Source organism: Flavobacterium sp. GT3P67 (genome assembly GCF_004349155.1).
Taxonomy (GTDB): domain Bacteria; phylum Bacteroidota; class Bacteroidia; order Flavobacteriales; family Flavobacteriaceae; genus Flavobacterium; species Flavobacterium ranwuense.
Genome location: NZ_SMLF01000005.1, coordinates 173,014 through 230,684 on the forward strand (window position 1 = coordinate 173,014; position 57,671 = coordinate 230,684).

Consider the following 57,671-nt stretch of genomic DNA (forward strand, 5'->3'; position numbering starts at 1 on the left):
CACTTGATGGTTCAACTACCATTCACATAGCAGAATGGGATGAATGTTATCATTCTAAACATGGTGCCATACAGGAAGCACAGCATGTATTTATTAAAAATGGCCTCTCGTTATTTCAAAACAGGAGTGTTTCTATTTTGGAAATAGGATTTGGTACCGGCTTGAATGCCTTTATCACTTTGCTAGAGGCAAAAAAAATGCAGCAATCGATTGATTATGTAGGAGTAGAAGCGTATCCCATTTCAGTAGACGAAGTTTTGCTGATGAATTATGTCACAGAATTAAATGCAAGTCAAGATAGCGCAATTTTCGATAGAATGCATGAAAGCAATTGGGGAGAAAGAATTGATTTAAGGGATGATTTTTCACTTACGAAAAGGAAACAATTTTTTGAAGAAATTGATGATATAGATCAATTTGATTTAATTTATTTTGATGCTTTTGGGTATAGAGTACAACCTGAATTGTGGAGTACCGCTATTTTTGAGAAGATGTATAAGGCACTTAAAACTAATGGTGTACTGGTTACTTATGCCGCCAGAGGAGTTGTAAAAAGAAGTATGATCGAAGTGGGTTTTACTGTCGAAAAACTGGCCGGGCCACCCGGAAAAAGGGAAATGTTTCGTGCTAGAAAAAGCTAATGTTTGCTATTTAAGTGGTTTGTTTTCAGTAATTTATATTTTTTTAAACCAAATTTATGAATTAGAAATAAAAAGATTAAAACTACGTTAAATAGTTATGTTGTAATTAAAAAAAATGTATTTTTACATCAATTTTGAATCCAAATCTAACTAAAATCTTAGTTTATTATGTCGAAAATCATGTATGATTATACAAAATCAATTTTAGAAAGAGTAAGTTTTGATCCATTACTTTTTTGCAAAGAATTAGAAAAAGCCATCAAAACATTATTACCCTACGAAATGGAGCAATTGCGAGAATGGTTATTAAATTTTACAATAGGAAAACCGGAATTAAAACAATGTTTACTAATCGTAAATTCATAAAAAAAAGGAACCGCAAAACGGTTCCTTTTTTTATTTTTTAGGAAGTGAACTTATAATTTGAACATTTTGAAATACGATAGCTCCTTTTACTACTCCTGCAATTGTACTTCGAAGCGCATCAATTATCTGTATTTTTAATTCGCTTTTAGGGAAAATCAGGCTTACCTCTCGGGCAGGTTTAGGTTCCTTAAAGTGGCGTAATTTTAATTTGTCAGTTTCTTTTAAATCAAGTGTATGTAAATAGGGAAGTAGTGTTGTCCCTAAACCTTCATCGGCTAATTTTATCAGGGTTTCGAAACTCCCACTTTCTAACTGAAAATGACTCGTTTCATTTTTACCTACATTTTTGCATAAATTTAAAATCCCGTCTCGAAAACAATGGCCGTCTTGTAATAATAAGATTTCATCTAAGTTTAAGTCAGAAACTTCTATTTCTTCCTTTTGAAAATGATGATGGCTTTCTGGTATGTACGCTACAAAAGGTTCATAATACAAGACAATTTCTTTTATTTTTTCCTCCATCAAAGGAGTTGCGGCAATGGCAGCATCGAGATGTCCATTGTTTAGTTTCGTTATAATTTCGTCAGTATTTAACTCTTCGATTATAAGTTTTACTTTCGGGTATTTTTTTATAAAATTATTCAAGAACATAGGCAATAGCGTAGGCATAATTGTTGGGATTATTCCCAATCTGAATTCGCCACCAATAAATCCTTTTTGTTGTTCTACTATATCCTGAATCCTATCGGCTTCATTGACTATATTTTTTGCTTGATTTACAATTTTTTGGCCAATGTCGGTAAGCTGAATTGGTTTTTTAGTTCTGTCAAATATCTGAATACTTAATTCTTCCTCGATCTTTTGAATTTGCATGCTCAATGTAGGTTGAGTCACAAAACATTTTTCGGCAGCTAGAGTGAAATTTTTGTGTTCGGCTACAGCAAGAACATATTTTAATTGAGTGATTGTCATTTTTTTATAGTTATATCTGATGTAAATATAAAAACAATCAATTTAACTTATAGTGAAAAGTGGTATTTTCTTCTCTAAATTTGTAGAAAATAAAAATCATGAAAACAAATATTTTAGGATTACCAGTAAAAGAATCAGAATTGATAGTTAGTGAATTGAATATTTTATTAGCTAATTTCCAAGTTTATTACCAAAATTTAAGAGGAATTCATTGGAATATTAAAGGGAAACGTTTTTTTGATTTACATGTGAAATTTGAAGAATTATACACAGATGCTCAAATAAAAATTGATTTAATTGCCGAAAGAGTACTCACCGTTGGAGGAACTCCGCTTCATACTTTTGAAGATTTTATAAAAAACAATCAGTTAGTTGTGGGTAAAAATATTTCAAACGATGAAAAAGCAGTCCATTTAATTGTTACATCATTGTCTCATTTATTAAAAATCGAAAGAGGGATTCTTAATCAATCTTCAGCAATAAATGATGAAGGGACAAATTCCATGATGAGTGATTTTATTTCAGAACAAGAAAAGACTATCTGGATGATGCAAGCTTGGTTAGAAGAGAGTTTGTAGTTTTATAAGAATTAAAACAAAGTAGAATGAAATCAATTAACCTGTTTCTATTGTTATGTAATGTTAATTTTTTTTTAAATTTAGAAAAACGATTGCTTTTTTAATAAACTTAATTCTATTTTTGCGCCAATGAAAATAATATCTAAAATATTTTTAATACTATTTATTGCCTTTCTCATCACTCCAACAATAGTTACTGTGATTGAGAAAAGTGCAGATATTTCTGTTTTCTACAGTGTTTCTGAGGAAGAACATGCACACAAAGAAATTAAAACTTTTTTTTATTTTGAATCTTCTACAGATGTAATTACCTCATCGAAATTGTCGTCTAGTGCTATTCTATCTGAGAATTTATCAAAGCACGATAATATCATCTCTTCCATATTTATTCCTCCGCCCAACGAAGTTTAATGCATTTTTTGATTTTAGTATTTTGAAATCAATTTTCACGTTTATAATGTGGATAAACTCTTTGTATTCAAATTTTAGGAAGGTATTATGACAAAAAAAATTAATCTTTTTGCTAACCTTAAATCCGATTTTGCGTCTGGTTTAGTGGTTTTTTTGGTGGCGCTACCATTGTGTTTAGGTATTGCAATGGCTTCGGGCGCTCCTTTATTTTCGGGAATTATTGCAGGAATTGTTGGTGGAGTAGTAGTGGGTTATTTAAGTACATCCAACATAAGTGTTTCTGGACCTGCGGCTGGTCTAACGGCTATTGTTCTTACCGCAATTACGGATTTAGGAGCTTTTAATATTTTTTTAACCGCAGTTTTCATTGCAGGTCTAATACAATTAATATTGGGATTTGTTAAAGCGGGAAGCATTTCTAATTATTTTCCAACGAATGTTATTGAAGGAATGCTGGCCGGTATTGGAATCATCATTGTTTTAAAACAATTGCCACACGCATTTGGTTATGACAATGATTTTGAAGGAGATCAGTCTTTTTCACAACTGGATGGCAGTAATACATTCTCCACATTATTAGGTATCTTTGATTATATCCAAATAGGTTCAATCGTTATTACATTGGTTTCTATGGTAATTTTGATTTCTTGGGATAAAGTTCCTTTTTTGAAAAAATTAAAATTAGTTCCCGGAGCTTTAATTGCCGTAGCTATTGGCGTTATTTTGAATGAGATTTTCATTGGTACGGGAAGTGCTTTAGCCATTGGAAAAGAACATTTAGTTTCTTTGCCGGTTCCTTCCTCTTTTGAAGAATTTAAAGCAATTATAGTAACTCCTAATTTTTCGGAAATTGTAAATCCAAAGGTTTGGGTTATTGCCCTGACGATTGCTATTGTAGCTTCTATTGAGACGCTGTTAAGTATTGAAGCGTCTGATAGAATGGATGTCCAAAAACGCTATACGGATACAAATGTGGAATTAAAAGCGCAAGGTATTGGAAATATGGTGAGTTCACTTTTAGGTGGTTTACCATTAACATCTGTTATTGTACGCTCCTCTGCAAATAGTAATTCTGGAGCCAAATCTAAAATGTCTACCATTATTCATGGATCATTGTTGTTAGTCAGTGTCCTTGTAATTCCAGTGATTCTGAACAAAATCCCATTGGCTACTTTAGCAGCGATTTTAATTTTAGTTGGATATAAACTAGCTAAACCAGCTACATTCAAGCATTTTTGGGAAAAAGGAAAATATCAATTTGTTCCTTTTATTGCCACATTATTGGCAGTTGTATTTTTGGATTTATTGAAAGGTGTTGCTTTAGGAATAGTCATCAGTATTATATTTGTTTTAAAAGGGAATCTCAAGAGAGCATATAGTTTTAGAAAAGAAGAATACGCAAATGGAGATGTGATTCATATTGATTTGGCTCAGGAAGTTTCTTTCTTGAATAAAGCTGCCATAAAATCAACTTTGAATGATATTCCGGAAAATTCTAAGGTTATAATTGATGCAAAAGATACGGTTTATATCGCTCATGATATTTTGGATTTAATCCATGAGTTTAAAACCACAAGAGCTATAGATAATAATATAAAAGTGAAGCTGAAAGGATTTAAAAAAGCCTATCAGTTAGAAAATAGTATTGATACGCAGAATCATGTGACTATAGAGCATTATTATGATGCTGCAAAAAGAGTTATGGTTAAAAAGGAAATAAGAGATAAAGAGATCATCAAAGAATAAAACTAAAATTAATTAGGGATTTAATTTAAAAAAAAGAGTTCCTTTACGTTGTATTGATTAGTTACTTAACGTCTATATAAATAAAATAATTACACAAAGATTATGAGCGATTTTTATAAAAAAATACTAGAGAATAATAAAAAATGGGTTGAGACTTCTTTAGCGAGTGACCCAAATTATTTTCAAGATCTGGCCAAAGGTCAAACGCCACCATTATTATGGATAGGTTGTTCAGATAGCAGGGTTCCTGCAAATGAAATTGTAGGTGCAAAACCTGGAGAAGTTTTTGTACATAGAAACATTGCCAATATGGTAGTGCATAGTGATATGAATATGTTGAGCGTATTGGATTATGCAGTAAATGTGTTGAAAGTAAAGCACGTACTGGTATGCGGGCATTATGGTTGCGGAGGTGTTAAGGCAGCAATGGGAAATGATTCTATTGGTATTATTGACAACTGGATTCGTCATATAAAAGACGTATATCGTTTGCATAGCACGTATTTAGATTCTATCAAAGATGAAACAGAGCGTTTTAATACTTTTGTAGAATTAAATGTAAAAGAACAGGTTTTTGATTTAGCCAAAACATCAATTGTACAGTCCGCTTGGAAAAATGGGCAGGATTTAACTTTACACGGATGGGCTTATGGGCTTAATTCCGGTTTTGTAACAGATTTAGATGTGAACATCAGTTCCGAAAAAGATTTGGACGATGTATACCAATTAAAATTTTAACACAAGAATTCTAAAAAAAAAATCCGCTCACGTAGCGGATTTTTTTTTATTCATTATCGAGATTTTCATTAAAAGCTGATGGCAATAGAGTAGGGATGAATTTTATTAAAATAGGCAACAATAAACTACCGCCAGGAAGTAAAAAGATAGTCAACGAAGGAATGGTTTTGCAAATTTCCAATAGTTGTTTTTTGACTTTTTTCTTTTCTTTTTCGTCCAAATCTCTTCGAGTAGAGTAGGCCAATAGTACCATTAACTCTTTGCTTTGTTCAATTTCCTTTATCAACCTGTTTTTATTACGGCTTATTAGCGTAACAACACTTTGAGTCGTTTGATCGTAAAAATGTTTGACAGGATTTGAGTAATTGAAATAAGGTATTTCTTTTTTATGTTTCGTTATAAATGCATCGGTACTGTCTATGCTTTGGTTTACAAAATCATCTGATACCGATAATGTTTCAGCTAATGAATGTAAAAAATAAGATTCATTGTTTTCAATTTTGCCATCACTCCATAAAGCCATTCCGGCAATATCTATCAAATAATATTGTTCTAATTCGTTTGTAAAATAATCCAATTGCAGCGTTTCCAGACTTTGTACAGAAACTCGGGAAAATTTACTGTACCGTATTGACGCTTCAAAAAGCTTTATTAATAAATCATCATATTGTGATTTTTTAGATTTAATTTTTAAAGCTAATGTCACAATATTTACAATTGTCTCTTCAATTTTCTTCAGGTATTTTTCGGGAATTTCTCCATGTATTAAGTATTGGCGAAAAGCCAGAACATCTATAAAAAGTAACGCATTCGTTACCAGATGAGAGAAGTTTTTACTGATGATACTATCGTTAGTTTGAACACGCTCATCAATTATTTTTTCCAGTGTTAGGGAAGGAGAATTTTTAGGCAGTATTTTTTTAAACAAATTGAAACCTTGAGGATTCATTTGATTGTAAAAAGTAACTGTTTGTTTAATGAAATTTTCGGAACTGATTTCGTCATTGGTCAAACAAAAAACGCTATGTAAAGTATTTAGTAGTGCAACTTTAGAAATCTCTTCTTTAAACCAGCCTTTGGTTTCAATTGTATTTACGGTATCAAATGTGATTATATGCCCATAAATAAATCCTGTTTCTCTAACTTTTTGATAAAATGTATCAGTAGTTTTAGAAACTGTTTTCTCTGAAATTTTTTGTTCTATAAAAAATTTATCTATCCAACCTGATGCCGAAGGGTTAATCATTGCTTTAATTTAAAGGTACAAAGCTATGTTTTTTTACGGTTTTGACATTAAATTAAAATTAAAAAACCGTCTTGTTTTAAAAACAAGACGGTTTTTTATTGAAAATTCTGAAGTCTTATTTAATAATAGCAGAACATGCTACTCTACCTCCAGCATTTCCTGTAGGCTGTGTAACGAAATCATCGGTATCTTGATGAACAATAAGTCCTTTTCCTAGAATATCTTTAGTTGCATCAGCGCCACCAATACTCCATTCATCTGTTGTTAAAGTAATGGTTCCGTTTCCTTTTTCATCAGCTGTAAAGTTCCCTATATCTCCTTTGTGATGTTCACCAACGCCCCATTTTCCGTGTTTTTTGAATGTTGGATTCCAATGTCCTCCAGCTGAACTTCCATCAGCTGCTGAACAATCTGATTTTTCATGAATGTGTATGGCATGAACTCCGGGTTTTAACCCCGCTAATTTGGCAACGAAAGTTACCTTGCCGTCTTTTTCTGTAAAAGTTGCTGTCCCAGAAACATTGCTGTTACTTTTTGCTTCAAATGTAATGTCAAGTCTTTTAGAATCATTTGAACTGCTGCTTGTTTTGCAACCCATAATAATTGCGATGATAATTACGATTGATCCAGCTATTTTTTTCATGAGATGTTTTCTTTCAAAGATAAGAAAATTTTAGATTGCGTATAATAGGATTGCGTTTTAAAACTGCTTAGTAGTAATTATACAATATTGATGTTAAATTCTTAAATAATTTCTTTGTAATTTTGAAAGTAACCATAAATTATATAATCATGAACCTATGAACTGGTTAACCATTTTGGTTTATTAAAGATGTTTAAGTTTTCATCACCCAATACGCAAACAAATGCTTAGGGGTTAATCCATAGATTATTACAATATAAAATGATAAGGATTTAAACCATTTGCTTATTTATCAAATAAAGTATAAAACCGGAAACTGGGTGAATAAAATAGGTTAATTTTAGGATACCAAAATTTCTAATCATAAAGTTATGGCAAAACCAAATAAATTTCCAGAGCAAAGCCAGAAGGCACCTGGACAGGAATTTAAAATGGACCCACAGCCCAAAATTATTAATATAAATTATAAAGGAAGCGGAAAATTAGAAGGCAAAACAGCACTGATTACCGGTGGCGATAGCGGTATTGGCAGGAGCGTGGCCGTTCATTTCGCAAGAGAAGGAGCAAACGTGGTTATTGTTTATTTGAACGAGGAAAAAGACGCATTGGAAACCAAACGGCTGGTGGAAAAAGAGAACAGGGAATGTTACCTTATCAAGGGCGATTTAAAACAGGAAAAATTCTGCAAAAGCTGTATTGACAAAACAATCAAAAAATTTGGGGGTCTTAATATCATTGTCAATAATGCAGCATTTCAAATATCTAAAAATGAGATTGGGAAAATTACAAAAAAACAATTGTCTGAAACCTTTGAAACCAACATTTATCCTTTTTTCTTTATTGTAAAAGAAGCCATGCCGTATTTAAAAAATGGTGACAGTATTATAAACACCACTTCGGTAACAGCTTATAGAGGAAGCGATCACCTTTTGGATTATTCAAGTACCAAAGGAGCAATAGTTACTTTTACGCGTTCGCTGGCGATTATGCTTGCCAAAAAAGGAATACGGGTGAATGGTGTTGCTCCCGGTCCAATCTGGACACCCTTAATCGTTTCCACTTTTGAGAAGATCAGCGATTTTGGCCAGGATACGCCGATGGGTCGGGCTGGGCAGCCCTCTGAAGTGGCTCCAGCCTATGTGTTTTTAGCCAGTGACGACAGCAGCTACATTACTGGTCAGATTATCCATGTTAACGGCGGGGAAATAGTTGGCGGTTAAGTATCTCTTTTTCTGTTATAGGACGTAATCTATCGGAAGGATATAAAAAAAAATAGTTTTAAATATGAAACACAAAGAATTAGCCAAGACAAGTTGGAATTTATTAAAGTCAACCTATAATGAATTTGATGAGGATAATGCCATTAAATTAAGTGCATCATTGTCCTATTATACTATATTTTCACTACCCCCATTGTTAATTATTATTATGTCTATTTGCGGTTTTTTCTTTGGAAGAGAAGCTGTTGCCGGTAGATTCTATGTCCAAATTAATGAAATGGTCGGTAATGAAGCTGCGATTCAAATTCAGGAAACCATTACGAATATTGAACTGTCTGATAGTATAACATTTGCAACGATATTTGGAGGAATTATGCTGTTAATAGGGGCTTCAGGTGTATTTGCTGAAATACAAAGCTCCATAAATTTTATTTGGGGCTTAAAAGCAAAACCGAATAAGGGAATTATGAAATTTATTAAAAATAGATTAATGTCATTTTCCATGATTGCATCGGTTGGGTTTTTGTTATTGGTCAGTTTGATGGTAAATACAGTAATGGATGTTATAAATTCTCGGTTGGTCCTTTATTTCCCTGATACAACGGTTTATTTGTTTTATATTCTTAACCTATTAATAGTATTTTCGACCACGACAATGTTGTTTTCAATTATTTTTAAAACATTGCCTGATGGATATATTGCTTGGAAAGATGCTTTGATAGGTTCCAGTTTTACTTCATTTTTCTTTATGTTTGGCAAATTTGCTATAGGGTTTTATTTAGGAAGTTCAACTGTTGCAACTGTTTATGGTGCTGCGGGGTCAATCATAATTATTTTAATCTGGGTGTATTATTCGGCTATAATATTATATTTTGGAGCTGAATTTACTAAAGTATATGCTAATGCACATGGTAATAAAATCATTCCAAATGCTTATGCCGTAGCAATTAAGGTGGAGGTCGTAGAGGTAAAAAAGAATTAGATTAATATTTCCGAATGTAAAAGTTTGATGCCTTTAAAATATAGTTTTTGTAAGACTCTTTTTTGTGTTTTTTTTGAAAAGCTACACATTGGCAATGTTTTTGCACTATTTTAAAAAATATAAAAATCAAAAATTAATCACATGAGAAAAATAATTCTGTCGCTTACTATTTTATGCTTGGCATTTATTTCTTGCAATTCAGCCAAAACAATCACAGGTAAAACAGCTTCACTTGAGGGAACTTGGGAGTTGAATTATGTTACAGGACCAAGAATAGCTTTTAATGGATTATATCCTAACAAAAAACCAACCATCACTTTCGATTTGAAAGAGAACAGCGTTTCAGGCAGTGGTAGTTGTAATAGATATTCAGGTAAACTAAATGTAGTTGGCAATAAAATCAGCTTTAAAGAGGGAATGGCAATGACCAAAATGATGTGTACAGATATTCAAGGTGAAAATATTTACATGTCAACTCTAGAAAAAATAGATTCTTATGCAATTTCAGAAGATGGAAAAACCTTAAATTTCATCATGGACGATATCGCAATGATGCGTTTTGAGAAAAAATAAATTCAGAAGTTATATCAATCGAATCTTGATGATTTTTCAATACATATAAATTGGTGACTGAATTATGAATATTATATCCAAAATATTAAAATTGCATATCATGAAAACAAAAGTAGCAGTTTTACTAATTTTTCTGTCACTTCTAATGACTACTGGTTATGCCCAAGAAAAAAGTAAGAGGCAATTAAGAGAAGGGCGTAAAATAGAGAAACAAAAACAAACGGCGGCTTTGGTTGAATCTAAAGAGTTCGTTTTTATTGGAAGAACAGCTTTGCCTCAAGGGTTTAGAACGATGGATTTAACCACGAATCCTAATTATGTGCAATTCCATCCGGATAAGATCAAGAGTGAAATGCCTTTTTTTGGCAGAGCATTTAGTGGAGTTGGTTATGGTGGCGATGCAGGATTACATTTTGAGGGAACTCCTCAAGAATTTACTGTCGAGAAAGGTAAAAGAGCCTATAAGATAAAAGCAGTTGTCAGAGGTGATAAAGATACTTATACGTTGTTACTTTCCGTTTTCTTTGAGGGCAGTGCAACGCTTTCCATTAGTTCCAATAATCGAAGCACGATTTCTTATAATGGCGATATATTCAAAATTGAAAAGAAAGAGGTTAAGTAATCTTTTATGGAATGAAAATTTAAGTAATAAAAATGCAATATGAAAAATAAAATTATTTTACTTGTCTGTACTTCATTATTCTTTTTTAGCTGTAAAAAAGAAATGAAAAAAGAGGATGTTAAAGCGGACTCTATTGCAATTGCGGTTGGAGAGACTACAGCGACAGATATGCATAATTCCCAAAACTCTTTAGATTGGCAGGGTACCTATAAGGGAATAACTCCTTGCGCCAATTGTGAGGGGATAGAAACTGAAGTTGTTCTGAATAAAGACATGACTTTTATTATAAAAACAAAATATCTAGGTAAAGGAGACCCAAAAACATTCGAAGAAAAGGGTACTTTTGTTTGGGATAAAACAGGGGGAATTATTTCTTTAAAAGAATTGAAAGATAAACCAAATCAATATAAAGTGGGTGAGAATACATTAACTCAACTGGATATGGAAGGCAAAGTAATTATAGGGGATTCAGCTAGGATGTATATTTTGAAGAAATAAAAAAACCGTCTTGTTTTCAGGAACAAGACGGTTTTAAACAAATAAATCACTAAATCACTATCTTCAATTAAAAACAATATTCATTTTTAGCTACTAATTTTGAAGTGATTATTTCTCTCAATCCTACAATATTTGGCATATTAGTGTATTTTGTAAAACGACGTAATCCCATTAACATCATACGTTGTTCATCACCTTCAGCAAAAGAGATAACACTTTCTTTTCCTTTTTGAGTCACAATATCCACAGCTTTGTATAAATATAATTTTGCCATAGCAATTTGCTCTTGGACTTTGGCTTCTCCTTCTTTTTTGGCTAATTTTTCAGTTCTAAGAATAGTACTTTCAGCCATGTAAATTTCAATCAAAATATCTGAAGCGGCCATCAATAATTGTTGGTGAGCATCTAAATCTGGCCCGTATTTTTGAACAGCTCCGCCAGCAACCATTAAGAATGCTTTTTTCAATTTGCCAATCATTTCCTTTTCTTCTGCAAATAATTCAGAATAATCAGGTGCGTCAAAAGAAGGGATTCCCATTAATTCTTCTTGTACTTTAGAGGCTGGTCCAAGTAAATCAACGTGCCCTTTCATCGCTTTTTTGATTAACATTCCTACCGATAACATTCTGTTGATTTCATTTGTTCCCTCGTAAATACGGGCAATTCTGGCGTCTCTCCAAGCACTTTCCATTGGCGTGTCTTCTGAAAATCCCATACCTCCAAAGATTTGGATTCCTTCATCAGCGCAATTTTGAATGTCTTCCGAAACGGCCACTTTTAGAATAGAACATTCAATGGCATACTCTTCAATTCCTTTCAATTCAGCTTCTTGATGGGGAGCGCCTTCCGCTTCGCGTGACGCAATTCGATCTTCAATATCTTTTGCAGCACGATAAGTAGCACTTTCTCCGGCATAACATGAAGTTGCCATTTCGGCTAATTTTGCGCGGATGGCTCCAAACTGTGAAATAGCAGTATTGAATTGTATTCTTTCATTAGCGTATTTTGTTGCGTTTGAAATGACCCTACGTTGTGCATCCAAACAGGCAGCGGCCAATTTGATTCGGCCTACATTCAAAGCATTCATGGCTATTTTGAACCCATTTCCTCTTTCGGATAACATGTTTTCAACAGGAACTTTTGTATCTGCAAAGAAAACTTGACGCGTGGAAGAGGAGCGAATTCCTAATTTATGTTCTTCTTCGTTCATAGAAATACCATTATTAGGGTCATTTTCTACGATAAAGCCAGTTATATTTTTATCCTCTCCGATACGGGCAAAAACAATAAAGACATTGCAAAACCCTGCATTGGTAATCCACATTTTTTGTCCTGTGATTTTATAATGCGTTCCATCCTCAGATAATACTGCTTTTGTTTTTCCGGAATTGGCATCACTACCAGCGCCTGGTTCAGTCAAGCAGTACGCTCCAAACCATTCGCCAGAGGCTAATTTGGTTACGTATTTTTGCTTTTGTTCTTCCGTTCCGTACAAAGTAATTGGCAATGTTCCAATTCCTGTATGTGCTCCAAAAGCAGAAGAAAAGGAACCTGTTGCTCCCGAAATATAATCACAAACCAAAACAGTATTAACAAATCCCATTCCCATTCCGCCATAAGCTTCAGGAACAGCGATACTCAAAAAACCCATTTCAGCAGCCTTATGCATACTTTCTACAGTTAAGGCAAAATCTTTTTTCTCAAAGCGATCCTTGTTAGGCCAGATTTCTTTGTACACAAACTCTCTCACGGAGTCACGCATCATTAATTGCTCTTCATTGAAATCTTCAGGAGTGAAGATGTCTTCGCATTTTGTTTCTTTAACCAAAAACTGACCACCACGGGTTACGTTTTTTTCAATTGTATCTGCCATTTCTTGTTATTTTAAATGATGAATTTTAAATTTTAAATTATTTCGTAATGCTGACTTCCTGAGAAGTCTTTATTATTTTTGTTATAATGTTTATTATATGCTCAATTTCAATTAATTAATTGGACACAGATATTGAAGTCAGTTCCGATTTATCTAATAATCGCAACCAGTATTTCGTTTCTCTAGCTTCTTTAGATGCAATAGCCATTTTATTTATGAAATCTCTTTTAGATTGTGCAGCAATTGCCTCTTGAATATTGGCGCCAATACTCGTTGCTGACCTTAGTATTTGTTTAGAAACGATGAATTCATTTTCTTTTTTAAGCTGAATAAAAAGATTTATAATCGACAATGCAAAATCAAAATTTTTAATTGCAATAATGTTATCTTTCATACCCATTTAAAATTTAAAATTCATCATTTAAAATAAATTAAAGCAGTTCGTAGATTCCAGCAGAACCTTGACCTGTTCCCACACACATACTTACAATTCCGTATTTGCTTCCTCTGTGTCTCATTTCGTCGAATAGTTGAACAGAAAGTTTAGCACCTGTACAACCTAGTGGATGACCTAATGCAATCGCTCCACCATTGACATTGATGATATCAGGATTTAGGTTTAATTCTCTCGTTACTGCTAATGCTTGTGAAGCAAATGCTTCGTTTAGCTCGATTAAATCAATATCATTTAATGTTAATCCGGCTTGTCTCAACGCTTTTGGAATTGCTTTTACAGGACCAATTCCCATGATTCTTGGTTCTACTCCTGCTGATGCGAAGTTTACCAAACGGGCGATAGGAGTAAGGTTCAATTCTTTCACCATTTCTTCACTCATGATTAGAACAAAAGCTGCTCCATCACTCATTTGAGAAGAGTTCCCTGCAGTTACACTTCCGCCAGCTTCAAAAACGGGTCTTAAACCTGCCAAAGCTTCTACAGAAGTTCCTGCTCTAGGACCTTCATCTTTATTTACGACATATGATTTAGTTTCTTTTTTACCATTTTCATTGATAAACGTCTGTTCCACAGTAATTGGAACAATTTGTTTGTCAAATCTGCCTTCTGCTTGCGCTTTCAGGGCTTTCATGTGTGAGTTATAAGCGAATTCATCTTGGTCGGCACGTGATACATTGAATTGTTTGGCAACCGCTTCAGCAGTTAATCCCATTCCCCAATAGTAATCTTCGTTTCCAGCTTTTGCAACAGCATAATCCGGGGTTGGTTTGTAACCTCCCATTGGAATAAAACTCATGCTTTCAGCACCACCGGCAATGATACAATCCGCCATTCCAGATTGGATTTTGGCTGTTGCCATACCAATTGTTTCTAATCCTGAGGCGCAATAACGGTTTACGGTTACACCCGGAACATCTTCGATTTTCAATCCCATTAAGGAAATCAATCGCCCCACGTTAAGTCCTTGTTCTGCTTCCGGCATCGCATTTCCTACCATTACGTCGTCAATACGTTTTTTGTCGAAATCAGGCAACTCATTCATCATAAACTGAATCGTTTCTGCTGCCAATTCATCAGGACGTTTAAATCTAAACACACCTTTTGGAGCTTTCCCCACGGCTGTTCTGTATGCTTTTACTATATAGGCTGTTTTCATTTTTTTAGTTTCTTAGAGGTTTCCCTTTGGTTAACATAAATTGGATTCTCTCCAATGTTTTTCTTTCGGTACAAAGCGATAAGAAAGCTTCACGTTCCAAATCCAATAAATATTGTTCGGTTACTAAAGTTGGTTCTGATAAATCACCACCAGCCATAACATACGCCAGTTTGTTAGCAATTTTCTTGTCGTGTTCCGAGATGTATTTTCCGGCTTCCATTTGGTCCGTTCCTACTAAGAACATTCCAAGAGCTTGCTTTCCTAATACTTTCACATCGCTTCTGCGAATCGGTTGTGTGTAACCTGCTTCTGCCATTAGTAAAGCGTGTTTCTTCGCTTCGGCAATCTGACGGTCTTTATTCACTACAATAATATCTTTTCCGTGTTGTAAAAGTCCGGTATCAAAAGCTTCGTATCCAGAAGTAGACACTTTTGCCATAGCGATCGTCAAGAAATATTCTTGCAATACGTTCAACTCCACATCATTTTTATGGAATAAATCAGCTGCACGCAATGCCATTTCTTTCGATCCGCCGCCGCCAGGAATTACTCCAACACCAAATTCCACTAATCCCATATATGTTTCTGCTGCTGCAACTACTTTATCAGCATGTAAACTCATTTCGCAACCACCACCAAAAGTCATTCCGTGTGGGGCAACCACAACTGGAATTCCAGAGTAACGCACGCGCATCATCGTGTCTTGGAACATTTTGATCGCCATATTCAACTCATCGTATTCTTGCTCGACTGCCATCATGAAAATCATTCCGATATTGGCTCCAACAGAGAAATTCGCTGCTTGATTTCCAATAACCAGACCTTGATATTCTTTTTCAGATAAGTCAATTGCTTTATTGATAGCTGCCAAAACATCGCCACCAATCGTATTCATTTTAGACTGGAATTCTAAATTCAAGATTCCGTCTCCTAAATCTTGTATAATCGCTCCGCTATTGCTCCACACTTTTTTGCTTTCGCGAATGTTGTTCAGGATGATAAAGGCATCCTGACCGGGAACTTTAGTTTGCGATTTGGTTGGAATATTGTAGAAAAAAGTTGCTCCTTCTTTAATAGAATAAAAACTAAAACTTCCTGAAGCCAACATATCAGTCACCCAAGCAGCTGGCGCTAAACCTTCTGCTTTCATGATTTCGATTCCTTTTTCGACACCAATGGCATCCCAAATTTCGAAAGGGCCATTTTCCCATCCAAAACCGGCTTTCATCGCATCGTCAATCTTGTATAATTCATCTGTAATTTCAGGAATTCTGTTCGAAACGTAAGCAAACATTCCTGCAAAACTTTTTCTGTAGAATTCTCCCGCTTTGTCTTTTCCTTTTACCAGAACTTTAAAACGGTCAATAGGTTTATCGATCGTTTTTGTCAGTTCTAAAGTAGCAAAAGTAGCTTTTTTAGCCGGACGGTATTCTAAAGTATCTAAGTCCAAAGACAAAATATCTTTGTCTACTTTTTTATAAAAACCTTGTCCAGTTTTACTACCCAACCATTTGTTCTCCATCATTTTGTTGACGAAATCAGGCAGTTTGAACAAATCGTGTTGTTCGTCATTCGGGCAGTTTTCGTAGATTCCGTTGGCAACATGTACCAAAGTATCCAATCCAACTACATCTACCGTTCTGAAAGTAGCCGATTTTGGACGGCCAATAACTGGACCGGTCAATTTATCCACTTCTTCAATCGTTAATCCCATTTCTTTTACCAAATGAAACAAACTTTGAATCCCGTAAATTCCGATTCTGTTACCAATAAATGCCGGAGTATCTTTGGCAACGACCGAAGTTTTTCCTAAGAATTTAGAACCATAATCTGTAAGGAAATCCAAAACTTCCGTTGCTGTTTGTGGGCCAGGAATGATTTCGAATAATTTTAAATAACGCGCAGGGTTAAAAAAGTGTGTCCCACAGAAATGCTTTTGAAAATCCTCGCTTCTTCCTTCACTCATAAAGTGAATTGGAATTCCAGATGTATTTGAAGTTACCAAAGTTCCCGGTTTTCTGAATTTTTCAATTTGTTCGAAAACCATTTTTTTGATGTCCAAACGTTCCACTACAACCTCAATAATCCAATCAACAGCAGCTATTTTTGCCATGTCATCAGTGGTATTACCAGTTGTGATTCTGCTGGCAAATTTCTGATTGTAGATAGGGGATGGTTTCGATTTCAGTGAATTGGCTAAATGCTCGTTCACCAATCGGTTTCTTACAATTTTGCTTTCTAAAGTGAGCCCTTTTTTAGCTTCCGCTTCGGTAAGTTCTCTTGGAACAATGTCCAACAGTAACACTTCAACTCCAATGTTGGCAAAATGGCAGGCAATTCCAGAACCCATAATTCCGGATCCTATTACTGCAACTTTTTTAATTGTGCGTTTCATACGTTGTTTATATTTGTTTTTTATTTGAATATGGTAACGCCATTATTGATTGTTCTTTTGGGACATGGCGGTGTCATTTTCTATTTTTTCGGTTTGATTAAATATGTTTTTGTCTAGAATTAATTCGTTAATCGTTTCCGCTACTTCAATAAAATGTTGCAGTTTCTCCGCTGAGATGTGTTGTTTCACCGTTTCATTGAATTTCAACACCGTATTCTTAGATAATTCTCTTTTTTCTTTTCCAAAATCAGTCAGGTAAATTAATACCCCACGGCCATCTTCAGGGTTTTTCTTTCTGATGATTAAGCCTTTTTCCTCCATGGATTTTAAGGTTCTAGTCAGGCTGGTGGCTTCCATTCCCATTTTTGGTCCTAAAGACGTCGAAGGCGTTCCACCTTCTTTATCAATACTCAACAAAGCAAAGCCTGTTGCCATACTCGCATCATACTTAGAAGCTTCCTCATTATACATTCTGGCTACTGCTTGCCAGGTGGCGCGTAAAATATAATCTATTGTTTTATCTTTCATATGTAACTATATCGATTTCAAATATAATAAAAAAAATACTATGCACGCATAATATATTGAAATATTTTTTTGAGATTTTTTGTTTAAACTAAAAAACTCCCCAAGAAATGAGGAGTTTATAGGTGTGTTTTTATATTTTATTTTAGTTTTCCATTAACAAGAGCAATTACTGCACCTACTAATGCGGCCATTACAACAGTGATTGCAATATCTAATCCCATAGTTTGATAATTGATATCACTTGTCATAGAATTCATAAAGAAATTACTGTACAGTGCCATGAATAATCCAATAACGGCACCGGCTTTTAAACCAGTCTTTGCATTTGAAATTCCGGCCCATTTCGTAAAAATGTAAGAGACGAAAAATCCAAAAGTCATACATCCTAAAAATATGAATAACATGTTTTCATTTCCATTAGTAGGGAATGAGTTTTTAAATAGGATTGCGTAAAACAACCATCCTAAAAGAAATTGGACGATACCACCTACGATGCCTGAAACTAAAAATTTTTTTACATTCATAATGTTTGGTTTTATTGGTTAACACAATAAAGATATTAAAAAATAACAAAGCAATAGATAGTGTTAAAGACAATTAAATATGAAATGATTGGTTGTGTTTTTATTTTAGTTTTAAAAAAAAACTCATCAGTTATTGATGAGTTTGTGATTATTTATTAATAAGGTTTTCCCTTTCTTAAACTCCCCACTATTCATATCTTTCAAAAAATGAATTGCATCTGGGAAATAGGTTTTTATCAAAGGCTAGTTGTAGATTTTATTGAATAACTCAATGTATTTCTCCATCACTATTTTTCGTTTTAGTTTTAAAGTTGGAGTCAATTGTCCGCCTTCAATCGACCAAGCGTCCGGAGTCAATTCAAAACGTTTTATTTTCTCCCAATTTCCAAATTTTTCATTTAAGGTATCTATTTCTTCTTGAATTCTTGCAATAACTTTTTCATTTGCAATGATTTCTTCATTGCTTTTTCCAACATCAATCCCATGAATATTTGCCCATTCTTTAATGAAGTCAAAACTTGGCTGAATAATGGCTGCCGGCATTTTTTGTCCGTCACCAATCACCATTATTTGTTCAATGAAACGGGATTGTTTCATCGTGTTTTCGATTAACTGTGGTGCAATGTATTTTCCTCCAGATGTTTTGAACATTTCTTTCTTACGATCCGTAATTTTCAAGAAACCTTCTTCATCAAATATTCCGATATCACCCGTGTGGAAATAGCCATCTTGAAGTGCTTCCGCCGTTTTTTCGGGATCTTTGTAATATCCCATCATCACGTTAGGTCCTTTACAAAGAATTTCTCCGTCTTCGGCAATTTTTACTTCTACATTATCGATTACTTTCCCTACAGTTCCTATTTTGAAACCGTGATTTCTCGTGTCGTTTACAGATATTACAGGAGAAGTTTCGGTTAAGCCATAGCCTTCCATTACCGGAATTTCTGCGGCAGCGAAAATTCTGGCTAATCTAGGTTGTAAAGCGGCACTTCCTGAAACCATCAGATCTAAATTACCTCCCAAACCTTCTTTCCATTTGCTGAAAATCAATTTGCGGGCAATTTTGAGTTGGAACTCATACCAAAATCCATTTTTGCCATAAGGCTCATAGATTAATCCTAAATCAATGGCCCAAAAGAAAAGTTTCTTTTTGATGCCTGTTAATTCGGTACCTTTTGCATAGATTTTATCGTATACTTTTTCAAGAAGTCTGGGAACCGCAGTAATAACATTTGGTTGTACTTCTCTGATATTGTCACCAACTTTATCTATGGATTCGCCAAAATAGACGGCAACACCATAATATTGGTATAAATACAAAATCATTCTTTCAAAAATATGACAAATTGGAAGGAAGCTCAAGGCACGACTATTTCCTGCTTCAAAAGGAATTCTCGAAGCACTGTCCAAAACATTGGATACAATGTTTTTATGCGAAAGCATGACTCCTTTAGGTCTTCCTGTTGTTCCCGAAGTATAAATAATGGTTGCTAAATCTTCCGTTTTTACATTATTTTTACGCGCTTCAACTTCATTTTGATTGCTTTGGTCTTCGCCAAGGGTAAGCAATTCAGACCAGTTTTTACAACCTTCGATTTCGTTGAACGAATAGACTTCTTTCAAATTTGGAACATTATGTTTTATCAAATTTACTTTTCGTAATACTTCAGCATCCGAAACAAAACAATAAATGGCACCGGAATGATTCAGGATATATTCGTAATCTTCTTCGGAAATAGTAGGGTAAACAGGGACGTTTTGTGCACCAGTTTGCAAAATACCAATATCCATAATATTCCATTCGGTTCTATTATTAGAAGAAATAATGGCAATTTTATCGTCTTTTTGAACGTTCATTCTTAAGAACGCTCTCGAAATGGCATTGGCTTTGGCAATATATTCTTCGGTAGAAGTTTTTATCCAAACGCCATTTTGCTTTGTTGATAAAGCATCAGGAATTGAAGTATATTTATCTTGCTGATAATAAGGAAAATCAAAAAGTCTAGTTATTGGAGTCATTATTCGAATATTGAATTGACTCGCAAATTAGAAAAAAATCGCGGTATTTTTAATTTTTTTGAAATTAATTGGAAAAATTTAATTTCCTATTTGAAAATATTGTTATTTAAATAGACATTGTATGAATTTATAATAAACCTTGCAAGGTGCTTTTCGAATTAATCGAGATGATGCAATCTATATTGAACACATATTTCCAAGTCACCCATTTTAAAACCGGCATTTTTTGCGGCTTCGTGAATGCGTTTTTGATACATTTCCTGAAAATTGAGATGGAGGTTTCCGTCATCGCAAAGGCGTAGCGAAAGCGGTACTTCACCATTGGCTGTAATCAGGAAAACAACAGGAACGTCATATACGCCGGAAAAAAAGAACAACTGAATACCTTTGTGCAAATCTGAAACTTTTATTTGATATCCCAGGTTTTCCGTTTTTCTTCCACCATATAATTTAAACAGGTTTCGTTTTCTGAAATTTTCGAATTCAAATTGGAACAGGTTTTTTTTATTAAAGTAGGTAAGATAAACATCCTGAATACCTAAATCCGTTAAAAACCTTTGCAAGACCAAGGGAAATGTTGCGATATAATCTTTTTTATTGTCGGCATCATACGCCAACACGCAATGACTGTTTATGGGCGGTTCAATGGGCTGGAAAGGTTTCAGGTGATCGTAATACTGTTTCAACATATAGGCTTCCTTTTTTACGGACAAATCAATGTCTGAAGTATAGCTTTGCTGAAATTCGGCAATTAAATTATCGGCAAATACCGAAGAGTTAAATATTTCTCGGCGTGTAATGGGTTTGAACATAACGTAATTGTTTTAATTCCATCTTAATTATTTTCGAGCCATTGGGCATAAATAAGAATGCCGCTCAATATAATATTATCTATATCTTTTGAACTTTTAGCCTTAAATTCATCGCCGGCAATCTCATATTTTTTTGTTTCGAAATCATAACTAAGCGAATTGCCACTTTTATCATCATCCTTTATATTGAGAGTCATGGTATCTTTTTCCATTTGCATAGTTGAAAACTTCTGATTTGCAATTTGTTCACCACTTTTTTCAATGGTATAGTTGCCAATATATTCTTTAACATTTTTTATTTCACCAAAAACATCTTGGGTGTAACTCCGTGATTTGATATTACTAATGGTGATGGTGTAATTACCGGAGGTAAGTTTTTGTGCGAATGTACTGCTAGTAATTAGGGCTAAAAGTACAATTAGTAAGTGTTTTTTCATAATTTCAAGATTTTATTTTTATTAAAGATAGTGTTTTATTCGGGTCTTAAATCTTCAGTATCTCTGGCAATAGGAGCTCTATTCGACTCGAGAATCATAGCTTCTAAATGACTTTTTTTTGAAGGGTAGCAACGCTTACAATCATTTTACAACCATTTTTATATCCAGTAAAATCCCCGCTAGGCAAAATTATCTTTGTTTATTGTTGAAGTTCCCAGGAAATTACTTTTTTGTTATAGATTATTTAATTTGTGTTTTTATATATTGGATTATTTTAAATAAAATCAATTCTTTATTTAAGTGCTATTTCTTCTTTTCTACACAAAGTTGTCAGTTTGTCAAACTGTTCCTTCAGTTTGTATAAATTTGCTTTTTGAACACCTATAATTCTGCCAATAGTTTGGTTATTTCTATCTTTTAAATAGGTGTATGGAAATTAAATATCCCATTTTTTTATCGCAAACAAATCAAGGGTTCTTGTTGTTTTTTTAGGACAGCAATCAGGTAGAAGCTTATGCTTTTTGCCAGTTGTTGTATTTTCGGCTTTAGGGATGCTGTCTGTAAAGCTGATAATGCCTTTTCGGTTAAGCTGATTTTTTTTATAAAAGTATCATATTTTTTATTGTCTATATAATAAGCAAGAGGGTTAGCTTTGATAATAACATTGATACTATCGGCCGTTTTATAAAATTCTGATTTAGGATATTATGCAAATACCGATAGAGAAAAGAATAGTAAGCAACTGGCAATTTTCATTTTTTAGTTTTTAAATTATTCCCAAATTTCATCAATCAAACGATGAACAATATTTTAGATTCGTATCGTAATGTAAGTACTCAGTCAAATGAATTTATTTTCAAAGATTTAGATGGATCAAAGTTCATTAATCAAACAAAGGTTCAAGGATTATTGTCCTAATAGGTTTTTATCCGTTCTCCTAAAATATATATTTTGTTTTCATCGGTATGAACAGAAAACGATACCACGTCCCAAGCGTCTATTTCTCCAGATTCCCAGCTTGCTCCTTTGTGTTTTGCTTTTATTTGGTACCAAAGATTATACATAAAACCCCAATCGGCTTTAATTTTTTTGGGAGTGCCGTCCATGTCACACTCGATACCCCAAACCATAGGTGTTCTGGACATTTGATGATTTTGAAACAGGCCGGTTCCATCAGAATTGAGTTGTACTATAGGGTCTTTTTTGCTTTCAAACAAATAATCTCCCGTAATAGGATAACCGATTTCTTTTGTAAGGAAATAGGCTTCGTTTTTAATTTTTATTTCTTGAACATTTTTACCCAATTTTGCAGCTCCAGGTTTTGCAGCAACAGTTGTAGTTTTTTTTGGACTGTTTAAATTTGTCTTTTTTTGAGCCTGTGTGCTGGTAATAAAAAGACTTAAAACAATAATCATTAGATTTTCAGTTTTCATGGGTAGTTATTTATTAGTAATTGATCAGTGTATCGCCAATTCTGTATTCTTAATCTTGATATGGAATCAAGTTAATCTCATAAATTATTTTTTTGTTTTCAATTTTGTTACAATTTTTAATAAACCTTCCCTGTTTTTTGCTTCGTGATAAAATTTAGGCAGTTTTTCTAGTAAAGTAAAACCTGTTCGATCTTTATGTTCCCGCAAGGTGGCACCAATATAGCGTTCCAGATACTCCAGATGTTTGTCGTTGTACGCCCAAAAAACATCATTTTTGAAAGGCGCTTTTAGCCATAATTCCGACTCAAAATACCAATTTGCCGACATATCTACAGTGCCTTTTGGAATTAAGGCCGTGGTAGTTTCCTTGTTATAGCCGCAATGAGCACAAAGCAAGCGAGCTTTTTTAGCCTCAAAATTTACTGTGGCAATTGCTTTTTTGGCACAAGAAGGACACACAACCCAGACTTCTTTGTAAAAGTCGTAACGGGTTAAGTTTTCGTCTTGAAAGCGGTTGGGCTGGTTCATATTTGAAGTCTCATGTATTGTAATTACTGGTCCTTTTTTAGTGGTCTAGTCCACGGTTTCAAAAAATATAAAGAATTTTTTGTTGCTCATGGAAAATTTAACACGTACGTCATCGTCAGTAACCATAGCCCCTTCATTTCCAAAGGACCTGTTTTTTTCGGGAAAATTTTTAAGTTGTGCTACAATTTTATTGTAATGCTCGGTAACTTCAAGCTTGTTTTTTTTTGTAATATTAATGCTATATCCATAATTTACTAGTTCATCATTCTTGTCAAAACTAACTTGTGTTGGGGCATCAGCCTTTGCTGTTTTTGGATTAAAAGCAATCATCCCCAAAATCAAATTGCCTGCTAATTGTTGCTTTAAAAGACTTGAAGCTTGAGGATTGTAGTTTTTAAAATCCTCTTTTTTCATTTTTGGATTGAATTTGTATACCGTCGAAATACTATCAATAAAATGGGTTACTTTAATTTTTTCGTCAATGGTGTTTTTTGTTTTAAAATTGCCATTCATCATATTTACAAAAACATTGGTGGTTTCGCCTCCAATTATTTCAATGTTCTTTTTTATAATTTTTTTATTAAAAATAAACGTGACGTCAAGATTTCCGGCAGTAATGTTGTCAACTACCCATTCGTCTTTGGTTTTTGGACTGTTGGTTACACCTTCAATAGAGGGCATGGTAATTTTTATGTTTATGGGAACGGATTGAATTATTAGTTTCCCGGTTGACACGGCTGCTTTTTTTTCTGTTTCACCTGAGTTACCATTTTCGGTGATATAAACGGTGTTTTTGACAAAAGGTTTAACTTTATAAGAAAAAACCTCTCCTTTTTTTAGGGTTATTGTTTCTTCGAAAGCGATATATCCCTCTTTGACGATTTTGATCAGGTTTTTACCAGGGGTGACATTTTCAATGATACAGCCACCGTATTCGGCCGTTGTTTTTGCCTTGAATTTATTGTTTAAGAACACGGAGAGGTCAGGTTCTCCATTTACTTGTATATAAGCAGTTTGTCCTAATAGTATCGTGCTAGTCAACATTAGTAGGGAGAAAAGAATTGTTTTTTTCATTTTCAGGTAATTTTTAAATGAGAGATTTGGTGAATTATGTTTATTAATAATTACGCAAGTTAAATAATGGTTATTTCATAATCAAAAAATATTTGATTCTTATTTTGGACACGGAATTTCTCAATTGCGACTCGTGAATCTTTGTTGTCATAAGCACTCCGGATTTTAACTATAACCTTGTTTTTAACGCTCAGCATTAAGGTGATAAGTGATACCTGCTTTTTCGTCATTTAGCGTTAAATCATATCCACCACCATATCCTTTATTTACTTTCAGGTCATAAACAAACACTTGTTTGGGGATTGTATTCAGGGTAATCTCATTTTCAGTTATTTCATATTTTTCCCCATCACTTTTAGCTTCTGCAGCCGATTTTTGTTCGGGAGTAATATACATATAAGCAGTACCGTCAGTTTTAAATACCCAGGATAATCCCGACCATTCGCGTGGCATAAAATTTCCCTCCTGATCTTTTTTAGTCATTTGTCCTAATGCCCATTCGCGGGAAGAAATAATTTGTTTAGACTCCGTAAGCGTAAGTGTTTTGGTTCCAAATATATTTTTAGCATCCTTACTAGACAATGAATAGATCGCTTTCTCTCGAGTAGTAATTTTATAGTTTTTATCATAATAGTAAATTTTTTCTTGGTCTTGACTAAATACGTCGCTTGCTGATGTGATAAGTATTAAAAGAACTAAAATTTTAAAAGTCTTCATATTATATTTGTTTGATTATTAATTAGCGTATAATTATAATTATTTTGGTTCGAAAGCATCAAATTTTCGCCCTGAAAGCGGTTGGGTCGTGTCGTTTTAAATTTCTAAATTATTAATCGCATTTGAATTTGGGATTTTGTTCAGAATATAAACGACATATAAACTGTAATTTATACAATTCCTTTCTGAGTGCTTGTCTTTCTTCTGGACTACCTAGGAAAATTGTGACTATTGTTTCTTGGTTTTGATCCAAAGCCTTAATCTCATCTTCTTTTATAACAAACGATTGTACCTTCAACAAATTGAAAATGAAGCCATTCTCTTTTGGGCCTAACCTGGTTGAGCTTTCGATACAAAACACATCTCCCTGCAGATTGGCATTTATTTTTGTGGGATAAAATAGAGCGTAATCCTGATGTGTAAAAGACGTATTTCTGTCTTGCTGCAGCATAACGTTGATGGTGTCTATCGTTTTTATCAAATTTGATTTATAAGATTGCGCTTCCGACGATAAGGTGAATAATATCAGTATGCAAAGGATTTGGATGGTTTTCATATTATAAATTATATATCAGAAATTTTGGCAATCAATTCAATTCCTTCATAATTATCGTAGCTCATGAATAGATAAGGCTAGTCTTTTAGGATATTTTGTTGCGCATTTTCGTATGCTTTTTTTTTGTTTTTTAGAATTTATTTTCCCATCGTCTGTTGGGAAAAAGTAAAAACCTATTTTATATAATCAGGGTGGATTGGGCTGATAAACATTAAGCGATGTATTTTTTCATCTGACCCATCAGTTCCAATCTGATATTTATAGGAACTTTTAGACCATAGTTTTCCATCCTCACTTTCATCTATAATTTTAAAATTTTCATCTTTCAATTGTATTTCACAAAAAACAGTATTTATGGCAGCTATTTGATTAAAAACACCTATTAAAGCTTTGTCTTTTTTATCATAACATGCCGCAATAGTATTTCCTATCGGCCCCTTAAATTCTAAATATACAACTTCTAAAAACGCATCATTTGGTAATTCTATTTCATTTTCATTCTCTTCTTGAAAAGAATAATTATTCTCCTTCATAAAACCTTTAATAGTTTTGTAGCTAGTGGTAAACGCAACTTTTTCCAGTATTGCCAGGTTTCTATCTTCGAAATTTATTTGTGCATAACTAGCCGTGTTTACTATGCAAAAAAAGATAACTAAAAACCAATATTTTTTTTTGTTCTTGCTGTTTTTCATGTTTTTTTTATATAGTTATTATTAATTATTACCCTCAAACCTCCTGCGGTTAAAAAACCTTCATAGTTAGATCTGCACCAGTATCAAAGGTTTTCTCTTATATTTCATTCATAATTCATGCGAGCACAAAGTCGGGAGACTTTGCACAGCACAAGCCGAATACATTTTGCAGTGCTGGAGATATGAGTTACAAAATACTACAATAGATAAAGGTGATTTTAGTCTTTGCATTTTTTATTAAATTCTTTTACATCCTTATTAAATCTACTAATTTTATCGGTTAACTCTTTTTGCAATGTGTTAGAGCGTTCAACGATTATGTCATATGCTTTACCAATTTTTTCATATCTATCCTTTAAATCCTGATACCCATAGCTATCGGTATGCATATTGCTAAGCTGCTTAGTTATAGAATTAACCTCACTTAATAGACTAGCACCCTTTTCATAGCTTTTATTATGGGCATCATGCAGTTCTTTTAGAGATGCTTCTTCTGTGTCAAGGTATTCACCTCTTTTATCACAGTCAAAGTTCTGTGAGTAAAGGTTACTAGTTAAAGTAATGATTAGTAATAATAATAGTCTTTTCATTTTTAAAATTTATTTAATTATTTTAATATACTCTGGGTCTTCTTTCTCCCTTTTGTACGTTTACTGAACAGATAACGAGTAGGATCGCTGCAACACTAATTTTTTTTAAAAAATTATTTATTCAATATTTTTTTTAAATCCTCTAATGCTTGATAAACAGTTGCCGCATTTTCTGAATAAAATGTGATGTCTATTCTAGGTGTAGCTTGATAGATTTGAATCCTGGAATCATTATGATATCTTATTGTTGCGTCTTTTATATAAAAAGTTACATTGCATCCTTTTTCACTGCCTGAAATGGCTATTTCTCCAGTTTCTGAGATCGCTATTTTAGTCATATCATAACATGGCGGATCATACATTCCTCCAAGAAAAGGTTTTCCAACTAAATTTTTTTCGAGTGTGATTGCAATTTTTGAAAAATCATTAGTTTGTCCGTAGGTGATATGACTCAGTAAGCAAAAACTGGCTATAAGAAAGGCATTTCGGAATTTGTTTGCTTTTTTCATGGATTAAAATTAATGGATTAATGATTTACGTGAATAGGTAAAACCGCCACAGTTGAATGCAGATTTATCTTTATTCATCGTCATGGTTACATTACCTGAGGATTGCCAAGTGCTTGTTCCTTTTGAATAAGCCTGGTTTCCTGCATTCCAGGTATTGTCTCCATTGTGTGTAATGTTTTTGAACTTAAAATTATATTGAATAGAATTTGTTGGCCAGCCACTGTTTCCTACGGCAAAAATCAAGGCTTTGCTACCTTCGGCAAATACAGCGGTACCATCAATACTGATTCGCACACCATCGTTACGTTCCCACATCCCATCCATATCTTTGGCCTCGAAAGTTTGAGCTTGGAGATTGTTGATGTTAATTACTCCCATAAGGAATACTAAAAGGGCCAAATACTTTTTTTTTGTTTTCATAATTATTTTAATTTATTGTTAGATATTGTTCAGTCAATATCTATTATCCAATTCCAACTTAACCAACTGCCCGTCATTCCTTGAAATCAACCATAAGTTGTTATCCTCTAAAATGGCTTGGTGTACATTCCATTGGATTAAATCAAAAGTTTTTACCGTTTTGTTTTTTTTTAAATCATAAATGACAAGAGTGTCTAAATAGATAAGCCAAACAGTATTCGCTTCTGCCTTTAGAATTTCAGTATAATTACTCACTCGATTTTCAGTAAACGGAACGATTTCTTCCAGTTTTACTTCATTTTCTATTTTGTTCTTGTTGTTAATAATTAGCATTTTGTTTTCTCCTAAAACAATTGTCTTGTCTTTGGTGTATTTTAATTTTAAAACTTCGTCTATGTCAAAATAACTTACGGACAGTTCCTTTTGATTGTGGATCAAATATCTGAAATTTCTTATACATTTTATGTCTTCGGCAAAAAGGGTTGCTTTGTGTTTGCATTTGGTATCCAGCAACTTACCGCTATAGTTCAGTTCAAACCAATTGTTTTCTTCGGCATTAGCAATGATTTTATCTTTCAAATAATAGGGTTGCTTGTCAACACCATGTGCTATAAATTTTTTCCAAATCACTGCATTTTTTTTTAGATCATACGCCAAAACAATGCCACCAGTTTCTGTATCAATAGCAGTGCAATACATTATATTACCTTTGAAAATGGGTTGGGTGTTTATTGACACTATGGATAATGTTTGAATCGTATCACCTGTTTTGACATTGAGTTGTATGCATTTATCTACATATTCACTAATATGTTTTTCTATAAAAACATTGTCTTGATATAATTTTGGAGCATTATTCGATTTGTTGGCCACATAATAGGACCAATTTAATGCCCCCGTTTTTTTATCGTAGGCATAAATTTTATAATCATTGGCATTAAGATAAACTTGAGAACTATCGATGCTAATGGAAGAATAAAAATTGGATAATTGATTTTCTGAAAAAGGGATTTTCGAATTGAAAAATTCGGTTTGTGCAACAGCGATATTGCCTAATAATAAACCAACACAAAAAACTAGTCTGCTAACTGTTTGTGTAATGTTTTTTTGGTTATACATTTACTTTGGTTTAATTACGTTAACAAAATACGAATAATATATAGCGCAGTACAATACCCATAAATGGGTATTTTTATGAATTTATAATAAACCTTGTAAGGTGCTTTTTCGAATTAATTGGGCAGTATTTCTAGAGTTGGATTTTTTTAAAATATTTTTGCGATGCGTTTTTACAGTATCAACACTGATAAAAAGTTCATTGGCAATTTTATTGTTGTCAAAACCTTCTGCAATTAACTTAATAATATCAATTTCTCTTTTTGAAAATTCTGAAAAACAGTGCTCACCTTCAAAAATATCAATATTCATATAGGAAGGTTCCCCTTTCAGCCCAATCATGGAATATTGATAGGTATTGTTTTTGGTCAAATGATCGATTCTGGTATGAATATTCAATGATTTTCCAAATCCGCCTTTTGGATCTAATGTCAGTATTATGGCTTGATGATTGAGCATGCAATACTCGCCATTTTTCATTCGACTTCTAAAACTGTAATTCATTTTATAGTTAGTCAATTTTTCCGGACCTATATTCGTATAAAAAAACTTAAGTATTGAAGCTTCGGCTCTTGATATAAAGTCAATATCATCAGGATGTATCGTTCCAAGAATATCATTAAAACATACAGTGTCTGGATTAAATCCATGAATGTCAGCTATCGCTGGACTAATGTTTGATAAAGACATATCATAAAAATCAATAATATAAAAATAGAAAGGTCCAGTACTTATTATTGAACTGGCAATTTCATCAAACTTTATTTGTGGTAATAAAGTGTTTTCGTTGGCTTTTTTTTGAGTATCAATCCAAACCGAATGAAGTTTTTGTAGTTCTTGAATCATAAAAACTATTGTATTTTTAATTTGAAACGTTGTTAAAAATACAATAGTTTTTATGATTCAATGAATAATGAATAAAATTTGTTAAAAAAATATAAAAACATACTAAAATTCTTAAATTTTAACAATATTAATTTTTATTTATCAATAATAAAAGCGCTCACCATAGGCGAACGCTTTTATGAAATCTATAGCAATCTAATTAATTTTTGTCCATCCATCTTCTGACATTGACAAAAGCTTCATGCCACTGAGAAACTTCATTGTCTCTGTATTTTGGATAATGTGCTCGGTTCCATTGGAAGGTGGAATGCTCCATATGGGACAACATCACTAAATGTATTTCAATGGGATTAAGTAAGGTGGTTCTATTTAATCAAATATTTTTTGGGTTTTGAACCCATATAAAAAGTCAATTTCGAACCATTAGTGATAGCACTATGTTTTATAAATAAACTGTTTAAGGGCTTTCCATTAAGAAGCACTTTTTGTACATAAACATTTTTATCACTTTGGTTAATTGCTTCTATGGTAAAGTTTTTTCCGTTTTCTAAAGTTAGAGTTGCATTATTTACGAGTGGTGATCCTAAACTATATTCATCAGAACCAGGCGCTACAGGATAGAAACCTAAAGAGGAAAAAAGATACCAAGCACTCATTTGTCCGCAATCATCGTTTCCACCTAAACCATCGGGAGTTGGTTTGTATTGCATTTTCAGAATTTTACGTACTTGGGATTGGGTTTTCCAAGGCTCGTCAGTCCAATTGTAAAAATAAGCCACATGATGCGCCGGCTCATTGCCATGTACGTAGCCACCAATAATTCCTTCTCGGGTGATATCTTCTGTTTCTGCAAAAAAGGAATCTGGCAAATACATTGAAAACAGCGTGTCTAAGCGCGATGCAAAAGATTTTTTGCCTCCCATTTGAGTCACTAATTGAGTTGGGTCTTGCGGTACAAAAAAGCTGTAGTTCCAGCTATTACCTTCTATGAAACCTTGTCCGTGGGTGCTTAAAGCGTCAAATTCTTTTTTGAACGTTCCGTCGGCCAATTTTGGACGCATAAAACCAGTTGTTTTATCAAAATTGTTTTTCCAATTTTCGGAGCGTTTTATAAATTCATTGTATACATCAGTTCGGTTTAATTTTTTGGCTATTTGTGCAATACACCAATCGTCGTAAGCATATTCTAATGTGTTTGAAACAGAAATACCACTTTTTTCGGCAGGAATGTAACCTAAATCAATATAACTGCCAATACCTTCATAATTGCGGTGGTTTGCTGTTGTGATACAGGCTTCTAAAGCTTGGTTTTCATCTCCATTGTAAATTCCTTTTATAATCGCATCCGAAATCACGGAAACACTATGATAGCCACTCATGCACCAGTTATCATTGGAATAATGAGACCAAATGGGTAACATGTGCAAGGCACTTTGATTGTAATGTGCCAGCATGGACTTTACCATATCATTATTACGTGAGGGTTGGATTATATTGAAAAATGGATGCAATGCCCGATAGGTATCCCAAAGTGAAAAAGTGCTGTAATTGGTAAAGCCGTCAGCTTGATGTATTCCTTGATCCAGCCCTTTATATTGCCCGTTTACATCCGTGTAAGTCGTTGGATTTATGAAAGTATGATACATGGCGGTGTAAAAATTCACTTTAGTATCTTCTGATGCAGTGATATTAATTTCATTCAATTCTTTGTTCCAAATTGCCTGTGCTTGGTTTTTTACTTTTTCGAAATCCCAATCCTTAATTTCCGCCTGCATATTTTGTAATGCATTTTCTTGGCTAACCGAGGATAAAGAGAATTTTATTTTTATTTTTTCAGCTTCTTCTGTTTTGAAATCAAAATACATCCGTATTTTTTTTCCGGCTATTTCAGGAAAATTTTTGTTTTGGTCGAACTTGCCCCAAAATCCTCTATAAGGCTGTTTAGTATCATAATTCTTTTGACCATATTCTTTGAAAGGTTTCGAAAATGACATGGCAAAATAAACCGTTCGGGTTCTTGCCCAGCCATTCGTTTGTCGATAACCAGTAATCAAAGTGTCATTAATCACTCTTACATAGGTCCAAACGTCTTTTTGATCGTAATTATAAATTCCGGCCATTAAATCTAAAATAATGTGACTTTCATCCGATTTTGGAAAAGTATATTGATGCATACCAACCCGTGTTGTAGCAGTCATTTCGGCTAAAATACCATCATCATCCAGCTTGACTTTATAATAACCGGCTTCGGCTTTTTCGTTAGCATGAGAAAACGCTGAACGATACCCACTTTTTGGATTTGCAGCGGTTCCGGGATTCAATTGTAATTTCCCTTGTGTTGGCATAATTAGAAAATCCCCAAGATCAGAATGCCCTGTTCCGCTTAAATGGGTATGGCTAAAACCTACAATAGTCTTGTCTTCATATTTATAGCCGGCGCAATACTTATACACTTCTCCATTGTATTTTCCATTAAGTTCGTATGAAATAGTATCTGTTTCCGGGCTTAGTTGTACTGCTCCAAAAGGAACTGTAGCTCCTGGATAAGTATGTCCCATTTTTTCGGTACCAATGATTGGCTTAACATATTTCACTAAATTTTGCTGTGCATGGGTAAAATAAAAACTGTAGAGTAGGGCAAAAAGGAATATTTTTTTCATGGAATAACTGCTAAATTAGTTTTGGAAGTTTCTGCGAATTTAGTATTGCATTCAAATCTAACTAATCGTAAGTTTTTAAGCAAATATTAGCACAGTTTTGACAACAAAAAATTCGTCAGCCAGTGATAAGATTCTTTCAGAATTGTTTTTAAACATGCATTTAAAATAAAATTACAGCCATTCATTTAGGAACTCCAACAGAGTCAATTTTTGCCCTTTTCTAATTTTTTCGTTTAATAAGTAGCTTAAGATTTTTTTCTTTTACTGCAGTTCTATTTTGAATGCAATAGTCGGTATGATAAAAGTGCGATTGAAGAAAATTAATTTGCATGTCGTTCCAATCCTCCAAGCTGAGATTTGGATTATAATGTTTTAATTCCAGATAGAGTTTATTTCCTATGCGTTCAAAATTGTCAGTACCCAAATATTCGACATCGGCATCAGCAAGGATACATTCTAGTTTGGTTTTTGGTTGTTGCGGTATTATAGTGGCTCTGATCATGCCGGCAATGACTTCAATTTCTTTTTTGGTGTATCCAAATTCCGGTAACTTTTTTTCAGCAAACCGAATGCTTTCTTCTTCATGTCCCTCATTGGTACCATTGATAAATCCGGCATCATGAAACAATGCTGCGGTTTTAATGAGCAGAATATCTTTCTTAGTTATATTTTCTTGCAGCGCAATATATTCTGCTGCTTCCAATACATGTTGCGTGTGTTTCCAATGGTGATAAATGAGAAAAGGAGACAATTGTGTTTTTAAACAATCCATGACATTGGTATACAAAAGATTCCAGTTTTTCATATCTACAACTACAATTAAATTAAAAATAGGGCATACATCATGAAGTTATCTTTTATGAGATTCTCATTTCATGGATTTCTAATGTTTTTGTTTGTTTCTTAAAATTCCGCCGCTGGCTTCTTTGATGTATTGGATATACATAAAAGCATTAGGGTCTAATTTTCTTATCTCATCTTTGATTCTAAGCAATTCAAGTCGCGTTACTACAGTGACGATAATGTCACAGTCTGTTTTTAAATCGAAAGTATCAGGTAAATAACCCCGTTCCCCTTTAATTATTGTGATTCCTTTTCCGAATTTTTTCACAATTAAAGATTTAATAATTTCGCTTTTGGATGAAATGATATGTAAGGAAGTATATTGTTCTAAGCCGTGCGCTATATAATCGAGTGATTTTATGGCTGAAAAATAAGTGACTATAGAATACAATGCTGTGCCAATACCAAAAGACCATGCAGCTGCCAAAAACAATAGGGTATTCATGCCAAAGATAACTTCGGATACATTGAGCCCGATTTTTCGGGTAGTTAATAAAGCCAAAATTTCTACACCGTCAGCTGTTGATCCGCTTCGAATGCACAAACCCATCCCGATACCAATAAGGCAACCGCCAAATAAGGCAATTAAAAGTCGGTCTGTGGTAACAGCATCAATATGAATAAAAGTCATACTGGCGGCTAGTAATAAAAAAGTCATCAAACTTTGTATTGCAAATGTTTTTCCCAGCAACCTTTTCCCTAAAAGCAAGAACGGTATGTTTAAGCCCAAGACAAGAATTCCAAATGGCAGATGAGTGATTTCATGGATAAGTATCGAAATGCCGATAATACCGCCATCCAAAAATTTATTGGGTATCATGAATCCCTTTAATGCCAATGTAATGAATACTACGCCCACTAAATTTAAAATAATATTTTTTGGATGAAATATTTCTTTCCAGTCAATCGGTAGATGATCAATATTCATAGGAATGAATTTGGATTAAAATCCATTAAATATACTACTTTATTTTAAAAAATAAATATTATATTTACCTAATAATTAGGTTGTTACCTCAAATATCGATTCTTTGGTTTCCCCAGCCATTTTTAAATTAATAGTTTTCTGAATCAGAATTTATTAACCTTTAAATATAGTAATCATGGCAAAGCCTGTAGTAATCACATTGACTGTTCAAACCGCTAACCTTTATGGAATGAATATTCCATCACAAACTCAAGTTGATGGTTGTTGCGCATTATCGGATGATAATTCCGGAAGTTCTCCAAATGGAACTTTAGAGGATTTTCAATCAAATGTATTTATTAATAATAATGTAAGGTGGGTTGGTGTTTCAAATGACTCAGGATATTCAGTGGCAATCGACAGTATTGTTTACGAACCCGAATCCAATGATGTGAATTTTTTTGACAATGCGACCATTAATGGAACTGGTGGAAGATCTGGAAACGCATCAGCAAATGTCAAAAATGATCCTAATTTGGTCAACCAGTCCGATATTTACACAATCAATTTTAGTGTTTATAACTCTGGTAATTCGTATAAAGCGTTTAGTATTGATCCAAAATTAGCCATAAATCCATAATGGAATTAAGTTGTTTTAAATATTCTTTTAAAGTCTCTCTTTTTGTTTTTTTTGTGCACTTAAGTATTTTAGCCCAGGAGCAAAAAGTCGCGGATAGCCTTGTGAAAATTTATCAGAAAGGGAATATTGAAAATTTTGAAAAATTAGAATTACTTAGGAATTTATCTTTTAATGAAGTGAATAATCTCCGATTATCGCTAAGATATGCTGAGGAACTTATTGTGCTGTCAAAGTTAGAAAACAACAATTTATACCTGCACAGAGGGTATTTTCAAAAAGGAAATAAACTCAGACTTATAGGAGATTTGAATAAATCCTTAGATGCTTTTTTTAAAAGTGCAGCGGCAGCAAGCAAAGCAAAATATAATGTTGGTCAGGGAACCACATATTCCTCTATTGCCGATGTATATTCGGTTATGGGGAATTCTAAAAATGCCTATATATACTACAATAAAGCCATCAAATTATTAAGAAAAACGGATAATTCCATAGGGTTAGCGTCAGCTTTATTAAATGCTGGAGATGAATATTTTAAAAACAAGAAATATGATTTAGCATTAAGGAATTTTAAAGAGTCCGGTGAAATTTTCAAGAAAGCGGATTACTTAATTGGCACTGCCTATAACTTAGGAAACATTGGAATGGTATATGCTGAGCAGGGAAAGGATGTCTTAGCAATGAAATATATAAGTAAAGCCATAAAAATTCTGGAAGAACTAAAGGATTATTATGCGATTTCAGATTACCTGACCTACATGTCAGCTATTTATTTGAAGCAAAATAATCAGACTACTGCGCTCAATTATGCGCTGCGAAGTCTTGAGTTAGCTCAAAAATATGGATTGAAAGACCAAATCAGTAACTCAAATCTGAAACTTTCAGAACTGCATCAAAAAATAGGGAATACTGCTGAATCCTTTAAATATTATAAGAACCATATAGCGTATAGGGATAGCGTTACCAATCTTAAATCGGTCCAGCAGATGGCAGATTTGCGAACTGATTATGAAGTTTCGCAGAAACAGACCGAAGTCGATTTACTCAACCAAGGAAAAAAAAATCAACAGATTATTGCCATTTCATCCGCTATTTCATCGGGACTTGTTTTTTTACTCGCTTTTGGAATGTTTAGGCGCTATAAATTTATAAAGAAAACCAATGTCATTATTGAAGAAGAAAAGAATCGGTCAAACAGCTTGTTGCTTAATATTCTTCCTGAGGAAACGGCTCTTGAGTTAAAACAAAATGGTAAAGTAGTCGCCAAAAAATTCGAATCGGTCACTGTTTTATTTGCTGATTTTGAAGGATTTACCCAATATGCAGAAATACTATCACCAGAAAAATTGGTAGAAAGTGTGGATTACTATTTCTCTAAATTTGATGAAATTATGGAAAAGTATAACTTAGAAAAAATCAAAACAGTAGGTGATTGTTATATGTGCGCGGGAGGTTTGCCTTTTTCAACAGAAGACCATGCTTTTAAAATGGTACAAGCCGCTTTTGAAATTGCCACATTTGTTAGAGACTCAAAAAATAACAATCCTCTAAATGATACCCGTTTTGAAATTCGCATCGGAATTAATTCCGGTCCGGTGGTGGCTGGAGTAGTTGGGACCAAGAAATTTGCGTATGACATTTGGGGAGATACGGTAAATATTGCTTCCCGCATGGAATCTAATTCAGAGCCCGGGAAAATTAATGTATCCGAAAACACGTATGAATTGATTAAAGACACTTTTGATTGTGATTATAGAGGTGAAATTGAAGTTAAAAACAGAGGGATGATGAAAATGTATTTTGTAAATAATCCTACAGCATAAAGTAAAGGGGATTATTTAAGCGAGAAATCCAGTTGCTGAATATATCGTATTTTTGTAATATATAAATTCTGTTTAGTAGTATTGTTACTAGTTTGATAGGTTGGCGCAATGGCATCAAATACATAGAGGTTTTCCAACCTTCCGTCTATGACCAACGAAATGGTACACGAGTTTGATACCCATTAATTAGTTTATAAAAAGGTATTCCTAAACAGAATTTTGTTGTATTATCAAAATAATGCAAACTTCAATTCGAGCCGCTAACACCTTGCTTCACAATAAATTTTCTTGACTTTATGGGCACGGAATGCAATTCTGCGATGTCTAGTGTTATTCAAAATGGCACACAACAGTATTACGCTTGGTGAGTAATAGTGGAGTATTTTCTAAAGAATCACAGAATTAAGCCATTGATGCAAACCGCTTTTGTGTGTTCGTTTTTTTCTTTATAAATATTTTTCTTTAATAAAGTTTATATGATGAAGTTCATGTCCAGCGATGTGATAAGCCAATGCTCTAACTGTTGCGTCATTTGCTGTTCCTGTTCCGTGCCCCATCCTGTCAAATGATTCTTCAGGAAGACCATTAAAAAGGACGATTGTAGAATTTCTTACCGCCTCATATTCTTCAAAAATAGTGTCCAAATTTCTTTTGTCGGCTTCTGAATAAATGGCATAAGAGTCTTGGTCAAATCCAATTAAATTTAACTTTTCATTTCGTGCAAACCTTAGAGCTCTGTATGCGAAAATACGTTCGTCATCAATTATATGAACTAATATTTCTTTTATACTCCATTTTCCTTTTTCATAACGATAAAATAGTTTTTCTTCTGGTAAAGAATATATTAATTTTTTTACCATTAAAAAGTTGTCCTTAAGATGATTTAAAATCAAACCGTCGTCAGGTAATAATTTCATATACATTTCAGCATATTCAGGGTAGTCATCTTTTTTTGCTTTGGCAATTATTCTCATTTTTTCACATAGAATGTTTAAGTTATTCAAATCTTCGCATTTCTTCAAATGACGCACAACACTGCCTTGCCACAAGAAGTTTGGGACTAAATTATGATTTATTTTTCTGTTTATCCTGCTGACACAATAATTGTCATATAGTAATTTATGCAGTGCAATATTGTAAGTAATAATAATTCCTTTTTATCAAAGTTGTCAAAATTTTTGGTTGTTTCAATATTATAGTCATAGTTAAGTTTATCCCATTTAAAATCAGTTTCAGCGACCAGTAACTCATTTTTTTCTGTGTCAATTAGAACAAACTTACTACTCAAAAGTCCGTTCAGTTTCAGTAAAAAAGTATCTTCTGTGTTGTCGAAAAAGGATTTGATAATTATTCCTTTCCAACCCATTTTAAATTCTAGTAAAGTTTTTGTGTCGTCTTTCAATTCGATTTTAGAGTCCCAAAATCCTTTGGGTTCAAGTTGATATTTTGTACCGTCAGACATTAGAATTTCAGCGTTGAAAGAATACCATTTTTTATAAATTAATTCTCCAATTTTTTGATTATCAAAAGTTAAATTGAAATTTTGAGAATTTGTTGAGTTTGCTTTGTATTGTCCCATTGATGTTACTTGATTAAATTGTTGAGTTCTGTTTACCTGACCACCAACGGTCCGGGGGGGTGCGATGCCGGGGTGTTTTAGCACTAAACTTCATTCGGAGCACTGAACTTCCACCTACTACAAATGTGTCTGCGAAACACGGAACCCCCGCTATCGGAACCTCCTTGTTAGCGGTTGCCATATTTTTAGGTCGTTTTGGTCTATTGCGAGAAAGTAGTAAATATTTTTCCATCATAGCGATATAGTCCACAGTTTCGTGTTCCAATCCAAATGTTACCGTTGCTGTCTGCAAGCATACTACAAACAAAATATTTACTCAAACCGTCATTAGTGTTATAGTTTTTAAATGTCTTTCCATCGTAGCACCAAATTCCTCTTTCACTTTCTACTGTTGAGATTTTTTCTTCTCCAGTAAACCAAATATTGCCTAATTTATCTGCCAAAATAGGATTTCCAATTCCAACCTTTTCTGTGTACTGGGTAAAGTTTTTTCCATCGTAAATAAAATTGCCCCTACCTCTACCACCAAACCATAATTTTTTGTTTTTATCTTCTACAATATATCTAATCCATCCGTCTCCATTTGGTTTAGAACTTGTAATAGATTTTCCATCAAATTGTATAACACCTTCCTCTGTGATAGGCCCTGAACCCATCCAAATTGTTCCATTGCTATCTTCTAAAAAACATTGTATCCAGTTAAGTTTGAGGTTTTGATTATTTGAAATATTTCTCTTGTCTAAAAACCGACTAAATAATTTTCCTTCATAACAATATAAATCCTCTGAAGTACCAAACCAAATTATTCCACTTTTATCTTGAAAAATACTCCACACCATATTTTTAGCAGACTGTGGTATTGACGTTCCGAAACCACTTGAGTTGCTAATAATGAATGGAATTTTTGAAATAGTTTTTCCATCGTACCGACTTACACCACCGTCAGTTCCAAACCAAATATTTCCTAATGTATCTTCCAAAATACACCAAACTTTATTATTACTTAAACCATCTTTTTCTGTAAACTGGGTAAATTCTTTTCCATCAAAGCGATAAACACCTTCGCCTGTTGTGCCAAACCAAAGGTTGCCATTTTTGTCTTGTAGGCTACAATGTACGTTTTGATGTTCTGTTGTGCCTTGCGTTTTTGTCAGCTTTGTATTTTTACTTGTAAATGATTGTTGTTCAACTATGGTTTTATTTGGTTGATTTGTTTTTGTCTGTCCGTTACAAGATGTAAAAATTATAGACGCTAACAGTAAAGAGAAGATTGAATTTTTAAGATTATACATTGTCAAATTATTTCTGTTAGTATTTTTAAGTCGTTTTGAGTTTACACGCTGTCGTCAATGGTTGCAGCTAACGTCTTGATGTTACAAGTGGCTTGGGACTAAATTAGCGTTATTTTTCGGTTCAACCAAATTCTTACAAATACAAACCAATTTCCAAGTTAAGCCTAAAACCCCATTTTCCCCAAACGGCCGTTGTAGTCAGTACTTGATTTTTTTCGGTTTTTAATTTACAAAGTTTTTATGCTCCTAAATATTTTATATTGTGTTTCTACAACAGATTTATTAAAACCATGAGCTGCTTTTGGTAACAAATAATATTCTTTTTTAGGTGCTTTAATTTCATCGAAATATTTTTTTGAATTTTCTTTTGGTGTCAAAATATCTTCATTACCCTGTATTAAATATACAGGAATTTTAAAATCTAAATTATCTCTCATTAAGTTAATGGTTGCAGTCATAGATTGCACTCCCAATTTATCATCTCCAACAAAATTTACAAACGAATAGTCGTCTCCATCTTCTCTGTTTTTATTATCTGTGTTGTTATCGTAAGCAGGAGAAAGTTGAAACCAATTCTCTGGAGCAGGTGTTGAATTTGCTCTTTCATATTTTTTTACAATTCTAAATAACAAGCCTACATTTTTTGCGCTGCTATAAGGAGGTTTACCTATAGAATTTAATATTTCCAGAGCCTCTTTGTCATTTTTGCCCTCGGCCATTTTATAAATTTTAGTGTAAGCTTCTATATCAATAGTAGGATTAACAATTTGAGAATGTCCAACATAAGCATAAAAAAGGTCTGGTCGTTTTGTAGCTATTTTTACTCCAAGTGCTGAACCCCAAGATGTACCAGAAAGTATCATTTTTTGTTTTCCTAAATATTCCAAAAGATATTTTGACACCTCAACTCCGTCGCTAGTCATTTGTTCCAGTGTTAAAGGATTTGCTTTTAAATATTCAGGAGTTAATTCCTCAGGAGGCGTGTTGCGTCCATAAGTTCTTCCAGTTCCTCGTTGATCCCATTGAACTATAATAAAATCCTTTTCTAAATCTTTATATAAAACGTCAATGTAAGGACTTATTGGGCTACCTGGTCCTCCGTGAATAAACAATATAATAGGTTTTGAACTATTTCCTTTTATTGTAACCCATTGTTCAATACCATTTATTACAACGTATTTTTCTTCAAATGTTTGATTTTTTAGATCAGAATCATTTAGGATAATTTTAGTTTGTGCATTTCCAAATGCCAAGTGAGTAGTACTGTCTTTTGCGTTTTCTTTTAATTGTGCCAAACACAAAAAAGGAAGTAAGAATAAAATAAATAAGGATGCAATTTTCATAATTTCAAATTTTTAATTGTTAGTATTAATTTGAAGCAAAATTGCATGATACCTTTAACGTTGGCGACCGAATGAATAAAGTCGAACCAATTTAATTAGTTTAAATTGGTTCGACTTTATTTTAGTAACGTTCGACTTTTTACAAAGCCTTTATAATTAGGAGTTTCTGAATTCTGTAGGTGTTTTATTGGTGTGTTTTTTGAAAGCAGTGTTAAAAGATGATTTCGAATTAAAACCTACTTCATAAAGAATTTCTAAAATAGTAAGCTTACTTTTAGAAGGGTTTTTTAAAATTTGCATTGCTTTTTGTATTCGATATTCATTTATAAAATCAAAAAAATGTTGGTTTATATGATGATTAATCAAAATAGATAAATCACGAATAGGCATATTAACTTGTTTAGATAATTCTTGTATCGTTAATGATGGTTCGAGATAAGGTTCGTTTTCTAAAACATATTTTTCTAAAAGTTCGATTTGCGAAGCGATTTCTGTCGATTTTGGAGCCTGAAATGATTCTTTTTCTGTTGAAACAACTGCTTCATTTACCAATAGCATATTTGAATCAACACCTTTAAAAAGATCAGGATTGTTTAAGGCTTTTAATACAAACCAACAACTTATAATTAGTGCAATCGTTCCAATAATTACATTTGACGCGTTAAGAAAGACATTATAATCAGTATATCTTATCAACGATTTAAAGAAAACAATACTATGAGCAATTAGAAAAAACACAGTCATTTGAAACAACCATTTGTACGATGAGTTATTTGTATTGGTATAATTCTCTAAGTAAATTTCTTTGTATTTTTTTAAAACTTTAAAAACTAAAATAATATATAAAACATATTGAAGTTCTCCTAGAATATAAAAAAAGCGTATTTCTAACATTTGCTTAAAATGCTCATAAATGTAAATACGTTCTATGGAGGTTGCTAAATAAAACCTTGGAATAAATACCAAATTTGTAACTACAAACGGAATTATTAGTGCTAAATGTTTTGGTTTTAATCGAAAATCTGAATGACAAACTGCTTTTACATACAAATAGAATATAGGCATAATTAGCAAACTAATGGTCATTCTAAAAATCTCAAAATTTAAATTGGTCTCAAAATATTTATCGGTAAAAAAACTACTCAAATCGAATGCCGTAATCATAAGAAAACCAGCAAAAAGTCTATTTGAAAGTTTATTTTTTGTATTTACTGTTAACAAAAAAAATGCAAGAAGTAACATTATAAAAATAGTAATTGAACTAATACTATTTAAAAAGATGGGTTTATACATTTAGTTTTTTTTTGCTATCATTACAATCTATAATAAAATTCGAAAATTGTTTAATTTCATCATTATTGAATATCAGTAACTATTATAAATAAGTTTATTGTTTTATTAATCAAAATTAGTTATTCCTCTCATTTCGCACTGCCTACAACGTTCCGCCGCTTCTGGTCAGTTGCGGCTGCGGAACTGCGGACTTTCTACTAAGATAAAAATTAATGCGGAAACTGAACGTGAATTTACCACAAAATTCGCAATTGCGAGAAACGGCTGTTGGCGGTTCGTTGTTTTTTCTCGCTTCTCACGCAGTAGCTAATTATCTCCCTCTTTACTTTTAAAGTCCGTGATGGTCAACAAAGCATATATGTGAATGTATTTCATAATTTATTTACTTAGCAACCGCCTTTGCGAGGTGCACGTTTATAAATTATTTTACTATCTCGTTCTACATAGTCGCCTGCTACTATTGGATATGAATACTTGGGCGCCTGCGATACACTATGGCTTCTTATAATTATTTTGTCGTTAACTTTCAGGCTATGTAATTGCTCAAATTCATTGTTAAAATTCAAAACATTCTTGCCAGACTTTTCTGGTCCAAAAGCAAGAATATAATCGTCACCATTAATCCTTACCATCACTCCGAAACCTAATCTTGAGCCTGGCGGAAGAGAAAGAGAGGTTACAACTCCCTCCATATTGGTATAATCCCTAATGGACTTCCTTATTTTAGCAGTACCGGCATGCACTTTTTTACCTGCAGGAGATGCTTCCCATTTTTTGTACATTATACCATCAGGGGTAGCCTCCCATTTTTTCAATACAGCTTTCCTTTCAGCAGCAGAGAGATGCTTTGGGATTGACTTTTTAGAAGTTTCATTTTTAATTTCATGATTTGCAAATACCAGTCCGATTACCACAACCAGCGGTAAGATCAGCGCATATATGATTTTTTTCATATTTTTTGTATGTTTAGTTAATAATATAGTTTTATCTTCTTTTAAAGTTTATGCAGCAAAATTACTTTAATAGTCTTCATTGCAACCGAAAAGCAGAAGTCCAAATGTTAAAGTCGTCAGTTTAATTTGTTTCATTTCTAATGTATGTTCGATCTCTAAGTAACGTCCTATAATGACCGCTGAGGTTCCGCTGCTTGGCGCAGTAGCGGCTCTGTGGAACGATTATTCTCTTGCTAATATAAGATTTTCCAGCGGAAAATCGGCTTGTGGTTTAAGGCAAAAGTAGCTATTGTGCTAAACTGCTGTTATAGGCAGTTCTATTAATTATTTCGTATAAATGCTAGAATTCAAAACAATTTCGAGTTTACCAATTTTTAACAAGTCTTCAATACATTCTCTAGTCAATTCTTTTACAAATAAGTCTGGAGGAATTTCATACATTCCACTGAGATTTTCTCCATTTTCTTTAGCAAAATTAACTGCAGTTTCTAAAAATTTAAAAGTCCATACATTGATTCCGTATTCTCTTCCGTCATCTAATTTACCCGAATATTGCAGAAATCATTTTCTATATTCGAAGTATTTGGATCAGCATCTTCGAATTCTAACCACAAAGTAAACTTTGGAAGTTCTGGTATATTCTTCATTTATTTTTAACTATTTTTGTGTAGATAATTGGCTAAAACGTCCCTTTTTACAAGAGGTTGGGTACTAAATTAAGATTTACTTTCGGTTTAACACTGATTCTCCAAGTACAAAACCATCTTTAAATTAAGCCTAAACCCGCCATATTGCCAAACGACGGTTGGCAATAGTTATTTTTCTTTATCAATTAGTTGGACTTTAGTATTCAGATTATCTCTTGTTAAGATTACAGAATTTAGTTTTCCATTGCTGAAATGGAATTGTAACAAGTTAGGATAATCTATAATTTTAAATGATCCATTTTTCAGATAGACTAATTCATTATCATTTTTCCCTTTAAAATGTTCCAAAATTGGAGATTCGACATAGAGACGGTTATTCTTTTCTACTATTTTGGTTTGCACTCCTTGCCCATAAAGGAAATCGTCATAAGTTCCAATTAGTTTTTCTTTTAGACTTAAAGGTATTTCTTGAATGTCTTCATTAGGTGTTTTGTTCCAGTTCATCACTGCCAGAATTTTATTTCGAGTATGGTTCATCACAGGAAAACGATTCGGTTTTTCTCCATTGGCAAGATATACTAATCCGTTACCATCTGTCATCGTAGCCAAAATGTTACCACCAACTCCAGTATTGGAACCATTACATGAAAACCAATCATAGCTATTGTAACCAAAAGACTTTTGCCATCCATAACTCCAGCCACCCACAGCATTTTTTAAAGCGGTAACTTCCGTTACTTTTTTTGCAATACTATGAGATATAACTTTGTTGTTTTTATTGCGTAAAGCATTTTGTATCTCAATGGAAATTTTAGCTAAATCACTCGGTGTAGACCATAGTCCAGATGGTCCAACTTGTGGCGTGATTGGCAAACCTGTTTTTATCACTTTTCCATCTTCATCGTGAACCAAAGCAACATTGGTCAGAAATCCATTTTCATTAGGTTGTATCATTGTTGTATTTTTCAAGCCAAGGGGCGAAAAAATATATTCATCTGCAAGTGCTGCAATAGGTTTATTCAAAGTGTCTTCTAATGCCATTTGTATAATTACATAACCACCACCGCTATATTGCCAATTGGTTCCTGGTGTGAACAAAAAATCAATTTCTTTATCGTATCTGGGTATCTGTCCTAAAAGACTTTGTTTTAGTGTTGGAATCGTTTCTCCTTCATAATGATCTGCAAACCCATCTTGAGTTGTGCCGGCGGTATGATTAAGGAATTGTTTCCAAGTTGGACTATTATTTTCAGTAAACTTACTTTTTGGTAAATGCCAGCGTTTTAGATAATTGTCTATTGGCTCGTCTAAATTAATTAATCCTTTCTCTTCAAAGATATGACAAAGAAGTGCCGTTATTGGTTTTGCAATTGATGCTGTAGAAAAAGCAGTGTTTTCATCCATCTTTTCTTTTGAATTTATAGATTTCACACCAAATTGGTTGGAATAGACAATCTCGTAGTTTTCAAAAACAACAAGACTAAATCCTGCAAGTTTGTATTTTTCTAATTGTTGTTCAATGTTTAAACTGTCCGTAAGAAAGCTATAGTCTCTTTTTTTTGACACTATTTTATTGCTTGTTTGACAACTCGAAATTACTCCTATAAGAATTAGTAAATAAATAATGCTTTTCATTGTATCGTTTTTTATATTAAAATTATTTCGATACAAATATGTGGAGGAAATAAAGGCTGTACGACCGAATGCAAGTATTCGAACGCATTTGTTTAGAAAAATAAGTATGAGTAGTTAAAAAAACAAGTACGAGTAATTACAAAATGTTGTTTTACAAAGAATTACGATATGCAGTAGGTGTGTTACCTGTGTGTTTTTTAAAAGCAGTATTAAAAGAAGATTTCGAATTAAAACCTACATCGTATAGAATTTCTAAAATAGTTACCTTACTTTTTGTAGCATCTTTTAAAATATCCATAGCATCCTCTACACGATAGGTATTAACGAAATCGTAAAAATGCTGCTCTAATTTATGATTAATTAAAAGAGATAAGTCTCGAACAGGAATTTCAATAGCATTAGAAATATCTTGAATTGTTACGGAAGGATTAAGAAAGGGCTTTTCTTCAATCATATACTGCTGTAATTTCAATAACTCTTCATTGTACTGTTTTTCATTTACAGCTAATGGCGCATCATTTTTTTCTTCAGAAATAATATCGGAAACCAATTTTAATTTTGAATCGATATTTCTAAACAAACCGGGATTGTTTAATGCTTTAAATAAGTACCAACAAATAATTAGTAGCTGAAACGATAGGAGCCCAATTTTTATCCATTCAGAGATGTATGGATAATCAGAAAATTTAAAAATGTTTTTTACAAGGGCAATCAAATATAAAATAGTCAGTACAACCGTAAACTGAAACAACCAATTATAGGAATTAATACTTGTACCTGCATAATTTTCGAGATATAGTTTTTTTGCTTTTCTTAATACCATAAAAACTGCAATAATATAGATAACTACTTGAATATGTATGAGAATATGATTGAACTGTAGCTCTATCATACTTTGATAATTTTTAATAAAATTAATTTTAGAAGCAACATCTACCGTATAAAAACGGGGTAATAAAATTACATTCGCAATTAAAAATGGAAGCAGATGTAGTATATATTTGGGTTTAAGCTTAAAATCGGAATAACAAACAGATAATATATAGAGATAAAAAACAGGAATTTGTAAGAAAGCAAATATATTTCTTAGCATTCCCAGATTTGAAGGACTATTAACCATTAAGTTAAATAGAGTTTCACTAACATCTATTGCAGTTATTATTAGAAAAACAGCAAAAAGAGAATTACTTATCTTGTGTTTTGTTTTAACTGTCACCAGAAAAAATGCAAGAAAAAATGAAATAAACAAGGAGATTACAGTCACAATAATTAATAAATTAATCTTATCCATTCTTTATCTTCTTTTCGTATTATTGCGGTTCATAATTATTGCCACGTTCTGGTACTCCAGCAGGTTTGAGACTAAATTAAACTCATTCTTCGGATTTGCCACCCGAGCGATAGCGAACAGGCGAAGCAAATCATCCCAAATACAAAACCGTTTCTAAATTATGCCTAAAACCCAAATCTTGCTAAACCGCTGTTGTGCGCTGTGATTATCATCCTTTAAATTTTACATCATTTTTAATTTCATTTCGGATATATGATTTTATCTTTTCTTCATTTTGTAATTCAGCTTTTCTCCAAATAGTTATGTTGTGAGCATTGTTCAAATATTCCAAATTTAAGTTGCCAGATTTCAAAAACGCGAACTTGATTTGAGATTTTCTGTTCTTGCTTAAAAATTTATATCGGTTAATGTTCATAAAAATTTGTTCATATTTTGAGTAAGCGACTACCAAAAATACAAATGGAATAAATAAGATTGTTAACAATGGAGAGAGGAAGAATGACTTTAAATTTTTAACTGTGAAAAGTTCTGATGGAGATTTGATTAGTCTATATAGTACATAACCAAAAATTGCAAAACCAATGTAAGATAAAATTAGATTTAAAAATTTTATTACTTTTTCATTTTCATTTTTTTTCTGTTGAGCTACTATTACTAAAATCGAAATAAGTGTTGCAAATGGGATTAATAACATTTCTTTTATCAATGAAAAGTTATAATTACCTGCAATGAATTCCAAGATAATATTTACTGTGAGTAGTTTTAAAAGAATATTTTTAAAATCATTATTGCTTTTAAGCTTATTAAAACTAAGAAGCATAACAAATCCTGATGTCAAAAGCCAAAAAAGAAAATCTTTAAATAAGGATGTTTCCCACAATCCTATTGAATACAAGAAATATATAATAACACTTAAATATAGCGCCATTGTACAGTAAATATATGTTAGTTGTTTTGCAAAAAAAGATTTAATTAAATGTGTTGAAGCTGAAATATTCACAAAAAACATTGCAACAACAATTAACAATGTCCAAAAGACAATGGATATTTCTCTGTTAGAAAAAGATTCTAAAAATTCTGTCATTTGATAACTGTTTATTCGTCATGCATCATAGCGCACAACGTCCCGCTATTACAGCGGGTTTGGGACTAAATTAAGCCCTATTTTCGGATTTGCCAAATCATCCCAAATACAAAACCAACTTTCCATCAAGCCAATTGGCCAAATCCGTTGTAGTAGCTGTTACCAGCAGTATTTATTTTCTCAGGTCATTTATTTCTTTGTAGATAACAAATGTAAAAGTGTTTTCTAATGGTAATCTGTAAGCTCCTTTTGCTTTCATTAAATAAGCTGAAATTGCGGTCATTTCCCATCCATCATATTCATCTCCAAACCATTTTTTCTTTGTTAAAGATTCTAAATTATTCACTTCGCCAAAGCTTTTCACAGCTTCAATTTCGGTTTTTATTTTTGGCTCTAAATGTGGGTTTGCCCAACTCCAAAGCCAAGTTCCACTAACTTTAGAAATACTTCCAACTTCTTCGTATTGTATTTCTACAATTTTATTTTTAGTTGCTGAATTTGAAAAAGTAAGTATTCCAGTTTCTTGGTCGTAAAACCAATTTTCATAACTATGAATTTCAAAAATTTCTTCAACGATTTTTTGCTGTTCGTTTAAATACTTATAAGCTTTTTTACTAAGCGATTCAAATTCTGAAGTTCTGTTTGGCGTTTCTAAATTTATATTTTCAATACTCATATTTTTCGAATACTTTTTGCAGTTTAGTTCAGCTATTATTGCTGGTAACTTGTATATAGCCGCTACAAAATAGCGCATATACATCTTATTTTGGGTGGATAGCCGCTACTGCGTAGCGTATTACTTTCAAATATACACTTTAATTATTATCTTACAAATCATCAAAAAGGCTTTTAAATTAATTTCATAAAAAAAGCGCTCCTTTTCAGGAACGCTTTCAATATAGTAATCAAAAAATTATTTTTTATCCATCCATTTTCTGGCGTTGACAAAGGCTTCATGCCAAGGAGAAACTTCATCGTTTCGGTCTTTTGGATAATGTGCCCAGTTCCATTGGAACGTAGAACGCTCAATGTGAGGCATCATAACCAAGTGACGTCCTGTTTTGTCGCAAAGCATCGCAACGTCAAAATGAGAACCGTTTGGATTAGCTGGATAGCCTTCATAGGCATATTTAGAAACAATATTATAATTTTCTTCACCCATTGGTAAGTTAAATTTCCCTTCACCATGGGAAACCCAAACTCCAAGTGTACTTCCTGCTAATGAAGAAAGCATCACTGAATTGTTTTCCTGTACGGTTACCGATGTAAAAATACTTTCGTGTTTGTTACTTTCGTTGTGCAGCATTTTTCCGTGTACATCATGCTCCGGATTAATCACTTCCAATTCCATAAACAATTGACAACCGTTACAGATTCCAACAGATAATGTATCTTCTCTTTTGAAGAAATTGTCTAAAGCTGTTTTTGCTTTTTCGTTGTATAAAAAAGCTCCAGCCCAACCTTTGGCAGAACCCAATACATCTGAATTCGAGAATCCTCCCACAGCACCAATAAACTGAATGTCTTCTAAAGTTTCACGACCTGAAATTAAATCGGTCATGTGAACGTCTTTTACATCAAAACCGGCTAAGTACATCGCATTTGCCATTTCACGCTCTGAGTTACTTCCTTTTTCCCGGATAATAGCTGCTTTGGGTCTTGGTTTAGAATTATCGATAACTGGTTTTTTTCCTGTAAAATGTGTTGGAAAAGTATAGTGTAACGCTTGGTTTTTGTAATTGTCAAAACGCTGCTGTGCTGTTCCGTTCTTCGATTGTTTTTGGTCTAATAAAAATGATGTTTTATACCAAATATCTCTGTATTTTGCAATGTCTAATGTACAAGGACCAAAATCTAAAGTCGCTTCAGTAGTTGCTGATCCTAATTTGTAGAAAGAAACGGTATTGGCGTTTAATTTAGATTCCACTTCAGCATCCGATTTTGCTTGGAAAACAATTCCGATATTTTCTGCAAAAAGGTATTTGATGATGTCTTTTTCTTCGAAAACAGAGAAATCTATTTTAGCTCCCAAATTCACATCGGCAAAACACATTTCCAATAAAGTAGTAATCAATCCACCACTTCCAATGTCATGTCCTGCAAGGATATTATTATCTAAAATTAATTCTTGAATTGTATTGAAGGCTCTTTTGAAAAATGCAGCGTCTTTAATCGTCGGCACTTCTTTTCCAATGGTGTTCAACGTTTGTGCAAACGAAGAACCACCTAATTTGAAATCATCTTGTGACAAATTGATGTAATAAATAGAACCGCCATCTCTTTGTAAAACGGGTTCTACTACTTTTCTAATGTCAGTGCAATTCCCACCTGCTGAAATAATAACCGTTCCCGGTGCAATTACTTCTTCATTTGGATATTTTTGTTTCATGGAAAGGGAATCTTTTCCGGTTGGAATATTGATTCCCAATTCGATTGCAAAATCAGAACAACCTTGCACTGCTGCGTATAAACGAGCATCTTCTCCTTCGTTTTTACACGCCCACATCCAGTTGGCAGAAAGAGAAATTCCATCTAAACCATCTTTTATTGGAGCCCAAACAATGTTAGACAATGCCTCCGCAATAGCAGTTCTGCTTCCCGCAACAGGATCAATCAATGCCGCAACAGGAGAGTGACCAATCGAAGTTGCAATTCCTTCTATTCCTTGGTAATCTAAGGCCATTACACCGCAATTATTCAATGGTAATTGCAATGGACCAGCACATTGTTGTTTGGCAACTTTACCACCCACACAACGGTCTACTTTGTTTGTCAACCAGTCTTTACAGGCAACCGCTTCCAGTTGAAGGACTTGCTCTAGATACGTGGAGATGTTTTTCTTGTCGTATGTTAAATCAGTATAATTTCTCTCAATTGTTTTGTCTGTCATCACCACTTTTGGAGAACTTCCAAAAAAGTCTTCCAAGGCAAAATCCATTGGTTTAGCACCTGTTGATTTTGATTCGAAAGTAAAACGGTGGTCTCCGGTTACGTCACCTACTTGATACATTGGGGAACGCTCGCGGTCGGCAATTTTTTGTAATAAATCGATATTTTCCTTCGCGATAACCAATCCCATTCTTTCTTGAGATTCGTTCCCGATTATTTCTTTTGCCGAAAGGGTAGGATCTCCCACAGGCAATTTATCTAAATCAATTAATCCACCGGTATCTTCCACTAATTCCGAAAGACAGTTTAAATGTCCGCCCGCTCCGTGATCGTGAATAGAGACAATTGGATTGATATCACTTTCTACCAAACCACGAATGGCATTGGCAGCACGTTTTTGCATTTCTGGGTTCGAACGTTGGATGGCATTCAATTCAATTCCTGAACTGAAAGCACCGGTATCTGCTGAAGAAACTGCAGCTCCACCCATTCCGATTCTATAATTTTCACCCCCAAGGATAACAATTTTATCGCCTGTTTGTGGTTTTTTCTTAATCGCTTGATCTAATTTTCCGTAACCAATTCCACCCGCTTGCATAATCACTTTGTCGAAACCTAGCTTGCGCGCGTCTTCTTCGTGTTCGAAAGTCAGGATAGAACCTGTAATTAACGGTTGCCCAAACTTATTTCCAAAATCAGAAGCTCCGTTGGATGCTTTGATCAAAATATCCATTGGGGTTTGATACAACCATTTTCTTTCGGTCATACCGTTTTCCCATGGTCTGTTTTCGGCTAAACGAGAGTAAGAAGTCATGTAAACTGCCGTTCCTGCCATTGGCAAAGAACCTTGTCCACCTGCTAAACGATCCCGGATTTCTCCACCAGAACCCGTTGCAGCTCCGTTGAAAGGCTCTACCGTTGTTGGGAAATTATGTGTTTCTGCTTTTAATGAAATAACCGAATCAAATTCTTTTATTTCATAAAAATCAGGTTTGTCAGCGCTTTTTGGAGCAAATTGTTGCACACGTGGCCCTTTTACAAAAGCAACGTTGTCTTTATAAGCCGAAACAATATCGTTAGGGTTTTCCTGGGACGTTTTCTTGATTAATTTGAACAAAGAAGATTCCTTTTCTTCGCCATCAATTATAAATTTTCCGTTAAAAATCTTGTGACGACAGTGTTCTGAATTGGCTTGTGAGAAACCGAAAATTTCAGAATCCGTTAGTTTTCGTCCTAATTTAATCGCTAAGTTATCCAAATATTCTACTTCATCGGGACTTAAAGACAACCCTTCTTTTTGGTTATAGGTTGCAATATCATCGATATCCAAAATAGCTTCCGGAAGTACGTTGATAGTGAAAATATCTTGATTTAGCTCGGCATATTTTTGCGAAAGCATGGGGTCAAAATCAGAAAAATCAGCTGTTGCTTTCTGAAATTCTTCGATTCGAATGATTCCTGTAATCCCCATGTTTTGGGTGATCTCAACGGCATTCGTGCTCCAAGGCGTTATCATTGTGGCGCGAGGACCAACAAAAAAATCCGTCAGAACGGATTTTTCTATTTTATTTGAATCGGCAAAAAGCCAGTTAAGTTTTGAAATGTCTTGAGCCGAAATTTCGTTTTGCGTTTGTACTGCAAAAACAGTTTTGCTTTGGTTTTCAAAGAAATGGATCATTGTTATGTAGTTTGTTGTATTGCGGTGCAAATTTAGTCAATTAAGATTAAATTTTGGGTAAAAAAAAAGCGGCAATTTGCCGCTTTTTTAATTAATTGATTATTAATTTCTTTATGACCGAATTTGAATCGATGGTTACTCGAACTAAGTACGTTCCTTTTGCACTATTTGGCAGCGTAATTTCTGATTTGGTACTGTTCTCTTCACTGAAAATTTTCTGACCAATAATGGAATAAATTTCGATAGAATATATTTTATTCGAATTGTTGATTGAGAAATTTCCATTAGATGGATTTGGATAGAGAGCAATATCATTTATATCTAAAGTGACACTGGTTTTTGGTGTTTTTTCAACCATACGGCTTCCTAAATTATTACAAGTATCCGAAGTGTAAGAATCCCATTGGGTTGTTTTATTGAAAGTAGTCGTTGGAGACGTAACGGTAGCTTTTCTTCTGATTGTTTCGTCAGCGGCAAAGTTTGCAGTTCCGCCGTTAAAAGTTCCAATGATGTCAATTAGGACTCCATTTTTGAATAAACCTACGGCATCATTTCCATTAAAAGTCATTTCAGTTGCTGAGGTAGATAGGTTTGCAGAACTTATAGGATAACAGCTAGAAGCCATTGAGCTATTTACAATAGTGAATTTACTGCCATTATTCAAAGTTCCTGTTAGGGCTAACCCTGTACTCCAAGCACCGGCTCCATTCGTTTGTTTTTTGATGCGATAAATAGAGAGGCTGATTGCTGCACCCGTTGCATTTGAAATCTCCAACGCTTTATTGTTTGATGAGCCTTCAATATATTCTGAAAACAATAAATCGGTTGCTGTTGCCCCCCCGCCTGTGGCACTAGTTGTCACATTTACCGTGTTACTTGCTCCAGAAATATTCCCTGCAGTATCTTTAGCCTTCACCGAGAAAGTATAGGCTGTTGAAGCTGTTAATCCAGTGATAGTAGTTGTTGTTCCGGTTACTGTTGTTTTTAAAACACTGTTCATGTACACATTGTATCCAGTTACTCCAATATTATCAGTGGAAGCATTCCAACTTAATGAAACGGAATTTGATGTAGTTGCAGAAGCTACTAAACTCGTTGGGGTAGAGGGTGCTTGTGAATCAGCCGTTGGATTCCAAATAGACTGTACATATTCAGGATGATCTATGTAAGGATTTCTATTGTTTTGGGAGGCATAAATAGCATTGTTACGGTCAATTTCTCTAACACTTACCGGATCTTGATTGTGCCATGTTATAAGCAGGTTCAAGAATGCAGTTGAAAATACTTGGTTACTGGTTCCATTGAACATAGCATAAGAATAACCCGAAACAGTATTTTCATAACGGGTAGCAAAATAAAAATACATTCGAGCAATATCACCTTTAAATTCATTGATTGGTTCGAAAACTGTTCCAGAGTATCCAGCAGTAGTACTCGCTCCAAGTTTACCTCCATTTAAGGACGTCCAAGTTGGAGAAGCTACCGTTCCGTGCGGATAATTAGAACGTTGTCCGTTTACTTTCCCGTCTGTAGGGGTTATAAAATGAGCATCTGAGACCATTGGAGCTGCGGAACCAAAAGTAGACTGCGGAATGATATGTTCTCTATTGTAGCAATCACCTTCTGTACTATAACTACCACATCGTTGGGTGGTACCGGCTGAATAATTGTAAGGATCCGTTCCTGTGGGATTTTCAGAATACATATCTAATATAGTAGCATCATTTTCAAAGTAATAATCCCTGTCTGAGGTCTGGTAAATAGTATACAAGCCCGAATATCCGTTATCGGTATGTCCTTTGATGATGTTGTATAATTGTGTTTTTAAGGTGTAGCCCGTTCCGGAAGCACTCGTGTAATAGCCACTTGGTATTTGTGCAATACCAGCAGTGAAGAATAGCAATAATAATACAGAGTAGATTTTTTTCATAATTTAAAGTTGTTTTGGGTTATTGGGGTTGTTACAATTTTAAAAACTTGATTTCCAAATCTTAAAATACTGAAGACACGCAAATTTATAACTTTTTTGACGGTTTGTGTTAAGGAATTGTGAATATAATTATGATTTTCTTAACATAATTATAAACGTATTGTGATGTCATAAACCAATTTTATTATTTGAATAAACTGTTTAATGACGTGATATGGCGTAATGCAGAGCGGTTTATTTTGGGAACACTTTGTTTTGGTAAGCGCCCAAATCTGGAGGTAAAGTCCTCGTGTTTCCTAAAATATCTAATGGAATCAGATACGCCGTGTTTCCTTTAGCGAAAGCGGCAGAAGTTTCGTCAATATTGAATTTGTTCTGTGACACATTTAGAAATTTTGGGGCCTTATTCAAAATTATGACATTGTAATGTGTTGGATCTGTATTGAATTGATAATTAGGATTCGTTGTAAATTGGTTGGATACGTTATCAAATTTAAGCAAACAATTGTTGAATTGGTATTCGAAAGCAGCGCCTGTTTTTTTGCTTAAACTCATTTCGTTTGAGTACGACCCATAGATGATGCAGTTGTTGAATGTTGCTGCTGTCAGATCTTTTACTTCCGGAACTACTCCCAAAATATAATTACTGACAAAAACTGCCACTTGCTGTGAACTGTTCCAGTTATTATTGAAGGTACAATGTGTAAACGAATAATTCCCTCCATAAGAACAGGCTAAACTGGCTTGTCCTGCATTATTGATAACTAAATTTTCTCCGTTAATTTTTGCGGTCTGCGCCAAAATTCCGTAGTTACTGCTATTGTAAATTTGGGTGTTTTTGATAGAAACGGTTGTGCCATCATTGTTTTGAATCAATAATCCAATAGTAGCATTTTTAATGGTGAGGTGATTCAACTTATTATTGGTACTGCCATCGGTAAGCCAAATGGTACCCCATTGTCCCGGTACATCCGAAAAATCAGGTTCTAATCGGTCACCTTCAAAAATGACTTCATTTTCTAGTTTATCAGTTGTTGATAATGTTCCATTAATATTTATGGAGGCATTATTGGCTACAATAAGTCCAGAATTAGGATGGAAATGAACTCTGGTTCCTGCTTCAAAAGTGGCCGTTTTATTAGAAGCAACAGCTGCGTAGCCATAAATCACATACGGTTTATCATTGGTAAACAGTAATTCATTTCCATTTACGGGATCATTTTCATCAAGATAAAATCCATCTATTTTTTCGTCTCCAATAGGAAGTGTTTCAGTCGTTCCATCGGCAAAACGTTTTGGATAAAGGAAAATAGCGTCTTGTATAAGTGTTACCAGCTCTACATTTTGGAGGTTTTCGCCACTGTCAAACTGAATTTGATCGGTGTATAAAAAATCACTTGCGTTAGCATCAGTGATATTAGCAGTGGTTTCTATAAAAATATACAAACTGTCTTTCGCTAAAAGATTGATATTATTGAAAATTTTTCCGTTTGTTCCCTGCATTCCATCAACAGTCATTCGGTATTTTGAGTTTAATCCTTTACCTAATTTAATGCTTGGAATAGTGATGTCCTTTTTACTTTTGTTGTACACTTTGAGTCGGTATGTACTGGAACCTATGTTGGTAAAAACGGTATCTAAATATATTGTGTCTTTCGAAAATTTCAAATCGCCAGTGCTTGCTACAGTCTCAAAATCGGAACGACAGGAAAAAATAGAAAGCAATATTCCAATAAAAAACAGTAATGTGATGGGACGCATTTAGTTGTATTTTTTGTAAAAATAGGAAAAATCTAATAGTATTGGGAATGATTTTAAGATTGAATTTAGAATAACAATTGCATTTACTATTTTGTGACTTATCTTTTAATTATTTTTACATTTTAAAAAGCTACTCTATGACATTAGATAAAGATAAAATGCTTGAATACTGTAATCAGTTTTCAAAAAACACGTTGATGGAAACTTTAAATATTGAATATATAGACGCTGGCGAAGGTTTTTTAGTGGCTAAAATGCCTGTAAACTCATCTGTTCATCAACCCATGGGATTGTTGCATGGTGGTGCTTCGGTGGCTTTGGCCGAAAGTGTGGGAAGTGCCGCTTCTCATTTTTTTATTAATGACAAAGAGCAGGAGGTACGCGGAATCGAAATTTCGGCGAATCATTTAAAAAGTATTCGTGAAGGATTTGTTTTTGGAACGGCACGAATTATTCATAAAGGAAGAAGCCTGCACCTTTGGGAAATTAAAATCACGGATGAAGAAGGAAATTTGGTGTCGCTTTGCAAATTGACGAATATGGTTTTGACCAAAGAAAAAAATAAAAATTGACTGTAGTTTTTCATTGATATCCATTTAAAAAATTTAGTATATGATTGATTTTTTTATAAAAGTAAAACAGCAAAAAGCTCAAAATTTACCTTTTGTATTATATAGAAAACCAAATGATATCAAGTTAGTTGGTTTTTTTCAAAATAATGACCATTTATATTTTGCTGAAAATTTTGAAGAAACAGGTTTTGTTTTTGCTCCTTTTGAAGGCAGCCAAATGATACTTATCCCTAAAAATCAGTCTGTAAAATGGGAAGCCCTGATTACTTCTTTTAAAGAAAATGAGGATTCTGATTTCACAGATTCAGAAGATAGGCTAGCTAAAGAACATTTTGAAAAGCTTGTTCAAAAAGGGATTGATGCTATTGCAAAAGGGACTTTGAAAAAAGTGGTTCTATCCAGGAAAGAAATCGTTGATTTATCAAATTTTGATTTAGTTTCAATTTTTGAAAAATTAATCCAAAGTTATCCAACTGCTTTTTGCTATTGTTGGTTTCATCCAAAAATAGGATTATGGATGGGTGCTACACCTGAGCGATTGCTGAAGGCCAATAATAATACGTTTGATACGATGGCATTAGCCGGAACGCAAAAACTACAAGGTGCGAAAGAAGTAGTGTGGGAGAAAAAAGAAATGGAAGAACAACAGTTTGTTACCGATTTTATTTTGAATAATCTAAAGAACCTGACTTCTGAGGTGGCGGTTTCCAGCCCATATACATTACAAGCGGGAACTTTAGCGCATATTAAAACAGATATTGAAGGGGTAATAAATGAGAATTCAAGTTTGAAACAAGTAGTTTCCGTTTTGCATCCAACACCCGCCGTATGCGGATTGCCAAAAGAGGCCGCTAAAGTCTTTATTTTAGAAAATGAGGGTTATGACAGAGAATATTATACTGGTTTTTTAGGCGAATTAAACAAGGAAGGATTTGA

53 protein-coding genes and 1 pseudogene (2 of these 54 only partly in view) are annotated in these 57,671 nt (G+C 33.6%); 15 read left to right on the top strand and 39 right to left on the bottom strand.

Going from position 1 to position 57,671, the window contains the following annotated elements:
• A protein-coding gene (mnmD, locus tag E0H99_RS10220) for a tRNA (5-methylaminomethyl-2-thiouridine)(34)-methyltransferase MnmD (protein ID WP_131994794.1) crosses the window boundary here: on the top strand, nt 1-641 show its 3' portion. Its footprint begins 22 nt before the window's first position; the window shows 641 of its 663 coding nt (coding positions 23-663); its start codon lies off the left edge, out of view; it ends in the stop codon at nt 639-641.
• A gap of 168 nt (nt 642-809) precedes the next feature.
• Nucleotides 810-1,007: a hypothetical protein gene (locus E0H99_RS10225; RefSeq protein ID WP_099716298.1), complete on the top strand. Its 198-nt coding sequence runs from the start codon at nt 810-812 to the stop codon at nt 1,005-1,007.
• Between the two features lie 30 nt (nt 1,008-1,037).
• Here the strand turns inward: E0H99_RS10225 and E0H99_RS10230 are convergent, their stop codons facing one another.
• Nucleotides 1,038-1,979 (bottom strand): LysR substrate-binding domain-containing protein, encoded by a 942-nt coding sequence (locus tag E0H99_RS10230; protein ID WP_131994797.1) that lies wholly within the window; start codon nt 1,977-1,979, stop codon nt 1,038-1,040.
• Nucleotides 1,980-2,077: 98 nt separating this feature from the next.
• Between E0H99_RS10230 and E0H99_RS10235 the strand changes: the two genes are divergently transcribed.
• The 4 genes from E0H99_RS10235 (at nt 2,078) to can (ending at nt 5,452) form a co-directional block, all read left to right on the top strand.
• Entirely contained in the window at nt 2,078-2,557 is a 480-nt protein-coding gene (locus E0H99_RS10235) for a Dps family protein (protein ID WP_131994800.1), read from the top strand.
• Nucleotides 2,558-2,755: 198 nt separating this feature from the next.
• The gene (locus E0H99_RS10240) at nt 2,756-2,968 is read left to right on the top strand and encodes a hypothetical protein (protein WP_235832104.1); all 213 of its coding nucleotides are present in this window, start codon (nt 2,756-2,758) and stop codon (nt 2,966-2,968) included.
• Between the two features lie 87 nt (nt 2,969-3,055).
• Entirely contained in the window at nt 3,056-4,714 is a 1,659-nt protein-coding gene (locus E0H99_RS10245) for a SulP family inorganic anion transporter (RefSeq protein WP_131994806.1), read from the top strand.
• A 102-nt stretch (nt 4,715-4,816) separates the two neighbouring features.
• A complete protein-coding gene (gene can / locus E0H99_RS10250) occupies nt 4,817-5,452 on the top strand; it encodes a carbonate dehydratase (protein ID WP_131994809.1) in 636 nt (211 codons plus the stop codon).
• A gap of 46 nt (nt 5,453-5,498) precedes the next feature.
• Here the strand turns inward: can and E0H99_RS10255 are convergent, their stop codons facing one another.
• Together E0H99_RS10255 and E0H99_RS10260 are read right to left on the bottom strand one after the other, a co-directional pair.
• Nucleotides 5,499-6,698 (bottom strand): LETM1-related biofilm-associated protein, encoded by a 1,200-nt coding sequence (locus E0H99_RS10255; RefSeq protein ID WP_131994812.1) that lies wholly within the window; start codon nt 6,696-6,698, stop codon nt 5,499-5,501.
• Between the two features lie 115 nt (nt 6,699-6,813).
• Nucleotides 6,814-7,341 (bottom strand): superoxide dismutase family protein, encoded by a 528-nt coding sequence (locus E0H99_RS10260; RefSeq protein WP_131994815.1) that lies wholly within the window; start codon nt 7,339-7,341, stop codon nt 6,814-6,816.
• Nucleotides 7,342-7,712: 371 nt separating this feature from the next.
• Between E0H99_RS10260 and E0H99_RS10265 the strand changes: the two genes are divergently transcribed.
• From E0H99_RS10265 to E0H99_RS10285, 5 genes are all read left to right on the top strand, one after another.
• On the top strand, nt 7,713-8,561 hold the full coding sequence (locus E0H99_RS10265; protein WP_131994818.1) for an SDR family oxidoreductase: 849 nt from the start codon (nt 7,713-7,715) through the stop codon (nt 8,559-8,561).
• Nucleotides 8,562-8,625: 64 nt separating this feature from the next.
• Nucleotides 8,626-9,543, top strand: a complete 918-nt coding sequence (locus E0H99_RS10270) for a YihY/virulence factor BrkB family protein (RefSeq protein ID WP_131994821.1) — start codon at nt 8,626-8,628, stop codon at nt 9,541-9,543.
• A gap of 141 nt (nt 9,544-9,684) precedes the next feature.
• Nucleotides 9,685-10,116: an META domain-containing protein gene (locus E0H99_RS10275; protein WP_131994824.1), complete on the top strand. Its 432-nt coding sequence runs from the start codon at nt 9,685-9,687 to the stop codon at nt 10,114-10,116.
• A gap of 100 nt (nt 10,117-10,216) precedes the next feature.
• Entirely contained in the window at nt 10,217-10,738 is a 522-nt protein-coding gene (locus tag E0H99_RS10280) for a DUF4251 domain-containing protein (RefSeq protein WP_165930210.1), read from the top strand.
• 39 nt (nt 10,739-10,777) lie between these two features.
• Nucleotides 10,778-11,236 (top strand): copper resistance protein NlpE, encoded by a 459-nt coding sequence (locus tag E0H99_RS10285; RefSeq protein ID WP_131994830.1) that lies wholly within the window; start codon nt 10,778-10,780, stop codon nt 11,234-11,236.
• Nucleotides 11,237-11,303: 67 nt separating this feature from the next.
• Here E0H99_RS10285 and E0H99_RS10290 read toward each other — a convergent pair whose 3' ends face one another.
• The 23 genes and pseudogenes from E0H99_RS10290 to E0H99_RS10405 all read right to left on the bottom strand — a co-directional run bounded on the left by E0H99_RS10290 (nt 11,304) and on the right by E0H99_RS10405 (nt 34,349).
• On the bottom strand, nt 11,304-13,109 hold the full coding sequence (locus tag E0H99_RS10290) for an acyl-CoA dehydrogenase family protein (protein ID WP_131994833.1): 1,806 nt from the start codon (nt 13,107-13,109) through the stop codon (nt 11,304-11,306).
• 37 nt (nt 13,110-13,146) lie between these two features.
• Nucleotides 13,147-13,503, bottom strand: a pseudogene (locus E0H99_RS10295) (four helix bundle protein).
• 37 nt (nt 13,504-13,540) lie between these two features.
• A complete protein-coding gene (locus E0H99_RS10300; RefSeq protein ID WP_131994836.1) occupies nt 13,541-14,722 on the bottom strand; it encodes an acetyl-CoA C-acyltransferase in 1,182 nt (393 codons plus the stop codon).
• Nucleotides 14,723-14,726: 4 nt separating this feature from the next.
• Nucleotides 14,727-17,117, bottom strand: coding sequence for a 3-hydroxyacyl-CoA dehydrogenase/enoyl-CoA hydratase family protein (locus E0H99_RS10305; RefSeq protein WP_131994839.1), 2,391 nt, complete (start codon nt 17,115-17,117; stop codon nt 14,727-14,729).
• 42 nt (nt 17,118-17,159) lie between these two features.
• Entirely contained in the window at nt 17,160-17,645 is a 486-nt protein-coding gene (locus E0H99_RS10310; protein WP_131994842.1) for a MarR family winged helix-turn-helix transcriptional regulator, read from the bottom strand.
• 137 nt (nt 17,646-17,782) lie between these two features.
• A complete protein-coding gene (locus tag E0H99_RS10315; protein WP_131994845.1) occupies nt 17,783-18,169 on the bottom strand; it encodes a hypothetical protein in 387 nt (128 codons plus the stop codon).
• A 243-nt stretch (nt 18,170-18,412) separates the two neighbouring features.
• Entirely contained in the window at nt 18,413-20,188 is a 1,776-nt protein-coding gene (locus E0H99_RS10320; RefSeq protein WP_131994848.1) for an AMP-dependent synthetase/ligase, read from the bottom strand.
• Between the two features lie 158 nt (nt 20,189-20,346).
• Nucleotides 20,347-21,000: a hypothetical protein gene (locus E0H99_RS10325; RefSeq protein ID WP_131994851.1), complete on the bottom strand. Its 654-nt coding sequence runs from the start codon at nt 20,998-21,000 to the stop codon at nt 20,347-20,349.
• 23 nt (nt 21,001-21,023) lie between these two features.
• Entirely contained in the window at nt 21,024-21,437 is a 414-nt protein-coding gene (locus E0H99_RS10330) for a hypothetical protein (protein WP_131994854.1), read from the bottom strand.
• A 914-nt stretch (nt 21,438-22,351) separates the two neighbouring features.
• A complete protein-coding gene (locus E0H99_RS10335) occupies nt 22,352-22,870 on the bottom strand; it encodes a hypothetical protein (protein ID WP_131994857.1) in 519 nt (172 codons plus the stop codon).
• 84 nt (nt 22,871-22,954) lie between these two features.
• The gene (locus tag E0H99_RS10340; protein WP_131994860.1) at nt 22,955-23,398 is read right to left on the bottom strand and encodes a hypothetical protein; all 444 of its coding nucleotides are present in this window, start codon (nt 23,396-23,398) and stop codon (nt 22,955-22,957) included.
• A 45-nt stretch (nt 23,399-23,443) separates the two neighbouring features.
• Nucleotides 23,444-24,472, bottom strand: coding sequence for a PEGA domain-containing protein (locus E0H99_RS10345; RefSeq protein ID WP_131994862.1), 1,029 nt, complete (start codon nt 24,470-24,472; stop codon nt 23,444-23,446).
• A 183-nt stretch (nt 24,473-24,655) separates the two neighbouring features.
• On the bottom strand, nt 24,656-25,189 hold the full coding sequence (locus E0H99_RS10350; protein WP_131994865.1) for a hypothetical protein: 534 nt from the start codon (nt 25,187-25,189) through the stop codon (nt 24,656-24,658).
• A gap of 112 nt (nt 25,190-25,301) precedes the next feature.
• A complete protein-coding gene (locus tag E0H99_RS10355; protein WP_131994868.1) occupies nt 25,302-25,745 on the bottom strand; it encodes a hypothetical protein in 444 nt (147 codons plus the stop codon).
• A 173-nt stretch (nt 25,746-25,918) separates the two neighbouring features.
• Complete coding sequence (locus E0H99_RS10360) at nt 25,919-26,437, bottom strand: hypothetical protein (protein ID WP_131994871.1); 519 nt, start codon at nt 26,435-26,437, stop codon at nt 25,919-25,921.
• A 218-nt stretch (nt 26,438-26,655) separates the two neighbouring features.
• Complete coding sequence (locus tag E0H99_RS10365) at nt 26,656-27,027, bottom strand: hypothetical protein (protein ID WP_131994874.1); 372 nt, start codon at nt 27,025-27,027, stop codon at nt 26,656-26,658.
• A 113-nt stretch (nt 27,028-27,140) separates the two neighbouring features.
• Nucleotides 27,141-27,536, bottom strand: a complete 396-nt coding sequence (locus E0H99_RS10370; RefSeq protein WP_131994877.1) for a hypothetical protein — start codon at nt 27,534-27,536, stop codon at nt 27,141-27,143.
• Nucleotides 27,537-27,545: 9 nt separating this feature from the next.
• Nucleotides 27,546-27,956 (bottom strand): hypothetical protein, encoded by a 411-nt coding sequence (locus tag E0H99_RS10375; protein WP_131994880.1) that lies wholly within the window; start codon nt 27,954-27,956, stop codon nt 27,546-27,548.
• Between the two features lie 33 nt (nt 27,957-27,989).
• Nucleotides 27,990-29,075, bottom strand: coding sequence for a PQQ-binding-like beta-propeller repeat protein (locus tag E0H99_RS10380; RefSeq protein ID WP_131994883.1), 1,086 nt, complete (start codon nt 29,073-29,075; stop codon nt 27,990-27,992).
• A gap of 81 nt (nt 29,076-29,156) precedes the next feature.
• Nucleotides 29,157-29,918: a LuxR C-terminal-related transcriptional regulator gene (locus tag E0H99_RS10385; protein ID WP_131994886.1), complete on the bottom strand. Its 762-nt coding sequence runs from the start codon at nt 29,916-29,918 to the stop codon at nt 29,157-29,159.
• Between the two features lie 365 nt (nt 29,919-30,283).
• Nucleotides 30,284-32,578, bottom strand: a complete 2,295-nt coding sequence (locus E0H99_RS10395) for a GH92 family glycosyl hydrolase (RefSeq protein ID WP_131994892.1) — start codon at nt 32,576-32,578, stop codon at nt 30,284-30,286.
• Between the two features lie 220 nt (nt 32,579-32,798).
• The gene (locus E0H99_RS10400) at nt 32,799-33,383 is read right to left on the bottom strand and encodes an HD domain-containing protein (RefSeq protein ID WP_131994895.1); all 585 of its coding nucleotides are present in this window, start codon (nt 33,381-33,383) and stop codon (nt 32,799-32,801) included.
• Between the two features lie 78 nt (nt 33,384-33,461).
• Nucleotides 33,462-34,349: a YitT family protein gene (locus E0H99_RS10405; protein ID WP_131994898.1), complete on the bottom strand. Its 888-nt coding sequence runs from the start codon at nt 34,347-34,349 to the stop codon at nt 33,462-33,464.
• Nucleotides 34,350-34,524: 175 nt separating this feature from the next.
• Here E0H99_RS10405 and E0H99_RS10410 point away from each other — a divergent pair, with 175 nt between their 5' ends.
• Both E0H99_RS10410 and E0H99_RS10415 read left to right on the top strand, forming a co-directional pair.
• Nucleotides 34,525-34,968 carry a hypothetical protein gene (locus E0H99_RS10410; protein ID WP_131994901.1) on the top strand — a complete coding sequence of 148 codons (444 nt, stop codon included), beginning with the start codon at nt 34,525-34,527 and terminating at the stop codon, nt 34,966-34,968.
• A 101-nt stretch (nt 34,969-35,069) separates the two neighbouring features.
• On the top strand, nt 35,070-36,788 hold the full coding sequence (locus E0H99_RS10415; protein ID WP_240723475.1) for an adenylate/guanylate cyclase domain-containing protein: 1,719 nt from the start codon (nt 35,070-35,072) through the stop codon (nt 36,786-36,788).
• 446 nt (nt 36,789-37,234) lie between these two features.
• Here the strand turns inward: E0H99_RS10415 and E0H99_RS10420 are convergent, their stop codons facing one another.
• The 13 genes from E0H99_RS10420 to E0H99_RS10490 all read right to left on the bottom strand — a co-directional run bounded on the left by E0H99_RS10420 (nt 37,235) and on the right by E0H99_RS10490 (nt 56,163).
• The gene (locus E0H99_RS10420; protein ID WP_131994907.1) at nt 37,235-37,762 is read right to left on the bottom strand and encodes a DinB family protein; all 528 of its coding nucleotides are present in this window, start codon (nt 37,760-37,762) and stop codon (nt 37,235-37,237) included.
• A gap of 110 nt (nt 37,763-37,872) precedes the next feature.
• Complete coding sequence (locus E0H99_RS10425) at nt 37,873-38,451, bottom strand: hypothetical protein (RefSeq protein WP_205728686.1); 579 nt, start codon at nt 38,449-38,451, stop codon at nt 37,873-37,875.
• 116 nt (nt 38,452-38,567) lie between these two features.
• Nucleotides 38,568-39,659: a two-component regulator propeller domain-containing protein gene (locus E0H99_RS10435; protein ID WP_131994916.1), complete on the bottom strand. Its 1,092-nt coding sequence runs from the start codon at nt 39,657-39,659 to the stop codon at nt 38,568-38,570.
• Between the two features lie 227 nt (nt 39,660-39,886).
• Nucleotides 39,887-41,002, bottom strand: coding sequence for an alpha/beta hydrolase family protein (locus tag E0H99_RS10440; RefSeq protein WP_131994919.1), 1,116 nt, complete (start codon nt 41,000-41,002; stop codon nt 39,887-39,889).
• Between the two features lie 156 nt (nt 41,003-41,158).
• The gene (locus E0H99_RS10445; protein ID WP_240723476.1) at nt 41,159-42,166 is read right to left on the bottom strand and encodes a helix-turn-helix domain-containing protein; all 1,008 of its coding nucleotides are present in this window, start codon (nt 42,164-42,166) and stop codon (nt 41,159-41,161) included.
• A gap of 515 nt (nt 42,167-42,681) precedes the next feature.
• Nucleotides 42,682-43,248: a hypothetical protein gene (locus E0H99_RS10450; protein WP_131994925.1), complete on the bottom strand. Its 567-nt coding sequence runs from the start codon at nt 43,246-43,248 to the stop codon at nt 42,682-42,684.
• 815 nt (nt 43,249-44,063) lie between these two features.
• A complete protein-coding gene (locus tag E0H99_RS10460; protein ID WP_131994928.1) occupies nt 44,064-45,530 on the bottom strand; it encodes a serine hydrolase domain-containing protein in 1,467 nt (488 codons plus the stop codon).
• Between the two features lie 151 nt (nt 45,531-45,681).
• A complete protein-coding gene (locus E0H99_RS10465; RefSeq protein WP_131994931.1) occupies nt 45,682-46,821 on the bottom strand; it encodes a helix-turn-helix domain-containing protein in 1,140 nt (379 codons plus the stop codon).
• Nucleotides 46,822-47,029: 208 nt separating this feature from the next.
• Nucleotides 47,030-47,905 carry a hypothetical protein gene (locus tag E0H99_RS10470; protein WP_131994934.1) on the bottom strand — a complete coding sequence of 292 codons (876 nt, stop codon included), beginning with the start codon at nt 47,903-47,905 and terminating at the stop codon, nt 47,030-47,032.
• A gap of 172 nt (nt 47,906-48,077) precedes the next feature.
• On the bottom strand, nt 48,078-48,581 hold the full coding sequence (locus E0H99_RS10475; protein ID WP_131994937.1) for a DUF6882 domain-containing protein: 504 nt from the start codon (nt 48,579-48,581) through the stop codon (nt 48,078-48,080).
• A 237-nt stretch (nt 48,582-48,818) separates the two neighbouring features.
• Nucleotides 48,819-52,472: a phosphoribosylformylglycinamidine synthase gene (gene purL / locus E0H99_RS10480; RefSeq protein WP_131994940.1), complete on the bottom strand. Its 3,654-nt coding sequence runs from the start codon at nt 52,470-52,472 to the stop codon at nt 48,819-48,821.
• 91 nt (nt 52,473-52,563) lie between these two features.
• Nucleotides 52,564-54,402, bottom strand: coding sequence for an endonuclease (locus E0H99_RS10485; protein WP_131994943.1), 1,839 nt, complete (start codon nt 54,400-54,402; stop codon nt 52,564-52,566).
• Nucleotides 54,403-54,636: 234 nt separating this feature from the next.
• Nucleotides 54,637-56,163, bottom strand: coding sequence for a hypothetical protein (locus E0H99_RS10490; RefSeq protein ID WP_131994946.1), 1,527 nt, complete (start codon nt 56,161-56,163; stop codon nt 54,637-54,639).
• Between the two features lie 137 nt (nt 56,164-56,300).
• Here E0H99_RS10490 and E0H99_RS10495 point away from each other — a divergent pair, with 137 nt between their 5' ends.
• A complete protein-coding gene (locus E0H99_RS10495) occupies nt 56,301-56,735 on the top strand; it encodes a PaaI family thioesterase (protein ID WP_131994949.1) in 435 nt (144 codons plus the stop codon).
• A gap of 40 nt (nt 56,736-56,775) precedes the next feature.
• Nucleotides 56,776-57,671 carry the 5' portion of an isochorismate synthase gene (locus E0H99_RS10500; RefSeq protein ID WP_131994952.1) on the top strand. Its footprint extends 184 nt past the window's final position, so 896 of the gene's 1,080 nt are visible here — the first part of the coding sequence; it begins with the start codon at nt 56,776-56,778; its stop codon lies off the right edge, out of view.

What these genes read in the sequence shown, in the direction of transcription:
- E0H99_RS10225 (WP_099716298.1), top strand. Translation starts at nt 810, where the DNA reads ATGTCGAAAATCATGTATGATTATACAAAATCAATTTTAGAAAGAGTA.
- E0H99_RS10230 (WP_131994797.1), bottom strand. Translation starts at nt 1,979, where the DNA reads ATGACAATCACTCAATTAAAATATGTTCTTGCTGTAGCCGAACACAAA.
- E0H99_RS10235 (WP_131994800.1), top strand. Translation starts at nt 2,078, where the DNA reads ATGAAAACAAATATTTTAGGATTACCAGTAAAAGAATCAGAATTGATA.
- E0H99_RS10245 (WP_131994806.1), top strand. Translation starts at nt 3,056, where the DNA reads ATGACAAAAAAAATTAATCTTTTTGCTAACCTTAAATCCGATTTTGCG.
- can (WP_131994809.1), top strand. Translation starts at nt 4,817, where the DNA reads ATGAGCGATTTTTATAAAAAAATACTAGAGAATAATAAAAAATGGGTT.
- E0H99_RS10255 (WP_131994812.1), bottom strand. Translation starts at nt 6,698, where the DNA reads ATGATTAACCCTTCGGCATCAGGTTGGATAGATAAATTTTTTATAGAA.
- E0H99_RS10260 (WP_131994815.1), bottom strand. Translation starts at nt 7,341, where the DNA reads ATGAAAAAAATAGCTGGATCAATCGTAATTATCATCGCAATTATTATG.
- E0H99_RS10265 (WP_131994818.1), top strand. Translation starts at nt 7,713, where the DNA reads ATGGCAAAACCAAATAAATTTCCAGAGCAAAGCCAGAAGGCACCTGGA.
- E0H99_RS10270 (WP_131994821.1), top strand. Translation starts at nt 8,626, where the DNA reads ATGAAACACAAAGAATTAGCCAAGACAAGTTGGAATTTATTAAAGTCA.
- E0H99_RS10275 (WP_131994824.1), top strand. Translation starts at nt 9,685, where the DNA reads ATGAGAAAAATAATTCTGTCGCTTACTATTTTATGCTTGGCATTTATT.
- E0H99_RS10280 (WP_165930210.1), top strand. Translation starts at nt 10,217, where the DNA reads ATGAAAACAAAAGTAGCAGTTTTACTAATTTTTCTGTCACTTCTAATG.
- E0H99_RS10285 (WP_131994830.1), top strand. Translation starts at nt 10,778, where the DNA reads ATGAAAAATAAAATTATTTTACTTGTCTGTACTTCATTATTCTTTTTT.
- E0H99_RS10290 (WP_131994833.1), bottom strand. Translation starts at nt 13,109, where the DNA reads ATGGCAGATACAATTGAAAAAAACGTAACCCGTGGTGGTCAGTTTTTG.
- E0H99_RS10300 (WP_131994836.1), bottom strand. Translation starts at nt 14,722, where the DNA reads ATGAAAACAGCCTATATAGTAAAAGCATACAGAACAGCCGTGGGGAAA.
- E0H99_RS10305 (WP_131994839.1), bottom strand. Translation starts at nt 17,117, where the DNA reads ATGAAACGCACAATTAAAAAAGTTGCAGTAATAGGATCCGGAATTATG.
- E0H99_RS10310 (WP_131994842.1), bottom strand. Translation starts at nt 17,645, where the DNA reads ATGAAAGATAAAACAATAGATTATATTTTACGCGCCACCTGGCAAGCA.
- E0H99_RS10315 (WP_131994845.1), bottom strand. Translation starts at nt 18,169, where the DNA reads ATGAATGTAAAAAAATTTTTAGTTTCAGGCATCGTAGGTGGTATCGTC.
- E0H99_RS10320 (WP_131994848.1), bottom strand. Translation starts at nt 20,188, where the DNA reads ATGACTCCAATAACTAGACTTTTTGATTTTCCTTATTATCAGCAAGAT.
- E0H99_RS10325 (WP_131994851.1), bottom strand. Translation starts at nt 21,000, where the DNA reads ATGTTCAAACCCATTACACGCCGAGAAATATTTAACTCTTCGGTATTT.
- E0H99_RS10330 (WP_131994854.1), bottom strand. Translation starts at nt 21,437, where the DNA reads ATGAAAAAACACTTACTAATTGTACTTTTAGCCCTAATTACTAGCAGT.
- E0H99_RS10335 (WP_131994857.1), bottom strand. Translation starts at nt 22,870, where the DNA reads ATGAAAACTGAAAATCTAATGATTATTGTTTTAAGTCTTTTTATTACC.
- E0H99_RS10340 (WP_131994860.1), bottom strand. Translation starts at nt 23,398, where the DNA reads ATGAACCAGCCCAACCGCTTTCAAGACGAAAACTTAACCCGTTACGAC.
- E0H99_RS10345 (WP_131994862.1), bottom strand. Translation starts at nt 24,472, where the DNA reads ATGAAAAAAACAATTCTTTTCTCCCTACTAATGTTGACTAGCACGATA.
- E0H99_RS10350 (WP_131994865.1), bottom strand. Translation starts at nt 25,189, where the DNA reads ATGAAGACTTTTAAAATTTTAGTTCTTTTAATACTTATCACATCAGCA.
- E0H99_RS10355 (WP_131994868.1), bottom strand. Translation starts at nt 25,745, where the DNA reads ATGAAAACCATCCAAATCCTTTGCATACTGATATTATTCACCTTATCG.
- E0H99_RS10360 (WP_131994871.1), bottom strand. Translation starts at nt 26,437, where the DNA reads ATGAAAAACAGCAAGAACAAAAAAAAATATTGGTTTTTAGTTATCTTT.
- E0H99_RS10365 (WP_131994874.1), bottom strand. Translation starts at nt 27,027, where the DNA reads ATGAAAAGACTATTATTATTACTAATCATTACTTTAACTAGTAACCTT.
- E0H99_RS10370 (WP_131994877.1), bottom strand. Translation starts at nt 27,536, where the DNA reads ATGAAAAAAGCAAACAAATTCCGAAATGCCTTTCTTATAGCCAGTTTT.
- E0H99_RS10375 (WP_131994880.1), bottom strand. Translation starts at nt 27,956, where the DNA reads ATGAAAACAAAAAAAAAGTATTTGGCCCTTTTAGTATTCCTTATGGGA.
- E0H99_RS10380 (WP_131994883.1), bottom strand. Translation starts at nt 29,075, where the DNA reads ATGTATAACCAAAAAAACATTACACAAACAGTTAGCAGACTAGTTTTT.
- E0H99_RS10385 (WP_131994886.1), bottom strand. Translation starts at nt 29,918, where the DNA reads ATGATTCAAGAACTACAAAAACTTCATTCGGTTTGGATTGATACTCAA.
- E0H99_RS10395 (WP_131994892.1), bottom strand. Translation starts at nt 32,578, where the DNA reads ATGAAAAAAATATTCCTTTTTGCCCTACTCTACAGTTTTTATTTTACC.
- E0H99_RS10400 (WP_131994895.1), bottom strand. Translation starts at nt 33,383, where the DNA reads ATGAAAAACTGGAATCTTTTGTATACCAATGTCATGGATTGTTTAAAA.
- E0H99_RS10405 (WP_131994898.1), bottom strand. Translation starts at nt 34,349, where the DNA reads ATGAATATTGATCATCTACCGATTGACTGGAAAGAAATATTTCATCCA.
- E0H99_RS10410 (WP_131994901.1), top strand. Translation starts at nt 34,525, where the DNA reads ATGGCAAAGCCTGTAGTAATCACATTGACTGTTCAAACCGCTAACCTT.
- E0H99_RS10420 (WP_131994907.1), bottom strand. Translation starts at nt 37,762, where the DNA reads ATGAGAATAATTGCCAAAGCAAAAAAAGATGACTACCCTGAATATGCT.
- E0H99_RS10435 (WP_131994916.1), bottom strand. Translation starts at nt 39,659, where the DNA reads ATGTATAATCTTAAAAATTCAATCTTCTCTTTACTGTTAGCGTCTATA.
- E0H99_RS10440 (WP_131994919.1), bottom strand. Translation starts at nt 41,002, where the DNA reads ATGAAAATTGCATCCTTATTTATTTTATTCTTACTTCCTTTTTTGTGT.
- E0H99_RS10445 (WP_240723476.1), bottom strand. Translation starts at nt 42,166, where the DNA reads ATGATTACGGCATTCGATTTGAGTAGTTTTTTTACCGATAAATATTTT.
- E0H99_RS10450 (WP_131994925.1), bottom strand. Translation starts at nt 43,248, where the DNA reads ATGAAAAAAATCATATATGCGCTGATCTTACCGCTGGTTGTGGTAATC.
- E0H99_RS10460 (WP_131994928.1), bottom strand. Translation starts at nt 45,530, where the DNA reads ATGAAAAGCATTATTTATTTACTAATTCTTATAGGAGTAATTTCGAGT.
- E0H99_RS10465 (WP_131994931.1), bottom strand. Translation starts at nt 46,821, where the DNA reads ATGGATAAGATTAATTTATTAATTATTGTGACTGTAATCTCCTTGTTT.
- E0H99_RS10470 (WP_131994934.1), bottom strand. Translation starts at nt 47,905, where the DNA reads ATGACAGAATTTTTAGAATCTTTTTCTAACAGAGAAATATCCATTGTC.
- E0H99_RS10475 (WP_131994937.1), bottom strand. Translation starts at nt 48,581, where the DNA reads ATGAGTATTGAAAATATAAATTTAGAAACGCCAAACAGAACTTCAGAA.
- purL (WP_131994940.1), bottom strand. Translation starts at nt 52,472, where the DNA reads ATGATCCATTTCTTTGAAAACCAAAGCAAAACTGTTTTTGCAGTACAA.
- E0H99_RS10485 (WP_131994943.1), bottom strand. Translation starts at nt 54,402, where the DNA reads ATGAAAAAAATCTACTCTGTATTATTATTGCTATTCTTCACTGCTGGT.
- E0H99_RS10490 (WP_131994946.1), bottom strand. Translation starts at nt 56,163, where the DNA reads ATGCGTCCCATCACATTACTGTTTTTTATTGGAATATTGCTTTCTATT.
- E0H99_RS10495 (WP_131994949.1), top strand. Translation starts at nt 56,301, where the DNA reads ATGACATTAGATAAAGATAAAATGCTTGAATACTGTAATCAGTTTTCA.